At 71.5% G+C, this 57,003-nt stretch carries 50 protein-coding genes (1 of these 50 running past the window's edge); 25 read left to right on the top strand and 25 right to left on the bottom strand.

The window, feature by feature from the left end; genetic code table 11:
• A protein-coding gene (locus tag KUA19_RS14485) for a hypothetical protein (protein ID WP_217396548.1) crosses the window boundary here: on the bottom strand, positions 1-894 show its 5' portion. It extends 63 nt beyond the left edge of the window; 894 of the gene's 957 nt are visible here — the first part of the coding sequence; its start codon is at positions 892-894; its stop codon lies beyond the left edge, outside the window.
• A 107-nt stretch (positions 895-1,001) separates the two neighbouring features.
• Positions 1,002-2,207 carry a multidrug effflux MFS transporter gene (locus KUA19_RS14480; RefSeq protein WP_217396622.1) on the bottom strand — a complete coding sequence of 402 codons (1,206 nt, stop codon included), beginning with the start codon at positions 2,205-2,207 and terminating at the stop codon, positions 1,002-1,004.
• Positions 2,208-2,462: 255 nt separating this feature from the next.
• Between KUA19_RS14480 and KUA19_RS14475 the strand changes: the two genes are divergently transcribed.
• From KUA19_RS14475 to KUA19_RS14465, 3 genes are all read left to right on the top strand, one after another.
• Complete coding sequence (locus KUA19_RS14475) at positions 2,463-3,260, top strand: hypothetical protein (RefSeq protein WP_217396546.1); 798 nt, start codon at positions 2,463-2,465, stop codon at positions 3,258-3,260.
• A gap of 165 nt (positions 3,261-3,425) precedes the next feature.
• The gene (locus KUA19_RS14470) at positions 3,426-3,983 is read left to right on the top strand and encodes an ATP-binding protein (RefSeq protein WP_217396545.1); all 558 of its coding nucleotides are present in this window, start codon (positions 3,426-3,428) and stop codon (positions 3,981-3,983) included.
• A gap of 74 nt (positions 3,984-4,057) precedes the next feature.
• Entirely contained in the window at positions 4,058-4,348 is a 291-nt protein-coding gene (locus tag KUA19_RS14465) for a hypothetical protein (protein ID WP_217396544.1), read from the top strand.
• Between the two features lie 487 nt (positions 4,349-4,835).
• On the opposite strand, the gene KUA19_RS14460 is transcribed toward KUA19_RS14465, so the two are convergent.
• The 4 genes from KUA19_RS14460 to KUA19_RS14445 form a co-directional block, all read right to left on the bottom strand.
• Entirely contained in the window at positions 4,836-5,510 is a 675-nt protein-coding gene (locus KUA19_RS14460) for a hypothetical protein (RefSeq protein ID WP_217396542.1), read from the bottom strand.
• Between the two features lie 130 nt (positions 5,511-5,640).
• Positions 5,641-6,417, bottom strand: a complete 777-nt coding sequence (locus KUA19_RS14455; protein ID WP_254549329.1) for a GH25 family lysozyme — start codon at positions 6,415-6,417, stop codon at positions 5,641-5,643.
• 10 nt (positions 6,418-6,427) lie between these two features.
• Positions 6,428-7,090, bottom strand: coding sequence for a peptidoglycan recognition protein family protein (locus tag KUA19_RS14450; RefSeq protein WP_217396541.1), 663 nt, complete (start codon positions 7,088-7,090; stop codon positions 6,428-6,430).
• 239 nt (positions 7,091-7,329) lie between these two features.
• Positions 7,330-8,073, bottom strand: coding sequence for a GH25 family lysozyme (locus tag KUA19_RS14445; RefSeq protein ID WP_217396540.1), 744 nt, complete (start codon positions 8,071-8,073; stop codon positions 7,330-7,332).
• Positions 8,074-8,369: 296 nt separating this feature from the next.
• On the opposite strand from KUA19_RS14445, the gene KUA19_RS14440 reads away from it, so the two are divergent.
• A complete protein-coding gene (locus tag KUA19_RS14440; protein WP_217396538.1) occupies positions 8,370-9,500 on the top strand; it encodes a peptidoglycan recognition protein family protein in 1,131 nt (376 codons plus the stop codon).
• Between the two features lie 194 nt (positions 9,501-9,694).
• On the opposite strand, the gene KUA19_RS14435 is transcribed toward KUA19_RS14440, so the two are convergent.
• Positions 9,695-10,090, bottom strand: a complete 396-nt coding sequence (locus KUA19_RS14435) for an LppU/SCO3897 family protein (protein WP_217396537.1) — start codon at positions 10,088-10,090, stop codon at positions 9,695-9,697.
• A gap of 334 nt (positions 10,091-10,424) precedes the next feature.
• Between KUA19_RS14435 and KUA19_RS14430 the strand changes: the two genes are divergently transcribed.
• Genes KUA19_RS14430 through KUA19_RS14405 form a run of 6 tightly spaced genes read left to right on the top strand, consistent with a single transcriptional unit; the run spans position 10,425 to position 16,953 of the window.
• Positions 10,425-11,150, top strand: coding sequence for a GntR family transcriptional regulator (locus tag KUA19_RS14430; RefSeq protein ID WP_217396535.1), 726 nt, complete (start codon positions 10,425-10,427; stop codon positions 11,148-11,150).
• A gap of 2 nt (positions 11,151-11,152) precedes the next feature.
• Positions 11,153-11,380 (top strand): 4Fe-4S dicluster domain-containing protein, encoded by a 228-nt coding sequence (locus KUA19_RS14425; RefSeq protein WP_217396534.1) that lies wholly within the window; start codon positions 11,153-11,155, stop codon positions 11,378-11,380.
• Positions 11,381-11,388: 8 nt separating this feature from the next.
• On the top strand, positions 11,389-12,780 hold the full coding sequence (locus KUA19_RS14420; protein ID WP_217396533.1) for an ABC transporter substrate-binding protein: 1,392 nt from the start codon (positions 11,389-11,391) through the stop codon (positions 12,778-12,780).
• Positions 12,777-13,622 carry an ABC transporter permease gene (locus KUA19_RS14415; RefSeq protein WP_217396531.1) on the top strand — a complete coding sequence of 282 codons (846 nt, stop codon included), beginning with the start codon at positions 12,777-12,779 and terminating at the stop codon, positions 13,620-13,622. The genes KUA19_RS14420 and KUA19_RS14415 overlap by 4 nt, the downstream gene beginning before the upstream one ends.
• Positions 13,619-14,299 carry an ABC transporter ATP-binding protein gene (locus KUA19_RS14410; RefSeq protein ID WP_217396530.1) on the top strand — a complete coding sequence of 227 codons (681 nt, stop codon included), beginning with the start codon at positions 13,619-13,621 and terminating at the stop codon, positions 14,297-14,299. The genes KUA19_RS14415 and KUA19_RS14410 overlap by 4 nt, the downstream gene beginning before the upstream one ends.
• Entirely contained in the window at positions 14,281-16,953 is a 2,673-nt protein-coding gene (locus KUA19_RS14405; protein ID WP_217396528.1) for a fumarate reductase/succinate dehydrogenase flavoprotein subunit, read from the top strand. Before KUA19_RS14410 ends, KUA19_RS14405 begins: the two co-directional genes overlap by 19 nt.
• 59 nt (positions 16,954-17,012) lie before the next feature.
• Here KUA19_RS14405 and KUA19_RS14400 read toward each other — a convergent pair whose 3' ends face one another.
• The 6 genes from KUA19_RS14400 to KUA19_RS14380 form a co-directional block, all read right to left on the bottom strand.
• A complete protein-coding gene (locus tag KUA19_RS14400) occupies positions 17,013-19,004 on the bottom strand; it encodes a sulfatase (RefSeq protein WP_217396527.1) in 1,992 nt (663 codons plus the stop codon).
• 98 nt (positions 19,005-19,102) lie between these two features.
• Entirely contained in the window at positions 19,103-19,315 is a 213-nt protein-coding gene (locus KUA19_RS42785) for a hypothetical protein (RefSeq protein ID WP_254549327.1), read from the bottom strand.
• 59 nt (positions 19,316-19,374) lie between these two features.
• Positions 19,375-19,917: an ABC transporter ATP-binding protein gene (locus KUA19_RS14395; RefSeq protein ID WP_254549325.1), complete on the bottom strand. Its 543-nt coding sequence runs from the start codon at positions 19,915-19,917 to the stop codon at positions 19,375-19,377.
• Positions 19,904-20,959 carry a taurine ABC transporter substrate-binding protein gene (locus KUA19_RS14390; protein ID WP_308167450.1) on the bottom strand — a complete coding sequence of 352 codons (1,056 nt, stop codon included), beginning with the start codon at positions 20,957-20,959 and terminating at the stop codon, positions 19,904-19,906. The genes KUA19_RS14395 and KUA19_RS14390 overlap by 14 nt, the downstream gene beginning before the upstream one ends.
• Before the next feature lie 26 nt (positions 20,960-20,985).
• Positions 20,986-21,807, bottom strand: a complete 822-nt coding sequence (locus tag KUA19_RS14385; protein ID WP_217396525.1) for an ABC transporter permease — start codon at positions 21,805-21,807, stop codon at positions 20,986-20,988.
• Positions 21,808-21,974: 167 nt separating this feature from the next.
• Entirely contained in the window at positions 21,975-22,652 is a 678-nt protein-coding gene (locus KUA19_RS14380; protein ID WP_217396524.1) for a class I SAM-dependent DNA methyltransferase, read from the bottom strand.
• A 443-nt stretch (positions 22,653-23,095) separates the two neighbouring features.
• Here KUA19_RS14380 and KUA19_RS14375 point away from each other — a divergent pair, with 443 nt between their 5' ends.
• A complete protein-coding gene (locus KUA19_RS14375) occupies positions 23,096-24,187 on the top strand; it encodes a radical SAM protein (protein WP_217396522.1) in 1,092 nt (363 codons plus the stop codon).
• A gap of 43 nt (positions 24,188-24,230) precedes the next feature.
• Here KUA19_RS14375 and KUA19_RS14370 read toward each other — a convergent pair whose 3' ends face one another.
• Genes KUA19_RS14370 through KUA19_RS14335 form a run of 8 tightly spaced genes read right to left on the bottom strand, consistent with a single transcriptional unit; the run spans position 24,231 to position 34,473 of the window.
• Positions 24,231-26,663, bottom strand: coding sequence for an FAD-dependent oxidoreductase (locus KUA19_RS14370; RefSeq protein WP_217396520.1), 2,433 nt, complete (start codon positions 26,661-26,663; stop codon positions 24,231-24,233).
• Entirely contained in the window at positions 26,660-28,000 is a 1,341-nt protein-coding gene (locus tag KUA19_RS14365; protein ID WP_217396519.1) for an NtaA/DmoA family FMN-dependent monooxygenase, read from the bottom strand. Before KUA19_RS14365 ends, KUA19_RS14370 begins: the two co-directional genes overlap by 4 nt.
• Positions 28,001-28,018: 18 nt before the next feature.
• Entirely contained in the window at positions 28,019-28,852 is an 834-nt protein-coding gene (locus tag KUA19_RS14360) for an ABC transporter ATP-binding protein (protein ID WP_217396517.1), read from the bottom strand.
• Positions 28,842-29,687 (bottom strand): ABC transporter ATP-binding protein, encoded by an 846-nt coding sequence (locus KUA19_RS14355; RefSeq protein ID WP_217396516.1) that lies wholly within the window; start codon positions 29,685-29,687, stop codon positions 28,842-28,844. Before KUA19_RS14355 ends, KUA19_RS14360 begins: the two co-directional genes overlap by 11 nt.
• The gene (locus tag KUA19_RS14350; RefSeq protein WP_217396515.1) at positions 29,687-30,559 is read right to left on the bottom strand and encodes an ABC transporter permease; all 873 of its coding nucleotides are present in this window, start codon (positions 30,557-30,559) and stop codon (positions 29,687-29,689) included. The genes KUA19_RS14355 and KUA19_RS14350 overlap by 1 nt, the downstream gene beginning before the upstream one ends.
• Position 30,560: 1 nt before the next feature.
• Entirely contained in the window at positions 30,561-31,559 is a 999-nt protein-coding gene (locus KUA19_RS14345) for an ABC transporter permease (RefSeq protein ID WP_217396514.1), read from the bottom strand.
• Positions 31,556-33,106: an ABC transporter substrate-binding protein gene (locus tag KUA19_RS14340; RefSeq protein ID WP_217396513.1), complete on the bottom strand. Its 1,551-nt coding sequence runs from the start codon at positions 33,104-33,106 to the stop codon at positions 31,556-31,558. Before KUA19_RS14340 ends, KUA19_RS14345 begins: the two co-directional genes overlap by 4 nt.
• The gene (locus KUA19_RS14335) at positions 33,103-34,473 is read right to left on the bottom strand and encodes an NtaA/DmoA family FMN-dependent monooxygenase (protein ID WP_217396511.1); all 1,371 of its coding nucleotides are present in this window, start codon (positions 34,471-34,473) and stop codon (positions 33,103-33,105) included. The genes KUA19_RS14340 and KUA19_RS14335 overlap by 4 nt, the downstream gene beginning before the upstream one ends.
• Before the next feature lie 399 nt (positions 34,474-34,872).
• Here KUA19_RS14335 and KUA19_RS14330 point away from each other — a divergent pair, with 399 nt between their 5' ends.
• Both KUA19_RS14330 and KUA19_RS14325 read left to right on the top strand, forming a co-directional pair.
• Positions 34,873-35,760, top strand: a complete 888-nt coding sequence (locus KUA19_RS14330; RefSeq protein WP_217396510.1) for a LysR substrate-binding domain-containing protein — start codon at positions 34,873-34,875, stop codon at positions 35,758-35,760.
• The gene (locus KUA19_RS14325) at positions 35,760-36,275 is read left to right on the top strand and encodes a cupin domain-containing protein (RefSeq protein ID WP_217396508.1); all 516 of its coding nucleotides are present in this window, start codon (positions 35,760-35,762) and stop codon (positions 36,273-36,275) included. The genes KUA19_RS14330 and KUA19_RS14325 overlap by 1 nt, the downstream gene beginning before the upstream one ends.
• Before the next feature lie 57 nt (positions 36,276-36,332).
• Here the strand turns inward: KUA19_RS14325 and KUA19_RS14320 are convergent, their stop codons facing one another.
• Both KUA19_RS14320 and KUA19_RS14315 read right to left on the bottom strand, forming a co-directional pair.
• On the bottom strand, positions 36,333-38,939 hold the full coding sequence (locus tag KUA19_RS14320) for a GH25 family lysozyme (protein ID WP_217396507.1): 2,607 nt from the start codon (positions 38,937-38,939) through the stop codon (positions 36,333-36,335).
• A gap of 83 nt (positions 38,940-39,022) precedes the next feature.
• On the bottom strand, positions 39,023-39,553 hold the full coding sequence (locus tag KUA19_RS14315; protein ID WP_217396506.1) for a hypothetical protein: 531 nt from the start codon (positions 39,551-39,553) through the stop codon (positions 39,023-39,025).
• A 244-nt stretch (positions 39,554-39,797) separates the two neighbouring features.
• On the opposite strand from KUA19_RS14315, the gene KUA19_RS14310 reads away from it, so the two are divergent.
• Both KUA19_RS14310 and KUA19_RS14305 read left to right on the top strand, forming a co-directional pair.
• Positions 39,798-41,012, top strand: coding sequence for a sensor histidine kinase (locus KUA19_RS14310; protein WP_254549322.1), 1,215 nt, complete (start codon positions 39,798-39,800; stop codon positions 41,010-41,012).
• 5 nt (positions 41,013-41,017) lie between these two features.
• Positions 41,018-41,707 (top strand): LuxR C-terminal-related transcriptional regulator, encoded by a 690-nt coding sequence (locus KUA19_RS14305; protein WP_254549393.1) that lies wholly within the window; start codon positions 41,018-41,020, stop codon positions 41,705-41,707.
• A 21-nt stretch (positions 41,708-41,728) separates the two neighbouring features.
• Here KUA19_RS14305 and KUA19_RS14300 read toward each other — a convergent pair whose 3' ends face one another.
• Entirely contained in the window at positions 41,729-42,205 is a 477-nt protein-coding gene (locus KUA19_RS14300) for a cysteine dioxygenase family protein (protein ID WP_217396504.1), read from the bottom strand.
• Positions 42,206-42,327: 122 nt separating this feature from the next.
• On the opposite strand from KUA19_RS14300, the gene KUA19_RS14295 reads away from it, so the two are divergent.
• From KUA19_RS14295 to KUA19_RS14255, 9 genes are all read left to right on the top strand, one after another.
• Positions 42,328-43,758, top strand: coding sequence for an NHL repeat-containing protein (locus KUA19_RS14295; RefSeq protein WP_217396502.1), 1,431 nt, complete (start codon positions 42,328-42,330; stop codon positions 43,756-43,758).
• A 98-nt stretch (positions 43,759-43,856) separates the two neighbouring features.
• Positions 43,857-45,029, top strand: coding sequence for a threonine synthase (locus KUA19_RS14290; RefSeq protein ID WP_217396501.1), 1,173 nt, complete (start codon positions 43,857-43,859; stop codon positions 45,027-45,029).
• A 51-nt stretch (positions 45,030-45,080) separates the two neighbouring features.
• Positions 45,081-45,647 carry a hypothetical protein gene (locus KUA19_RS14285; RefSeq protein ID WP_217396499.1) on the top strand — a complete coding sequence of 189 codons (567 nt, stop codon included), beginning with the start codon at positions 45,081-45,083 and terminating at the stop codon, positions 45,645-45,647.
• Between the two features lie 184 nt (positions 45,648-45,831).
• Positions 45,832-46,851 carry a hypothetical protein gene (locus KUA19_RS14280; RefSeq protein ID WP_217396498.1) on the top strand — a complete coding sequence of 340 codons (1,020 nt, stop codon included), beginning with the start codon at positions 45,832-45,834 and terminating at the stop codon, positions 46,849-46,851.
• 209 nt (positions 46,852-47,060) lie between these two features.
• A complete protein-coding gene (locus KUA19_RS14275; protein WP_308167449.1) occupies positions 47,061-48,584 on the top strand; it encodes a phytoene desaturase family protein in 1,524 nt (507 codons plus the stop codon).
• The gene (locus KUA19_RS14270) at positions 48,581-49,387 is read left to right on the top strand and encodes a fatty acid desaturase family protein (RefSeq protein WP_217396495.1); all 807 of its coding nucleotides are present in this window, start codon (positions 48,581-48,583) and stop codon (positions 49,385-49,387) included. Before KUA19_RS14275 ends, KUA19_RS14270 begins: the two co-directional genes overlap by 4 nt.
• Position 49,388: 1 nt before the next feature.
• Positions 49,389-49,985 carry a TetR/AcrR family transcriptional regulator gene (locus KUA19_RS14265; protein ID WP_217396494.1) on the top strand — a complete coding sequence of 199 codons (597 nt, stop codon included), beginning with the start codon at positions 49,389-49,391 and terminating at the stop codon, positions 49,983-49,985.
• A 255-nt stretch (positions 49,986-50,240) separates the two neighbouring features.
• Positions 50,241-51,815 (top strand): PP2C family protein-serine/threonine phosphatase, encoded by a 1,575-nt coding sequence (locus KUA19_RS14260; protein WP_217396492.1) that lies wholly within the window; start codon positions 50,241-50,243, stop codon positions 51,813-51,815.
• A gap of 283 nt (positions 51,816-52,098) precedes the next feature.
• The gene (locus tag KUA19_RS14255) at positions 52,099-53,349 is read left to right on the top strand and encodes a glycoside hydrolase domain-containing protein (protein WP_217396491.1); all 1,251 of its coding nucleotides are present in this window, start codon (positions 52,099-52,101) and stop codon (positions 53,347-53,349) included.
• Between the two features lie 53 nt (positions 53,350-53,402).
• On the opposite strand, the gene KUA19_RS14250 is transcribed toward KUA19_RS14255, so the two are convergent.
• Positions 53,403-55,454, bottom strand: coding sequence for an endo-1,4-beta-xylanase (locus tag KUA19_RS14250; protein WP_308167448.1), 2,052 nt, complete (start codon positions 55,452-55,454; stop codon positions 53,403-53,405).
• Between the two features lie 264 nt (positions 55,455-55,718).
• On the opposite strand from KUA19_RS14250, the gene KUA19_RS14245 reads away from it, so the two are divergent.
• Positions 55,719-56,924 carry an MFS transporter gene (locus tag KUA19_RS14245; protein WP_308167447.1) on the top strand — a complete coding sequence of 402 codons (1,206 nt, stop codon included), beginning with the start codon at positions 55,719-55,721 and terminating at the stop codon, positions 56,922-56,924.
• Positions 56,925-57,003 lie beyond the last annotated feature (79 nt).

The raw sequence follows: 57,003 nt of genomic DNA, 5'->3' as shown, positions 1-57,003 counted from the left end.
CTCGGCGGGCTGCCCGACTCCGGCGGTCGCCTGCTCGCCCAGGTCACTGGCGTAGAAGCAGGTCGGGATGCAGCCCTCGGAGTATCCGTAGAAGACCGAGCCGTTGTCGCCGCGGAAGGTGACGTACAGGTCGGCGGTGGCCGCGGACAGGCCGGGCGCGGCGGTGCTGCCGACGGCGGCGGTGACCTGCGACCGGTGGCTCAGCACGGTCGACCCGGTGAAGGAACCGACCTGGATGCTGTGCGCGCTGTCGCCCGCGGCCCAGGCCAGCACCAGGCCCAGGTTGCTGCTGCCGCTGTCGTCGTAGACCAGCGCCGGACCGGCGACGCTGGTCTCGGGCAGCACCACCCGGTTGGTCAGCGTCATGACACCCCCGCTCGCGCAGGCGGAGCTGTTGAGGCGGCCGACGTTGAGGTGGCCGGACAGGTCTGTCCAGGCCAGCCGGCGTACGCCCGCCGGATCCGTGGCCAGCGCGGGTGCGTGCGCGGAGACGACCCCGGTGAAGACGGTCCGGCAGGTCAGCGCCGCCCCGGTGGTGTACGCGGCGGTGAGCGTGTTGCCGTTGTCGCCCGCGGGCCAGGCGACGTAGACGCCGGTGCCGTCGGTGTCGAGCGCGGCGCCCTCGCCCTGCGGGACCCGCTCGGCGCCAGGCACCTTGGTGATGCGCAGGCCCGCGCTGGTGGAGTAGCCGACGACCAACTCCTTGGCGGCGGCGGTGCCGGAGGAACCGGCCCAGGCTATGTACATCCGGGCACCGGCCAGCGCCAGGGCGGGTCGGCCGCTGCCGGTGTTGCCGAGCGTCAGCGCGGACGCGGGCACGCCGGTGCCGGTGGCGAGCAGGGTGGTGACGATCGTGACGGCGCCGAGGTGCAGCGCGAGCCGTCGACGGTTCATGGATTGACTCCAGGGGAGTAGGGACGCGCCCGGAGATTGGCTTGGAGAGCGCTCTCCGGACGCGGCTCAAGTCTCCGTGCCCGACTCGCCGTCGTCAAGAAGGCCGTCTATGCGGTGGCCGCCTCCAGCGTGGCCCGGAACGGCTGTACCACGATGAAGACCGCCGCCAGCGCGGCGATCATTCCGCCCGCGACGACCACGGCCATGCCGACGCTGTTGGTGCCCAGGACCCCGACCAGCGGCGCGGCTGCCGCGCCGATGCCGAACTGGACCGCCCCGAGCAGCGCCGCCGCCGTGCCCGCGGCCTCGCCGTGCCGCGACATCGCCAGCGCCGGGGCGTTGGGCAGCGCGAGTCCGGCCGAGGCCAGCACGAACCACAGCGAGGCGAGGATGGCAGGCAGGCCACCGATGGCGGTCGCGGCGAAGGCGAACAGCGCGATGCCCGCCACGCTGCCCGCGACGAGCGCGGTGACCAGGATCTGCTGCGGGCTGTAGCGGCGCAGCAGCCGGACGTTGAGCTGGGTGGCCAGGATCAGCCCGAACGCGTTGGCGCCGAAGGCGAAGCCGAACTGCTGCTCGTTGAGTCCGTACTGCTCCTGCAGCACGAACGACGATCCGGCGACGTAGGAGAACAGCGAGGCCATGGCCAGCCCGGCCACCACGACCAGTCCGACGAAGGTGCGGTCGCGCAGCAGCGCGCCGTAGACGCTCAGGGTCGCGCCGACCCCGCCGGAGCGGCGCTGCGCCGGGGGCAGGGTCTCCTGCAGGCCGATCAGGCCGACGACGATGAGAGCGGCGCCGAGCAGGGCCAGCGCGACGAAGACACCGCGCCAGTCGGTCCACCGCAGCAGCCAGCTGCCCAACGTCGGGGCCAGGATGGGGGCGGCGCCCATCACGAGCATCAGTCGGGAGAAGAGGCTGGCGAAGGCGGAGCCGCTGAACAGGTCCCGCACGATGGCCATCGCCACCACCGAGGACGCCGCGACGCCGAGCCCCTGCAGCACCCGCAGGGTGCCCAGCACGGCGATGTTCGGGGCGATCACGCAGAGCAGCGAGGCGAGGACGTGCAGGGCGAGCCCGGCCAGCAGTGGAGCGCGGCGGCCGACGGCGTCGGAGACGGGTCCGATGAGCAACTGTCCGATGGCGAGGCCGAGCAGGGTGCCGGTGAGGGTGAGCTGTACGGCCGCCGAGGTGGTGTGCAGGTTTGTGGTGATGTTGGGCAGGGCGGGCAGGTACATGTCGATGGTCAGCGGGCCGATGGCGATCAGCGAGCCGAGGACCAGGACGAGCCGGGCGCGTTGTCCGGGGGTCATCAGTTCGCCGGCCAGGGGTGCCTCAGCGGTTGGAGTGGCCTCGTCGGCGGTCGTGTGCATGAGACCTCTTCGCTTCAGCGGTGACAGGTCGGCACGCCGATCACGTGCCGCTACGAACATCAAATCGGTGCGACGTCGCCGCATTCCCGCGTCACCCGGACGTGGCCCGAGTCACCAAGCATGTCGTAATCGGACGACTACACAGAGTGAGCTAGTGTGATCACGCTCTGGCAACGACATCCACAAGGAGAGCGTGTGAAAACTCGCATCGGTATGCGCCGCTGGGCGGCGGCCCTGCTCGCCGCGCCGCTGGTCGCCCTCATCGCCGCGGCCATCCCCGGATCCGCGTCCGCCGAAGGCGACGGCGGGCACAACGAACAGAGGGACCACTGGGGCGTGATCACACGCAACACGATCGGGTCTCCCGTGGCCGATCTGCGCAACGGCCCGTTCGGCACGTTCGGTGTGGTCGGCCCCGCGTCGCGGCCGCCGTACGGGCAGGGCAGCCTCGGCATCGAGGTGGCCGACAACTCCACCACCCTCACCCCCCACAGTGAGAAGATCGACTTCGGCAACGAGGTGGACTTCTACGGCAAGCTGGTGTCGGGCCTGACGCAGGTCGGCTTCCACGTGTTCCAGACCGACGAGAACATCTCGTACGGCGGCGCCGGGAACATGCCGAACATCAGGTTCGAGATCGACCCGAACCTGGCCGCGCTGCCGACCACCACGTACTCCACCCTGGTCTGGCTGCCGGCCCCGGCCCCGGTGACGAACCGCTGGAGCGGCTACCTGGACGCCACCACGTCCGGCACCTGGTTCCTCACGGGCGCCGCGGGCACCGCGACCGGCTGCAACCTGACCACACCGTGCACCTTCACCGCTGTGAAGGCCGCGCTGAACGCCGACGGCGGCGACCCGGCGACCATCTACACGGCCGCGGTGGGCAAGGGCCGCGACTTCATGTGGATCGGTGCCATCGACGGTCTGCGGATCAACAACACCATCTACGACTTCGAGGTGTCGGGCGTCCGGCAGCGTCCGGCCGCCTGACCTAGGCGACCGTCCAGAGGGCGGCGAACAGGCGCGGAACTCGTCGACGAGTTCCGCGCCTGTTCGCCGTTTCGGCGCCGCTCCTGAGTGATCTTGGAAAAAGAAGATCGGAACGGCGGGACTTGGGTATACGGCGCAGTGATGCCACCTGCCCACGGAGTGACCATGACGCCCGACATCCGCCGCCTGAGAGCGAGCCGCCTGCGCCTGCACGGTGTGCACCGCGACGCCGTCGCCGGGGCGCGCGGCGCCGCCGAACTGCGCCGGGTCGCCGAGGTCCGGCCCGATCCGGCAGTGGATGGGGCGCCGTCGCGGCCGCAGGCGCACCTGAGTGTGCCCGGACCCTTCAGTCGGGAATCCCTGAGCGGCCTGCGGGTGAGCATCCAGCAGCTCGCCGCCCCGTGGCGACTGGACGACGCGACCACGTTCGCGCTGGGAGCGGTGGCGACCGAACTCGTGATCAACGTCGTGCGCTACGCCGAGGGCCAGGGACGGCTGCACCTGTCCCGCTACCCCGAATGGGTGTTCTGCCTGGTCGCCGACAGTGGCCCGGGGATGAGCCGTCCCTGCACCGCGGGCTGGCAGCCGCCGACCCAGCAGCAGTCCGGCGGGTACGGCCTGTGGATCGCCCGCTGCTTCTCCGAGCGGCTCACCATCGACTCCGGTCCGCTCGGTACGGTCGTCACGGCCAAGATTGCCGCTGCGGCCGCCTGGCCGGTTTGAGATCGGGGAGAACGCGGCTTGGCCTTTTCCTTCGCTTCTTGTTTAGTGAGCGAAGGATTTCTACAGTGACGTCCATGAAGATGATGTCATCCCTCCTGGCCGTCGCGACCGCTGTCGCGGCCGTCGTTCTCGCAGCCCCGGCGGCGCACGCCGCCTCGCTCGTCGAGTGCGAGAGCGAGTCCGGCTACTTCGACTGCTACCTGCCCAGTGGCTACTCCTCGCAGCGCTGGTACTACGACGGCGTACTGCTGTCCGGCGCGAACAACCTGTCGTCGGCCGGTGGCACCTGTGTGCCTGGCACCCGGCACGGCATGCGGGTCACCTTCTCCGGCGGCAGCTCGAGCACCAACTTCACCTGTCACTGAGCGCACCGTTCCGGGGCGGGCACACCGGCCCCGGAACGCTCAGCTCTTCCGGCGTCGGGTGGGGGTCCCGGCGCGGCGGGCGGTGCGGGTGCCGGATTCGCGGACCATCGGTTCGGGCCGGAACGCCACGTGCCGGTGCTGGTGGCGGTGCGGATCGTTGGCCTCCTCCAGCAGCTGGATCGCGGCGCGGCCGAGTTCGCTCGCGGGGCTGGCGCACCGACGGCAGTGGCACGGTCGCCGCGGCGGCGAAGTCGATGTCGTCGTGGCCGACGATCAGGGAGCCTGACGTGGACACCACCGACTCGACGCGGTGCGGCTGGTGGACAGGGCCCGGGGCCGCGCGCTGGCGTCGCGCTGGTGACCGGCGGCTGCTCGGGGATCGGTCGGGCGCGGCCGAGCCTTGGCTGAACCTCTACCTCGCGGGTCGGCTGGAGCGGCGGGAGCCGGTCGGTGCACGGTGACCGGCTCCCGCCGCTGCCACTGGGCGTCAGTCGCCGTCGTTGTAGACGGCGGCGGGCCGCCCGGTGCAGCCGGCGACCGTGAAGCCCCAGCCGAGCACGGGATCGCGCACGACGGCGGCGCCGCGGTCCAGGGTGGTGAAGCGGTAGTAGACCGTGGTGGAGGCGGTGCCGGCGTAGTTGGCCCAGTGCCCGCCGTTGGCGCCGCCGGCGAAGCTGGTGCCGTAGAAGTAGTTGTAGTAAAGCGGGCAGGACCCCGACGTCGCCACGGCGCTGCCGTCGCCGGCTTGGTGGGCGGGGGCGTTGTAGTCCCTGCCGATGTTCTGCCGGTGGGACAGCATGTCCTTGGTGGTGGCCGAGCAGCTGTCAGCCTGCGAGCCCACCTGGTAGTCCATGGATCCGGGCATGACCCAGCCGCACATGTTGACCGTGGTGATGGCGCGGCCGTAGTGCCAGTTCGCCCCGGTGGTCTCCACGACGTCGAAACGTGAGCCGACTGCGGCCCGGCCCAGGTAGTACCCGCTGGGCTTGTTGACGATCCAGCTTCCGCCGCCGGTGATGGGCAGCCCGGTGGACGGCGACAGGGCCGTCTTGATCGCCCAGATGTTGCCTGCCTGCGCCGGTACGGTGGTCAGCAGCACCGCGACGACACCGAGTGCCGCGGCGTACGGCCACAGCCGGCGCGTGAATGAAATGAAATTCATGTGTTAGTCCTATACCGCATGATTCGCTCCGGAGAAAGGGCTTGGTACCGAAAAGTTCGGTACACCGACGTGAGGCCGCCCGGTGCCACTGGGGTGGGGCAGGCTTGCCTGTCGCGCCCACCGGCAGCGGTCAGGTGTTGTTGGCCAGTGCCACCAGGCGGTCGTATGCCCCGTTGAACGAGGAGCCGTCGGCGCAGCCGACAACGCCGGCCGTCACCTGGCAGTTCGTCGACTGCCAGAAGGTCTGGACAGTCCACCCGGCGGGCAGTGCGCCGGGGCTGCTGTCCCAGCGGATGATGGACAGCGGGCTCTTCGTCGCGAAGCCCGAGTAGTTGCCGGTGCAGATCTTCCAGAATGACAGCGTCGTGTGGATGACCGCCCATCGTGTCGTTCTGGCCCGGTACTCGTTCAGGAAGGCGTTGATCCAGCTGATCATCGCGCTCTGGGTCAGGCCGTAGCAGTAGCCACCGGAGAGCGGGTTCGGTTCGATGTCGAGCGCCGCCGGCAGGGTCTTGCCGTCCGCTGACCAGGCGCCGCCGTTGGAGGCCAGGTAGTCGGCCTGGACGGTGCCGCTGGACAGGTTCGGCCGGGCCAGGTGATACGCGCCTCGGATGACGCCCGCGTAGTACGCCGCCGGGTAGTTGGTGTTGAAGCTCGGGTCCTTGACGCTGGTCCCCTCGGTGGCCTTGAGGTACGCCCACTGCACCCCGGCGTTGTGCGCGGCCGACCAGTTGACCGACCCCTGCCAGGTGTTCACGTCGATGCCTGGGGTCCCCGTGACGGCGACTGCCGACAGCGCCGGTGCGGAGACGATCTGCCTGGTGCCTACCGCGCTGCCGGCGGTCGGGGTCACCGCGATGGCGGTGGCGAAGGCGCCGGCGAGCACCATCGCGAGCCTTGTCTTCATGATCGCCTCCTCAGGCGCCCAGGAGCGCGGCGGTTCGGTTGCGCAATTCGGGCAGGCGCGCGTATAGCACGTCACCCGGGCACTGGGTCGTGGTCACGTAGTCGCGGTGACCGACGATCGCCTGGTACGGATCGAGCCCGTAGGCCACGCACAGCCACGCGCAGGTCTGCACCAGCGAGTCGAACAGCATCGTCGTGGTGTCCTGTGCGGTGTAGAGACCCTCGTTCTCGATGCCGATGGTGTGGTTGTTCTGGTTGGCCGTCTGGGCCCCGACGGCGAGCTTGCCGTTGTTGATTGCCGACAGGCTCTGGTCACGCCCCTCCAGGACGTAGCCGCCCCGGCTGATGGTGAGCTGCTGCCCGGCGTCGGCCCAGCCGTTCGTGTCCATGTGCAGGTCCTGGATCCAGTGGGACAGCCGACCCGCCTGCAGCAGCGAGTAGTCCGTGGTGTTGCCGCTCGCGGTGTGGTGGACCACGATGTGGTCGGGCCGCGTGGCGAGAACCGTGATGGGGGAGGACGGCGGCCGGGCGCTCCACTCGGCTCGCGTGTAGACCCTCGGCGGGACGACCGAGGCGTATGACCGTCTTGGCACGGCGAGGTCGGCCGCACCGCCGAGCAGGAGACCACCGCCTCCGAGGATGAGTGTTCGCCGGCCCAACTTCGCGGCGTACATGACCCCTCCCTTCTCTTGCCGACTGCGCTGGCATCGACAGACAACTACCAATGTAGATTCATGTCAATGGGTTGCGCTTGGATGAAGAAAATCGCCGACTGGTTGAGTGGGCGGCCGGACCGGCCATGGGAGGCGGCCGCGTGGAAGCGGGCCACCTCCCATGGTCGCGGCGAGGATCCTGGTCGGGCGCACGAGGTCGACACGCGACTGGTCAGGGCCTACGCCGTGGTGGGATCGGATCAGGGGGTGTTGTTGGCCAGGGCCAGCAGCCGGGAGCGGTCGCCGTTGAAGTAGTCGCGGTCCACCGCGCCCGAGATGCCGGACACGCTGCCGGAGCTGGTGTACTGCCAGCAGGTCCAGGTGGGCCAGCCTGCCGGCAGAGTGCCCACTGAGCTGGACCAGCGGGCGATCCACAGCGGGTTGTTGGCGGCGAAGCCGGAGTAGTTGCCGGTGCAGGTGGTCCACCAGCTGGTGGTGGTGTAGAGCACCGCCCAGCGGCCGGTGCGGCTGTGGTAGGTGTTGATGAAGTCGGCGATCCAGGTGCGCATGGCGCTCTGGGTCTTGCCGTAGCAGCCGCCCTCCAGGTCCAGGGCGCCGGGCAGGGTGAGGTTGTCGGCCGACCATGCTCCGCCGTTGCTGGCGAAGTAGCCCGCCTGGGTGGCGCCGGAGGAGGCGTCAGGCCGGGCGAAGTGGTAGGCGCCGCGGATGACTCCGGCGTAGTACGCGGCCGGGTAGTTGGTGTTGAACATCGGGTCCTTGTAGCTGGTCCCTTCGGTGGCCTTGATGTAGGCCCACTGGATCCCGGCGTTGCGTACGCTGGTCCAGTTGATCGACCCCTGGTAGTGCGAGACGTCGACGCCGGCGGTGGTCGCGGCCTGCGCGGGCGTCGCGCCGATGACCAGAGTGGTGAGGGTGGCGGCCACCATCGTGGTGGTGGCCATGAGGGTGCGGGTCCAACGACGCCGCAAGGCTGGTGTGCCCATGTGATCTCCCGGGGTAGGGGTGGGATCGGCGCGCACCAATGTATGTAGAAAAATCCAAGACTTGCAATATCTGGACGAAATTTTTTGCATCGGCCGTGCCGGGCGGGGGTGGGGCGGCCGCAGTGCCGCGGCTGTGGTGGCCGAACGGCGCTGGGCGCGTCGTCCACGGCGAAGTCCACTGACGACTCGATGCAGGCAGATGTGTTACCGCCTCTTGCCATAGAGGGTAACCGCAAATATTCTCCGATTACACATTCATGGACGAAGATTCATGCCATCCTGCCGCGGGAGATCACATGAGCCCCCAACCGTCCGAACTCGACCGGCGTACCCTGCTCGCCGCAGGCCTTGGCCTTGCTGCCGTGGCCATCGTGGGCACCGAGCTCGCCACCGCGAGCCGTGCCGACGCCGCGCCGAGCGCCGAGTTCGACTGGATCATCGACTGCGGCACGTGGGGTGCCCGGCCGCCGGCAAGCCCTGTCCAGATCACCGGTAACACCACCAACAAGATCATCCTGCATCACATGGCGTTCCCGAATGTCAGCGACTACTCCCGCGAGCACGCGGTGCAGCTGGCCCGCGACTGCCAGAACCTCCACATGGACGGCAATGGCTGGGCCGACACCGGTCAGCACTTCACCGTGAGCCGCGGCGGCTACGTGCTCGAGGGGCGCCATCGGAGTCTGGAGACCCTGGAGCTGGGCCAACACCAGGTGATCGCAGCGCACTGCCCGGGTGAGAACGGCAACGCCATCGGCATCGAGAACGAAGGCACCTACATCACCGAGACGCCGCCGGACGCGCTCGTGGACTCGCTAGTGCAGCTGTGTGTCAGCGTGTGTCGGCAGTTCCGGCTGCATGCCTGGGACATCTTCGGCCACTGGGACTTCCGGTTCACCGACTGCCCGGGTATCGCCTTCTACCGGATGTTCCCGGCGATCCGCGTCCGCGTGGCCGCCGAGCTGGGTGCGGCCCCAGCCGACATCCCCGCGCGGCGCTGGCCGGACATCTGGCGCTTCGTCAACAGCCCGGTGGTCCAGGTGGCGCAGTACCTGCTGAACGCGCAAGGGTACGTCCTCACGCCGAACGGCAACTTCGGCCTGGACACGACCGCGGCCGTGGCCGACTTCCAGGCGCGCAACGGCCTGCCGGTCGATCCTGACGCCACGCTGACCGACGCCACCTGGGAAGCGCTCGTGCCCGAGCTGGGCAAGGATGCCGTCGGTCTGCCCGTGGACGCCCTCCAGTTCATGCTGAACCGCAAGGGCTACCGCGAGGTCACCGCGACGGGCGCATACGACCACGCCACCATGAAGGCGGTCAAGGACATGCAGCACCTGCACGGCTTGACGCCGAACGGCAAGGTCTGCGCCAGCACCTGGTGCGCCATCGTGGGCGGCTCGGTTCGGGAGGCTTTCACCGGCTGAAGACCGCGTTCACCGTGGGCCTACCCTGGCCGTCGTCTCGCGGCGTTTCGGCGGGAGCGGCCGGACCGCTCCCGCCGAAACGGTTCGTGCGCCGCCGACGTGGTTGGCCGCCGGGATCGGCATCAGCCTGTCCCGGCGACCATCAGAGGGTGGTTGGTGGCGGCCGCCGCGATCACCCTCGGTTCTTCCTGGAGTTACTTGGCGCCGAGGCAGAGCAGCTTGTTCGAACCGTCGGCCTTGATGATCTGGACGAAGCTGACGACGTTGGGCACATCGCCGCACACCGCCTGGGCGTCGGCCGCGGTCTTGTCGTCGGCCACCTTGAGGATCTTCGCGACGGCCTTGGCGTCGGAGCAGTCCACCGGCTTCGGCGTCACCGCGACGGCGGCGGTCGACGTGGGCAGGATGTCCACGCACTTGCCCTCGGCGTACGCCACGTCGACAGCCTTGTTCAGCAGGGTGTACGCGAGGACCGCGCCGCCGCCGCAGAGGACCAGCAGGATGACGGCGATGATGAGGAAGATCTTGCCCTTGCTCTTCTTCTTGGGAGCGGGGGTCTCCGGGCTGGCCGGGAAAATCGGGTCTGACATGCCATGCCTTCATTAGGGGTGGAAGGTTGATCGGCGACACCATACTGGTAATCCGGTCCGGCTGAGGCCCCATATACCGCACGCTGCGGCAACAGGCCCGCCCGACGTGCGTTCAGCGGCGGCGGTCGCGAACCGCGGCGCCGCGATCGTGCCGCCCTCGCGTCAGTGGAGGCCGGGTGAGGTGCCCTCCCGCAGGTGGCGGAACGGGTGCCCCAAACCGGTATGACCGCAGCCAGGAGGGCGTGCGGAAAACTCTTGTGGTGGCGTATCTCCGCCAGTATTCCCCTAATCCTATGTGATTAGTAGGGTATCGCCGGACAGGAGGTTTCCGCAGATGGCAGTAGATATCATGCGCCGCCGCCGGACCGACCGGGCCCGACAGGTGGCCGACGTACTGAGGCACCAGATCGTGGCCGGCGACTTCGCCGACGGCGCCCTGCCGGGGGAGGACGACCTCGGCGCCGAGTTCGCGGTCTCCCGCAACACCGTGCGCGAGGCGCTGTCGCTGCTGCGCGGCGAGGGCCTGGTCGACCGTACGCCCGGCCTGGGCACCACCACCTGCGGGGAGAAGTACCCGCACGGCCTGCACCGGCTCATGGGCCTCAACGAGACCCTGCACGAGCACGGCACCGTCGCCAACGAGGTCCGCGCCGCCGAACTGATCGACCCGCCGACCTGGGTGGGGCGGCGGCTGTGCACCACCGACCGGGTCGTCTACATCGAGCGCATCCGCAGCCTCAACGGGGTGCCGCTGTCGCTGGACCTCACCTACCTGCCGCGCGCCGTCGGCGAGCCCCTGCTGGACGAGGACCTGGCCAACCGGGACATCTTCGTGCTGCTGGAGGGCATCACCGGCCAGAAGCTGGGCACCGCCGACCTCACGCTGGAGGCCGTCAACGCCGACGCGCACAGCGCGAGCCTGCTCGGCACGCAGGACAACGCCGCCCTGCTGATGCTCGAGCGCCTGACCCACCTGGCCGACGGCACCCCCGTCGACCTCGAATCCATCCGCTTCCGTGGCGACCGGCTCGCCATGCGCGCCCAACTTGAGAGGCGGTAGCCATGGCACTGGCCCACCAGCGGGTCGACCTGCCGGTCATCGTGGACCCGGACCTGTGCATCGACGGCTGCACGCTCTGCGTCGACGTCTGCCCGCTCGACTCCCTCGCCATCGACCCGGCGACCGGCAAGGCCTACATGCACGTCGACGAGTGCTGGTACTGCGGCCCGTGCGCGGCCCGCTGCCCCACCGGCGCCGTCACCGTCAACATGCCCTATCTCCTGAGGTGAGACTCCAGATGCGCAGGATCGCGATACTCGCCCTCGCCGCCGCGGTCGCGGCGACCAGCGGCTGCACCGTCGCAGGCAACGCGGCCGACGGCGACGCGCAGCAGGTGGTGGTCGGCTACCAGTCCAAGACCATCAACACCGTCACCGCCGGCACGCTGCTGAAGGCCCAGGGCTTCTTCGAGAAGCGGCTGGCCGAGATCACGGGTAAGAAGTTCCAGGTCGTGTGGCAGGACTACGACACCGGCGCCCCGATCACCGCCCAGATGATCGCCGGGAAGATCGACATCGGGTCGATGGGGGACTACCCGCTGCTGATCAACGGCTCCCGCGGCCAGCAGAACGCCGAGACCCGCACCAAACTGATCTCCGCCACCGGCTTCAACATCCGCGGGGCGCTGAACATGGTGGTGACCACGCCCGGTTCGAAGATCACCAGCCTCGGCGACCTCAAGGGCAAGGCCGTCTCCACCAGCGTCGGCTCGGCCGCGCACGGCACCCTCGTGCAGGCCCTGGAACGCTACGGCGTCACCGACGTCCGGGTGGAGAACCAGGTCCCGCAGGTCGGCGCCTCCGCCCTGCAGTCCGGCAACGTGGTCGCGCTGTCGCAGTTCGTCGCCTGGCCCGCCCTGCTGGTCCACCGCGGCGAGGCACAGCCCCTCTACGACGGCGGCGACCTGAAGGTGCCCACGTTCCACGGTGTCGTGGTGCGCGAGTCGTACGCCAGGGACAACCCGGACGTGGTCAAGGCCTTCCTGAAGGCACAGCTCGACGCGACGAGATTCCTGTGGGCCGACCCGCTCGCGGCCGCGCAGAGCGTCGCCGACGCGACCGGCCTGCCACCCGAGGTGGTCTACCTCTACAACGGCGCGGGTGGCCAGGTCACCTTCGACGTGCAGCTCAAGCAGGTCCTGCGGGACGCGCACGCCCACGACGTGCCGTTCCTGAAGTCCATCGGGGTGCTCCAGTCCATCGACCTGGCCGCCTTCGTCGACGACAGCTATCTCAGGGCCGTCTACGGCGACCAGTACGACGCCGACTTCGCCGCCACCGCGAACCGGGCCGCGATCACCGGCACCGACGAGGTGTGCGGCCGACCGGTCACCGATCCCGCGCTCGCGAGCGAGATCTGGCCGGTCGGTGCCGACCGGACCAAACCGGCCGCCACCCCGACGTGCCTGCTGCGCGCCGTACGCAAGGAGAAGCCGCGCGTGGCCTACGTGCCCGACGCGGTCACCGGGACCCGCTGGTTCGCCGACCGGAGCCGCTGGGTCGAGGACCCGGCCGCGCCCGCCGACGAGCGCTTCAAGCCGTTCGTCACCCGCACGGCCGCCGACGCCTACACCGCCGCCCACCCCGGCGCCCGGGTTGTGCCCTACGCCCAGGCCGTGGCGCGGGCATGACCGCGCTGCTGGAGCAGACCCAGGCCCCGCCCGCCACCGCGGGCGGCAGGCGCCGGACCCGCTACCGGGCCCGCTGGGCGGTGCGGCTGGGCACCCTGGCCGCGGCCGTGGCCGCGTGGCAGTGGGTGACCGCCGCCGACGTGCGGCTGTGGGTGCGGTTCGACCGCCTGCCCACCCCGGTCGAGGTGTGGCAGGAGCTGGTGCGCCAACTGTCGCAGCCGGTGTACTACCAGGACGTCGCACAGAGCCTGGTGCGCATCCTCACTGGCTTCGGCCTCGCGGCGGTGTTCGGCATCGGACTCGGCGTCGCGATCGGACGGTCGCGGCTGCTGGCCGACGTGCTGCAGCCGTTGTTCGAGGTGGTGCGGCCCATTCCGGCGATCGCGCTGGTACCGGTGGCGATCCTGCTGTTCCCCACCAACGAGCAGGGCATCGTGTTCATCACGTTCGTGTCGGCGTTCTTCCCGATCCTGGTCAGCACCCGGCACGCGGTGCGGGCGCTGCCCACGGTGTGGGAGGACGCCATCCGGACCATCGGTGGCGGCCGCTGGCGCACCCTGGCCAGCGTGGTGCTGCCCGGCGCGCTGCCGGGGGTGTTCAGCGGGCTGTCGGTCGGCATCGGGGTGTCCTGGATCTGCGTCATCTCCGCCGAGATGATCTCCGGTGATTTCGGGGTCGGCTACCGGACCTGGAAGGCGTACACGATCGTCGACTATCCCGGCGTGCTGGTGGGCATGCTCACGATCGGCGTGCTGGGCTGGCTGACCTCCTCGGCCGTGGAGCGGGTCGGGCGGCGGGCCACCCGCTGGCTGCCCGCGAGCCTGAAAGACGAGGCACGATGAGATTCGAACTGTCCGGCGTGACCCTCGGGTACGGCGGCGATCCCGTCGTGGCCGGGCTCGATCTCCAGGTGCGCAGCGGCGAGACCCTAGTCGTGGTCGGCGGCTCCGGTTGCGGCAAGTCCACCCTGCTGCGTGCCCTGGCCGGACTGCTGCCCGCGCGGGCCGGGCGGATCCTCGCCGACGGAATGCCGGTGCACGGCCCGTCCAGCGACCGCGCGCTGGTGTTCCAGGAGGACGCGCTGCTGCCCTGGCGCTCGGCCCGGCGCAACGTGGAACTTGCCCTGGCCATCCGCAAGGCCCCCGACCGCCGTCGGCACAGCGGACACTGGCTCGCCGAGGTCGGGCTCAGCGGACACGAGGACCGCCTGCCCGCCCAGCTGTCCGGCGGGCAGCGCCAGCGGGTGCAGTTGGCCCGCACACTGGCCGCGCAGCCGCGGGCGATCCTGATGGACGAGCCGTTCGGTGCGCTCGACGCGCAGACCCGCGCCGCGATGCAGCAGATGCTGCTGCAGCTGCGCGCCGCCAATCCCGCCACCGTCGTCTTCGTCACCCACGACGTCGACGAGGCACTGATCCTCGGGGACCGGATCGCGGTCCTCACCCCGCGCGGCGTCGAGGCGGTCCTCGACGGCGGCACCGCCACGAAGGAAGAGATCCTATGCAGCCTGCGAGCCTGACCGACCGCCTCCAGCTCGACTGCGACGTGATCGTGGTGGGTGGGGGGACGGCCGGGACGATGGCGGCCCTGTCGGCCGCGGAGCACGGTGCCCGGGTGATCGTGCTGGAGAAGGCGCACGTACGCCACTCGGGCGCGCTGGCGATGGGCATGGACGGGGTGAACAACGCCGTCATCCCGGGCAAGGCGGTACCGGAGGACTACGTACGCGAGATCACGCTGGCCAACGACGGGATCGTCAACCAGAAGACGGTCTACCAGACGGCCAGCCGGGGCTATGACATGGTGCGGCGCCTGGAGGGCTACGGCGTCAAGTTCGAGAAGGACGCCTACGGGGAGTACGCGGTGCGCCAGGTGCACCGCTCCGGCAGCTACGTGCTGCCGATGCCGGAGGGCCGCGACATCAAGAAGGTGCTCTACCGGGTGCTGCGGGAACGCCGCATGCGCGACCGGATCCGGATCGAGAACCGGCTGATGCCGGTACGGGTGCTGACCGCCGAAGGCCGCGCCGCCGGGGTGGCCGCGCTGCACACTCGCACCGGCGAGTTCGCCACGGTGTCGGCCAAGGCGGTGATCCTGGCGACCGGGGCCAGCGGGCGGCTCGGGCTGCCCGCCAGCGGGTACCTCTACGGCACGTACGAGAACCCGACCAACGCCGGGGACGGCCACTCGATGGCCTACCACGCCGGGGCCGAGCTGTCGGGCATCGAGTGCTTCCAGATCAACCCGCTGATCAAGGACTACAACGGTCCGGCCTGCGCTTACGTGGCGAACCCGTTCGGCGGCTACCAGGTCAACAACCGGGGTGAGCGGTTCGTCGACTCCGACTACTGGTCCGGGCAGATGATGGCCGAGGTGGCCCGGGAGCTGGGCACCGACCGGGCGCCGATCTACCTCAAGCTCAGTCACCTGCCGGAGGAGACGATCGCCAAGCTGGAAGGCATCCTGCACTCCACCGAGCGGCCGACCCGGGGCACGTTCCACGCCGGACGCGGCCACGACTACCGCACCCACGACGTCGAGATGCACATCTCCGAGATCGGCCTGTGCGGCGGGCACTCGGCCTCCGGGGTGTGGGTCGACGAGCACGGCGCCACCACCGTGCCCGGCCTGTACGCAGCGGGCGACCTGGCCTGCGTCCCGCACAACTACATGATCGGCGCGTTCGTGTTCGGCGACCTCGCGGGCACGCACGCGGCCGGGCTGGACGTGGACCCGGCGCCGCTGCCGCAGGACCAGATCGAGGCCGCGCACGAGCTGGTCTACCGGCCGCTGGGCAACCCGGACGGGCTGCCGCAGCAGCAGGTCGAGTACAAACTGCGCCGGTTCGTCAACGACTACGTCGCCCCGCCGAAGTCGGCGGCCAAGCTGGATCTGGCGGTGGAGGCGTTCGAGCGCATCCGCGCCGACATCGACCGGCTGGGGGCCCGCACGCCGCACGAGCTGATGCGCTGCGTGGAGGTGACGTTCATCCGCGACTGCGCCGAGATGGCCGCCCGCGCCTCGCTGACCCGTACCGAGAGCAGGTGGGGTCTCTACCACGAGCGGCTGGACCACACCGAGCGCGACGACGAGCAGTGGCTGTTCCACCTCAATCTGCGCAAGGGCGGTGACGGGCGGATGGAGTTCCTCAAGCGGCCCGTCGCCGACTACCTGGTGCCGGTCGACGGGTTCACCCCGGTCGCGGCACCGCCGCAGGTGCTGGTGGCGCCGGTGCCCGCGTACCGGACGGCCGTCGCCGGGCCGGTCGCCCGGGGCACCACGGCCAAGGCCACCCGGCGGCTGCTGGAGGTCGTCCGGCTGGCCGAGCAGGATCCGAACCTGGCGGCCTTCGCGCCCTACCTGGGTGACCAGGACGCCGAGGTGCGCCGCACCGCCCTGGTCGCGCTCGTGGAGGCGGCACCGGAGGGCACCGCGGCCACGCTCGTGCACGCGCTGGCCGATCAGGACGCGGGGGTCCGGGCGGCGGCGGTCGCGGGCCTGCAGGAGCTGTCCGACGTGCTACCCGCCGGGCTGGCCCTGCGCGCCGCGCTGGGCAGCACCGACGCCGCCGTCCGGGCGATCGCGCTGGACCTGCTGCGGCAGACCGGCGAGGGTGTGTCCGCCGAGTTCCGCAGGTTCCTCACCGACACCGACGTCCAGGTACGACTCAAGGCCGTGCTCGGTCTGGTCCGCCTCGACGACGCGGCCGGTCTGGCCGACGCGGCCGCCGATCCGGACCGCGAGGTGCGCGTGGCCGTCGCGCACGGGCTGCGGACGGTGGGCGGAACCGAGGTGCTGGCGATCCTCGCGGTCGACGTCGAGCCACTGGTCCGTGCCGCTGCGTTCACCTCGGCCGCGGCCGGACCGGACGAGATCCTGACCGGGCTGGCGCTGCGGGCGGTCGCCGACACCGCGTGGCAGGTCCGCGCCGGGGTGGCCGCAGCGCTCGGCCCGGTGGCCGCCGATGAGCTGAGGTCGCTGGCCACCGATCCGAACGCCGACGTCCGCAAGGCGGCGGTGCGGGCGATGGCACTGCACGAGCCCCTCTTCGCCGAGGCCCTGGCGGGTGCGCTGGCCGACGTCGACGCCGACGTGCGCGCCTACGCCCGCCACGCGCTCGCCGGGCCGGTCCACGCGGACGCCCGCCCCGGCGACAGGGTCGCCGCACGGTAGGCGGGGCGGAACCAGTGCGGGCCCGGCCCTTCACGGCCAGGCCCGCACTCGGGTGTGGTTCAGCGGCGGCGGACCGCGAAGCGTTCCACCGCGATGGTGCCGCCGTCGAGCCGGACGCCGAAGCCGTACTTGTACTGCGCGCGCACGGCCGGGTCGTCCAGGCGGGCGAACCGGCCGACGTCGGCGGTGAACAGGTACTGCCACCCACCGCTGTTGCCGATGGCGTACGCGGTGAGCTGGTCGCCGTGCAGCTGGCAGGCCAGACGGGCGTTCGGACCCGGATAGTTGATCTTCGCGTCGAGCTGGGTGACGCGGTTCCCCGTCAGGGTGCCGCCGACGCGGACGTCCCAGCCGACCCGCTTCGACCTGTGGTTGTACCAGGCCAGGAAGTAGTTGTTCGCGTCCTTGATCAGTCCCGCGAACAGGGTGTCCTGGTCGGTCGTGGCCGCGTTGGCGTACGTGCGCTGGCTGACGATCGCCGCGACGTCGGTATGCGTGGCGGCCACGTTGGAGCGCAGCAGCGCGAACGCGGGTGCCCCGTCGGCGGAGACGGTCAGCAGCCCGCCCGCCGCCTGGACTGTGCCGGCCCGCTGCTCCGGTGCCGCGGCCAGCACGGTGAACCCGCCCAGTCCGCTGTCGAACTCCTGCTCCAGCACGAGCGTCGGCAGGTTGGCCGGAGACGGCTCCGGCGGGAAGAAGTCGACGTCGCGCAGGTGCGCGTCCAGCGCCGCCCGTAGTTCCTGCACCTTGGCGGGCTGGGCGGCGGCCAGGTTGGTCGCCTCGCCGGGATCGGCGGCCAGGTCGTACAGCTCGACGCGGTTGTCGTGCAGGTACCGCAGCAGTTTGTAGTTCCCTCGGCGGACGGACGCGGTCGGCGCGCCCGGGTTGTGCCAGTGCGGGTAGACCCAGAACAGGGTGTCGCGCGCCGGTGCCGGGCCGCCGGTGAGCAGGCCCGCGAAGCTGACCCCGTCCAGCTTGACGCCGGCCGGTCGGGCCACGCCGGTCGTGTCCAGCAGCGTCGGCATGAAGTCGACCGTGCTGAACGGGGTGTCCACGACGCGCCCGCTCGGCCCGGCGGGGTGGTAGGCGATCATGGGTACGCGCACGCCACCCTCGTACAGCGTGGCCTTGGCGCCGCGTAGCGGCGTGCTGGGTGCCACGGCGCCGTCGCCGCCGTTGTCCGACAGCAGCAGGATCACCGTGTTCCCGGCGATGCCGAGCCGGTCGAGGGTGGCCCGGATCGCGCCGACCCCGTCGTCGATCACCTCCAGCATCGCGGCCAGGACGGCGTTGCGGCCCGGCTGTCCCGCGTTGGGCTTGGCCGCGTACTTGTCGACCAGCGCCTGCGGGGCGGCCAGCGCGGCATGGGTGGCGTAGTGGCACAGCTGCAGGTAGAACGGGGTGCCCTGCTGGTGGGCGGAGGTGATGAAGTCGACCGCCTCCAGGTTGAGCCGGTCGGTGAGGTACTCGTTCGGCTTGCGCTGCGGCAGGTCCGGCAGCATGAAGTACGGGTGGAAGTAGTCGCCGTCGGCGATGTACTTCTGCTCCGAGGCGATCACGTCGGTGAAGCCGTGCGACCACGGGTTGCCGGGGCGGTCGCGGACCTCGCCGGTGTACGTCTCGGACAGGTGCCACTTGCCGATGAGTCCGGTGCGGTACCCGGCGCCGCGCAGCGTCTCGGGCAGGGTCTGGAAGCTGGTCGGCAGGAAGTCGTCCCCGGACGGGCCGAGGAACTCGGTGATGCCCACCCGGGCCGGATACTGGCCGGTCACGATGCTGGCCCGGGTCGGCGAGCAGACCGGCGCGGCCGAGTAGCCGTGGGTGAACCGGGTGCCGTCGGCGGCCAGCCGGTCCATGTGCGGCGTCTCGTTGAAGGTGTTGCCGTAGCAGCCCAGCTCCCGTCGGGCGAGGTCGTCGATGAGCACGACGATCACGTTCGGCGGGGTGGCGCCCTCGGCCGCTTCCGCGCCGACCGCCCAGCCGGTGGCGGCGCCGAGCCCGGCGGCGCCGAGCGCGCGCAGCACGCCGCGCCGGTCGATGGTGTCGGCCATGTCTTTTACCCCGTTCTGCGGCGGTTGTCGGAGGCGCCGCACAGGCGACCGTACGGCGGGGTGATTCCTCCGGCAATGCGTGACGAATTGAAAGATGTTTATCTAAATGTGAACTTGTTCAGGTGCGCTTCGCCGCGCACCGCTGCCAGGATCTGCTCTCGCCGCGGCGCGAACGCCGGTTCCGTGCGCGGGTGCTCGGCGCGCGGCAGTTCCGACCGCTCGTCCAGCACCACCGTGCCGGGCCGGGGGCTCAGCACGATGATCCGGCTGCCCAGCAGTGCCGCCTCGTCCACGCTGTGCGTGACCAGCACCAGCGTCTTGCCAGTACGCAGCCAGATCTGGCGCAGCTCCTCCTGCAGCCGCTCGCGGGTCAGCGCGTCCAGCGCCGCGAACGGCTCGTCGAGCAGCAGGATGCCGGATCGGGCGCCAGCGCGCGGGCGATCGCCGCGCGCTGCTGCATGCCGCCGGACAGCTCGTACGGCCGCAGCCCGCCGACGTCGCCCAGCCCTACCAGCTCCAGCAGCTCCGCCACGCGCGCCAGCCGCGCCCGGCGCGGGACCCCCGCCTCACGCAGTCCGTATGCCACGTTGTCGCGCACCGACAGCCATGGGAACAGCCGCGGTTGCTGGAACACCACGCCGCGGTCGGGACCCGGCCGGGTCACCGGAGTTCCGCCGACGCTGATCCGGCCGTGCGTGGGGCGCAGGAACCCGGCGATCATGCGCAGCAGCGTGCTCTTGCCGCAGCCGGACGGACCGACCACGGCCAGCGCCTCGCCGGGCTGCACCAGCAGGTCGATCCCGTCCAGGGCGAGCACGTCGCGGCCGCCGGCGCGGTAGTGGTGCCGCACCCCGGACAGTGCCACCGCCGCGGCGGTGGCACTGTCCGGGACGGCATGCTCAGGCCTTGGCATCGGCGAGCGCCTGCGTGGCCAGGCCCTTGCGGTACACGTCGAGGCTTGGCGCGGCGGTGAGCTTGCCCTGCGCGGTCAGGAACTCGGCGGCCGAGTGCAGGTTGTCGGCCAGCTTGCCGGGCGCGGCCGGGGTGCCCAGGTAGTCGGGTCCGGCCTGCTCGGCGGCGTCGAGCAGCACCAGTTCGGACAGCTGCGCCCCGGCCTCGTCGAAGTCGAGGTTGAGCTGGCGGCCGACGGCCTGTGCGGCGGCGGTCTTGTCGCTGCGGACGAGCTTGACGGCCCGGTCCTGCTGCTGGATCCAGACCTTGACCACCTGCGGGTACTGCTGGAGAAACTCGGTGCGCACCACGGCCAGGTCGGCGGTGAGCTTGCCCTTGGCCGCCAGCTGGCGGCTGGTGACCAGCACCTTGCCGGTCTTGCGCAGCTCGGCGAGCACCGGCGTCCACACGTAAGCGCCGTCGATGTCGCCGCGCTGCCAGGCCGCCTGGATCTCCGGCGGCTCCAGGTCGATGATCTTCACACTGTGCTCCGGCACCCCGGCGTCGGCCAGCGCGGCCAGCAGGCTGTAGTGCGAGGTGGACGAGAACGGCGTGGCCACCTTCTTGCCCGCCAGCCCGGCCAGGTCGGCGATCTCCGGCTTGACCACCAGCGACTCGTTGTCGCCGATCACGTCGAAGATCCACGGCACGGCGTACGGGATGTTGAGCGGCGCGGCCAGACCCCGGGCGACCGGGCTGCTGCCCGCCAGGCCGATGTCGAGGCTGCCCGCCAGGATGGCGGTGTTGACGTCGCCGCCGGAGTCGAACTTGCTCCACACCACCGTGGTGCCGGGCAGCGCCTTCTCCAGCCAGCCGAGGTCCTTGACGATCAGGTCGCCGTTGGGGATCAGCTGGTAGCCGATGCGCAGCTGTTTGGGCGCGGCGGTGCCGCCGCTGCCCGCCGGGGCGGGGTCGGCGTCACCGGTGCAGGCCGCCAGCACCGGCGCGGCGGCAAGTCCCAGGGCACCCAGCAGCAGTCGGCGGCGGTCCACGGAGTGGTTCACAGGATTCCTTCCATCATTTATGGGGGTCACACGCGCCCGCGCCACGGCGTGAGCCGACGCTGGGCGAGCTGGAGCAGGCCGTCGAAGGCCAGGCCGGACAGACCGATCAGGATGATGCCGAGCACGACGACGTCGGTCTGGTTGTAGCGTTGGGCGTCGCGGATCATGCCGCCGATGCCCGGCACCCCGTTGATCGTCTCGGCGGCGACCACGGTGGTGTACGCGACGCCGACCGCGAGCCGGATCCCGGTGAGGATCTCCGGCGCGGCGGCGGGCAGCAGCACCCGCCACGGGAGCATCGCGCGGCCGGTGCCCAGCGAGCGGGCGGCGTGCCGGTAGTCGGCGGGCACGCCGCGCACCGCGTCGGCGGTGGCGACCGCGACCGGCGGCAGCGCCGCGAGCAGCAGCAGCCACACCTTGGGTGCCTCGTCGATGCCGAACCAGATGACCAGCAGGCTGAGGTAGGCCAGCGGTGGCAGGGTGCGCAGGAACGTGATCGCCGGACCGAGCACCGTGGACGCGGCGGGGATCAGCCCGACCAGCAGGCCGAGGGCCAGCCCGCCGCTGATGCCGTACGCGCAGCCCAGGGCCATGCGCCGCAGGCTCGCGAGCAGGTGCTCGCCGAGCCCGTAGCCCGCCCAGCCGGGCCGGGCGGTGTCGCTCAGCCCAGTGGTGTCCAGGAACTGCTGCCACACGGACTGCGGGGACGGCACGAACACCGGCGGCCAGATCTCGGCCGCGGCGACTGCCCACCAGAGGGCGATGAGCAGCGCGACGGCCCCGAGCCGCAGGGCGGTGGTGCGCAGGCGGCGCGATGTCGTCGCGGAGGTGTTGCTGTGATCGGGCACGCAGGGAGCTTGCTGCCTACATCTCCTATCGGTCAAATAGGGATTACATGCTGGGACGCGACCCCATTCACCAGGTGCTGTGTTTTACCTGGGCCAGTGGACGCGGGGTGGCCACGGGTGGGGGCGCACTCAGGCCCGATCCCGTGGACCTCGTCGCCGCAGACGCTTCAGCGCTTGCGGGCGACGTAGAAGATCTTGCCCGGGTCGTCCTCGCTCGCCGGACGCACCATCCGGCCGCCGTGGAGGCCGACCGCGTCGACGACGTCCAGGCCCGCTTCGTCGAGCAGCCGCGTGAGGGTCTTCATGCTGTAGTGCCGCTGCTGCACCGCGCCTCGACTGCGCCGCCACAGCTCGCCGTCGACCCGTTCGAACACGATCAGTTCAGCCGCTGCCGGGCCGTCGACCTCGGCCGTCTCGGTGCGTCCGAGCCAGGCGATCAGCACGTCGCCGTGGTCGGACAGGTCACTGGCGCCGAACAGGTCACGGTAGTTGGACAGATTGTTGACGTCGAACACCAGCAGGCCTCCGGGCGCCAGCGCCCCGGCCGTGCTCCGCAGGGCCGCCGCCAGATCCTGCTCGCTGAGCAGGTGGTTGGCCACGTCGCCGAACCAGGTGGCGACACCGAAACCGGCCAGATCCTGCGGCAGTGACCGCATGTCGGCCAGTCGGACGTCGGCCATCAGCCCTTTACCTCGGGCGATGTCCACCATGTCCGGCGAGATGTCGCACCCGGTCACGCTGAATCCCCGGTCCGCCAGGAAGCTCGCGGCCAGGCCGGTGCCGCAGCCGACATCGAGCAGCCGTCGGTTGGGGATACCGACTTCCTCCATCAGGTCGACCGACATACCGACCCATTGCCAGTATCGGTCGGGCGCTTTCAGTGTGTCGTAATGAGCTGCGAGTGCATGGAAGTAGTCATCCATGGACATCCCCCGTTGTGCGGTTGCAGTAGACCGGTTACATTCCTCCGTATCAGTCCGCCACTATAGGCATGCCTGACGCGGTTGGAAAGGCCGCGCGGGCGGAGACGGGGAGAACATGCTGGCAGTGACCGAAGCCATCGAGATCGTGGAGCTTGCCGACTGCGACCTGGTCTGCAGCAACAAGTAGCACGACCACGTGCGCCGCACGCTGTCGGCGTGCGGCGCACGTATTTGTTTGCTCAGCGTAATTTCGCACGGGGGAATAGTTTATGGAGCTGCGCCTTGTCCGGGGCGTCGACGCGTGGTGGGCTATCACGACGCGACGATACGCCCGGCTACCCGAGAATGCCGTCCAGAATGGGCGGATGACCCAGGAGTTCCACAGTCGGCTGGACGAGATGGACTTCTTCGCGACGAAGGCACGCGCGTTCGGCCTGACCGTCCTGACGACGACGCGATGCAACCTCGGCTGCGCCTACTGCTTCCAGAACACCGGCCCGGCGCCGGAGTCGACGTTCCGGCCGCCGCGCATCCGCGCCGATTCGCTGGACAGCCAGGGCGTCGACGACATCCTCGAGTTCACGCGGCGGCGCATGCGGGAGCTCGGCCGCGAAAGCGTGGTCCTGACCCTGTTCGGCGGTGAGCCGCTGCTGCGGCCCGATGCGTGCCTGCGGCTGCTGCGCGGGCTGGCGCCGCTGGGGCTGCGCGGCGCCGAGATGGTGAGCAACCTGGTGCTGCTGACCCCGTCGCTGGCCCGGAAACTGGAGGCGGCCGGCCTGCAGACCATCCAGGTCTCGTTCGACGGTGCCCAGGACGAGCACGACACCGTGCGGGTCGAGCGCAGCGGCCGCCCCACCTTCGACCGCATCATCGCCAACATCCGGGCCGCGGCCGAGGTGACCGGGATCCGCTGGCGATTCCGGGTCAACGTCTCCGCCACCAACATCGACACCCTGCCGGACCTGGTCGACCAGTTGGCGGCGCTGCCGCTGCCCCAGCGCGCCACCATCAGGTTCGGACTCGTGGGCGACTTCAGCGTCGGGTTCACCGGCGCGCTGCGCCACACCGGCGGCGTCACCGACCGCCTGCTCACCCTGGTGGACCGGGCGATCGACGCGGGACTGGACGTCATGCTGCTGGGCACACCGCTGGCCGACTGCCCGTACTGCGGCGAGTTCGGCGGCTCCGCCGGGGCGGTCGTCAACTCCGACGGCACCTTGTACAGCTGCTGGGAGACGGCAGGTCGGCCGGAGTGGCAGGTCGGCACGATCGCCGACGGCTACCTCAGCCCCGAGCTGATGGCCGACCGCTGGTCCCGGTGCGACAACACGGTCGAGGCGCACGGGGAGACCAGCGCGGCCCAGGAACTGTACGACCTCGTCGACGCCCGGATCCTGGACCGCTCCCGAGCCCGGCGGCTGGCGGCAGCCGACGGGCTTTCGCCCAGCGCGACCTAGCCGACGCCCCGCCGGGCGACCCACTCGGTCGGGCCTGCACTGTTCACCAGGTGCTGTGCTCCACCTGGACGATGCGCTCCAGCGGCTGCTCGGCCCGCACCGCCTCCAGGAAGGACACCACCTCGGCGGCGACCGAGCGGTGTTGCAGGTCGTTCAGGACGTCGTGGTGGGCACCGCGCACCACCGCCAGCCGGGCCGTCGGCAGGATCCCGGCCAGCTGCGCCAGCCGCTCCCGGTCGGCGTACGGGTCGGTGTCGCCGGTCAGGATCAGGTGCGGCACCTCCGCCTTGCTCGCGTAGGCGCCGTCGAGCAGCCGCGTCGGCACCGGCGCGGCCAGCGCACCCGGCGTGACCGTCGGATCGTTGCCGAGCACGCCCCGGTGCGCCGGGCAGTGCGTACGCCCGTCCAGCTCCTCCTCCCACCCCTCGGTCCGGTGCTCGGCGTAGCCGGGCAGCCCCGCCAGCACGACCGCGGCGGGCCACCACGGCGCCTCCGGACCGGACCGGGCCACCAGGTTCGCCACGGCGGCCGCGCCGGTGTCCGCGCCCAGCAGCACCAGCGGCGTCACCGGCTCGTCACCGAGGCCCTTGACGGCGTCGGTGAGCACCGTCGCAAACCGGTCCAACGAGTCGTCGACATCGGGCTCGTCCAGCGTGGGAGCGGGCACGACCCGTACTCGGTAGGCGTCGGCGGCCAGGCGGCTGCCGAGGCGGACGTACCCGGAGGCGCTCTCGCCGCGGCCGGGGACGATCAGGACGGTGCCCCGGGTGCGCAGCTCGGCCGGGCCGGTGAAGTCGAGGAAGTAGGACATGGTGGTGCCTTTCGCGGGTACGGTCGCGGCGCGCACGCCGAGGACATGGTCGAGGACGGCGGCGGCCCCGCCCGGTGGCAGCGCCCGGCCCCGCCAGGCAACGTGCTGATCGGGCCGCACCAGCACCGCGCCCTCGGGGTAGCGCTCGCGGGCCGGTCCTTCGGGCAGGTGCACCACCGTCAGCCCCAGGTCCCGCTCGGCGGCCGCCGTGGTGAACGCCTCGGCCACCTCGGCGTCCGGTTCCGTCAGCAGCAGGCCGAAGTCGAGGCCGAGCCGGTCGTACAGGGTGTCGCCCCACGGGTCCACGTACGCGTCGGGGGCCCGGTGGCCGGGGCGTGGATCGTCGGTGTAGACCGACGCGCGCCACGGCTGGTCGGTCTCGTGCTGGCCGGGCTCGTACCAGACCACGCCGGAGGCGTCGTAGCGCTCGTCGAACAGCACGCCGACCGCCTCGCCACGAGGTTCGGCGCCCAGCAGCTCGGCGATCTCGCCCCGGCGCCGCCGCGCCCGCGCGCTGTCGTCGGAGTCGTCGGGCACCCCGTCGGCGCGGATGCGCGCCAGCAGCGCCCGCGAGCGCCGCGCCGAGTCCAGCGCGTGCTCGGCGACCCGCCGGTTGTGCGGGCGCCGCTCGGCGTCGTACGAGTCCAGCAGCGCCTGCCCGCCGTGCCCGGCCAGCACCGCGGCCAGCTTCCACCCCAGGTTGACCACGTCGCCGAAGCCCTCGCCGAGATTGCCACCCGGGGTGCGCACGTGCGCGGCGTCCCCGGCCAGCAGCACCCGTCCCTTGCGGAATGTCGTGGCGATCCGCGTCGCCTGGTAGTACGTCGTCTTCGACGCCAGCTCCAGCTCCAGGTCGGCCACCCCGAACGCCGCCCGCGCGATGTCCAGCAGTTCGTCCTCGGTCGGTTCGACGTCCAGCGGGTACGGCCCGGCGTAGACCCGCCACTCGGTCGGGCTCATCGCGGCGAGGAACCCCGACGCGCGCTGGTTGTAGACGATGTTGGTGCCGCTGGGGGCCGCCCCGAGCGCACCCGGCGGGTGCCGGACGATCAGGCGGAACATTCGCTCGGTGGCGTGCTCGCCCTCGCGCTCGATCCCGGCCAGGCGGCGCACGGTGCTGCTGCCGCCGTCGGCGCCGACGACATACCGGGAGACGATGGTGCGGGTCTGCCCGTCGGCCGTCACGGTCGTGCGCACGCCGTCGCCGGTGTCGTCCAGTTCGGTGACCCGCCAGCCGCCGCCGACCGGCACCCCGTGCAGTCCCAGGTGGTCCAGGAACGCCTGCTGCAGGGCTGTTTGCGGGCGGCGGATCGGCTGGGCCAGCGAGGCGCCCGACGGCCGGCGCCGCTCGCCGTCGGGGATCAGGTCGTGCCCGAGCAGCGAGGTCGCCAGCCGGATGCCTCGGTTCCACTCCGGCGGGAACGTCCACCCGGTCCGGATCCGCTGCAGCACGCCCCAACGCCGGAAGTGCTCGACCGTGCGGGGCGAGTGCCCCATCGCCCCGGCGCGGACCAGCGTCGCCTCGGTCGCGGCGTCGACGACGGCGACGGAGACACCGCGCGCGGTCAGTTCGACGGCGGCGGACAGGCCGACCGGTCCGGCCCCGACGATGAGCACGTCGGTCTCGGCGGGCGGTTCGGTGGCGGGGAAGTGGACGTCGCTCATCGGGCACCCGCCTCGACCAGCGTGGTGTGGCGGTTGCGCGGGATCGGCAGGCCCAGGTTGCCGCGCAGGGTGTCCGATTCGTACTCGGTGCGGAACAGGCCGCGCGCCTGCAGCAGCGGCACCACGTCGGCCACGAAGCGCGCCAGGTCGTCGTGGGTGCGAAAGCCCAGGTTGAGGCCGTCGAAGGCACGCTGGGCGTGCCAGCTCTCGATGGCGTCGGCGACGGTGCGCGGGTCGCCGGTGAACGGCGACGGGGTGTAGTCGGTGAACGCCAGCACGGTCTCGCGCAGCGTCAGCTGCTGCTCGCGGGCGCGGCGCAGGATCTCGGCGGCGCGGGTGCGGCCGCCGCGTTCGGCCAGAGCCGCGACGTCTGGGAACGGCGCGTCGAGGTCGTGCTGCGCGAAGTCGTACGCCCCGAAGCCGCGCCCGAACGCGGCCAGCTTGCGCCCGAAGTCGTTGTCGGCGTCGTAGATCTCCCGCGACAGCCGATGCGCCTCGGCGTCGGTGCCCGCGACCACGGGCTGTGCCCCGAGGAAGATCAGCACGTGGTCGGGGTCGCGGCCGACGGCCGCCGTACGCTGCTTGATGTCGGCGTAGTACGCCTGGGTGTCGGCCAGCGTTCCGCCGGGGGCGTAGATGCCCTCGGCCACATGGGCGGCCAGGTCGCGGCCGTCGTCGGACACCCCGGCCTGGAAGATGACCGGCTGGCCCTGCGGGGACCGGGAGATGTTCAGCGGCCCGGCCACGCGGAAGTGCTCCCCCTCGTGGTCGAGGGCGTGCAGCTTGGCGGGGTCGAGGAACACGTCGCGCGCCACGTCGGCGGGGAAGGCGTCGTCCTCGTAGGAGTCCCACAGGCCCCGGACCACCTCGACGTGCTCGCGGGCCCGGCCGTAGCGGGTGGCGTAGTCCAGGTGCTGATCCAGGCCGTAGTTCTTCGACGTGCCCGCGTCGAGGCTGGTGACGACGTTCCACCCGGCCCGACCCCGGCTGATCTGGTCCAGCGAGGCGAACCGGCGCGCGGTGTTGAACGGCGAGTTGTACGTCGAGCTGAGCGTGCCGACCAGCCCGATGTGCCGGGTGTGCACCGCCACCGCCGACAGCAGCGTCAGCGGCTCCAGCCGGTTCAGGTAGTGCGCCGGGTAGGTCGCGTTGATGAACTGGCTGTCGACGATGAACAGCGCGTCGAACTTTGCGTGCTCGGCGGCTTTGGCCTGTGCGATGTACCAGTCGATGTCGATGCTGGCGTTCTTCGGTATGCGCGGGTCCTTCCACAGGCTGTGCTGCCCGGGGCCGCCGACGCCGTAGGCGCGCAGCGCGAGTTTTAGTTGACGGGCCATGGCTGGCTCCCTTTCGGATCAGACGTGCAGGAGTTCGCGCAGCGCCTCGCGGCGGGCGCGGTCGCCCGCCGCCGAGCTGAGCGTCGGCGCGGAGCTGACGAGCAGGCGGGTGTACGGATGCCGCGGGTTGTTGACCAGGTCCCGGGCCGGGGCCGTCTCCACGACGCGGCCCTGGTAGAGCACCGCGATCCGGTCGGCGATCCCGGCCACCGAGCCCAGGTCGTGTGAGATGAACACCAGTGCGGCGCCGGAGTCGCGCAGCTCCTTGAGCAGCTCCAGCGCGCGGACGCGGTTGGCCGAGTCCAGCGCGCTCACCGGTTCGTCGAGGATGATCAGTTCGGGATCGGTGACCAGGGCGCGAGCAACGGCGACGCGCTGGCGCTGGCCGCCGGACAGCTCGCCGGGCAACCGGGTCAGCAACTCCTCGTCCAGGTGCACCCGGTCCAGGTACGCGTGGGCGAGCTCAGCCGCGTCGCGGCGGGACCGGCCCTGGATGAGCAGCGGTTCGACGAGCGAGTCGGCGACGGTCAGGTCGGGGTCCAGGCTGCGCAGCGGATCCTGGAAGACGTACTGGAGCACGCCGCGGCGGCGCAGGGCACGCCACTGCCGGGCCGAGTGGCCGGTGACGTCCTCACCCGCGATCACGATCCGGCCCGCCGCCGGGCGGACCAGGCCGAGCACGGCACGGGCGAGGGTGGACTTGCCGGAACCGGTCTCCCCGATGACGCCCACCGTCTCGCCGGGGGCGACCGTCAGGCTCGCGCCGCGCAGGGCGTGCAGCCGTCCGGCGCCGCGGCGGTAGTGCACGTCCAGGTCGGTCACCTGCAGCACCGGGCGGGGGTCAGCCGACATGGTCGAACTCCTTGCTGAGGGCGGGTTCGGCGGGTTCGAGGAACCGGTCCAGGCCGTACTGCTCGTGCTCGGCGATGAGCAGGCGGGTGTACTCGTGCCGGGGGTCGTAGAGCACACGGGCGGTGGGGCCCTGCTCGACGACGAACCCGGCGCGCATGACCAGCACCTCGTCGCACAGCTGCGCGACGACCGCGAGGTCGTGGGAGACGACGATCAGCGCCATGCCGGTGCGTTCGCGCAGGTCGGTGAGCAGGTCCAGGATCTCGGCCTGCACGGTGACGTCGAGTGCGGTGGTCGCCTCGTCGGCGATGAGCAGCTGCGGGTCGGCGGCGATCGCGGCGGCGATGAGGACCCGCTGCAGCATGCCGCCCGACAACTCGTGCGGGTACTGCCGGTAGACCAGCTCGGGTTCGCGCAGCCGTACCGCGCTGAGCAGCTCGATGGCCCGGCGCCTGGCCTCGCGGCGGGTCAAGCGCTGCTTCACCCGGACGACCTCGGCGATCTGCGCGCCGATCCGCATGGACGGGTTGAGGTAGGAGGCCGGGTCCTGGAAGACGGCTCCGACGGTCGATCCGCGCAGCCCGGTCCACTCGCGCGGGGTGAGCCGCGACGTGTCGCGCCCGGCCAGCTCGATCGCACCGCCGGTGACCGAGAAGTGCTGCGGCAGGATGCCCAGGACCGCCCGGCAGGTCAGCGTCTTGCCGCTGCCGGACTCCCCGACGATGCCGACGACCTTGCCCGGGGTCAGCTCGAACGAGACGCCGTGGACGACGTCGCGGTCATTGACGGCGTCGTGGATCCGGACGTCGGTCAGGCGCAGTATGGCGTCGCTCATCACGCACCCCTTCCGGCGGCGGCCAGGCGGCCGCGCAGTTTCCTGGTGTTCAGCAGGGCGCGGCCCGCTTCGCCGGAGACGTCGCGGATCGCGTCGGCGAGCAGGTTGCAGGCCCAGACGGTGGCCATGATCAGGGCGGTGGGCAGCAGCGGCGCCCACGGCCGGTAGCTGAGGAAGCCGAGGTCGGAGGCGAGGATCCCGCCCCACGTCGGCGCGGGCGGCCGTACGCCGATGCCGAGGAAGGTCAGGCTGGACACCACGACGAAGCCGACCCCGGTGGTGTGCGCCAGGGCGATGGCGATCGGGGGCAGCACCTTGGTCCAGACGTGCCTGCGCACGATCCAGCCGACCGACGCCCCGGCGATGATGGCCGCCTCGACGTACTGGGATCTGGCCACCGACAGGGTCGCGGCCCGCGACACCCGGTAGAACAGCGGCGAGACCATGATGCCGACGGTGAGCATGGCCTGCGGTATGCCGTTGCCCAGCAGGGCGGTGACGGCGACGGCGAAGACCAGGAACGGCAGCGCGATCAGGGTGTCGGCCAGCCGCAGGGTGACCCATTCGAAGGCGCGTCCGAGGTAGACCGACAGGATGCCCGGGATGACCCCGACGAGCAGGGCCATGACGGTTACCTGGATCGCGCCCAGCACGCTGAGCCGGGACCCGGCCAGCAGTCGACTGAACACGTCGCGCCCGAGGTAGTCGGTGCCGAGCCAGTGCCGCGACCCGGGTGAGGCGAGGATGTCGGCGCTGCCCGCGAGGGGGTCCTGCGGGGCCAGCAGCGGCCCGAGCAGGGCCAGCAGCGCGATGAGGATGAGGATGGCGGCGGCGATGCGGCCGGAGGTGAGCCTGAGCAGGCGGCGTACCACGTCAGACTCCTCTCGCCGAAGCGGGCGTCAGGCGGGCCAGGATGAGGTTGACCAGCAGGTTGAAGACGACGACGAGCACGATGGAGACGACCAGGACGCCCTGGACGGCGGGCACGTCGCCGCGCTGGGCCGACGCGGCGGCGAACTGACCGAACCCCGGCATCCCGAAGATGGCCTCGGTGACGACGGCGCCGCCGAGCAGGTTCGGGAACTTCAGGCCCAGCACGGTCAGCGCCGGTCCGATGCCGTTGCGCAGCACGTGCCGGAAGAAGATCCGGCGCGGGCCGAGGCCGCGCACCACGGCCCCGGTCACGTAGTTCTCCCGGTACGCCGCGACCAGCCCGGCCCGCAGCTGCCGGGCGACATCGGAGACGGTGTCGAAGCTGAGCGCGATGGCGGGCAGGGTGATGTGCGCCAGCCACAGGCCGAACCCGCGCTCGGCCGGGACCCACCCGGCCGACGGCAGCCAGTCCAGGCTGACCGCGAACACGGCCACCAGGGCGATGCCGACCACGAACGACGGCATCACCGAGATGAACGTCATCGCCCCGGTGATCACCCGGTCGACCCAGGTGGTGCGCCGCAGCGCGGCCAGGATGCCGAACCCGAACCCGAACACCACCCCGATCAGCAGGGCCAGCCCCGCGACCGACAGGCTGATCACGGCGCCCTCGGCCAGCAGCTGCGCGATGTCGGCGCCGTTGTACCAGCTGGTGCCCAGGTCGCCGGACAGGACCTTGCCGAACCAGTCCAGGTACTGGGTCAAAAACGGCCGGTCCAGGCCCCACTCGTGTTCGATGCGGGCCAGCGACTCCGGGGTCGCCGACTCGCCCAGTTGCAGGTGCGCCGGGCTGAGCCCGCTCAGCGAGCGCAGCGCGAAGGTCACGAACGTCGCCACCACGAACACCGGTACGAAGATCGCGATCGAGCGTGCCGCCACTGAGGCGGTGCGCGCGGCGGCCCGGCGCAGTCGGGCGGTGCCCAGCCCGGCGCCGCTCATGACGCGGCCACGGTGACGCCGGTCCAGTGGATCTGGCCGGGGATCGCGGGCAGCGCCGAGACGCGGGTGCTCTTGACGAAGATGTTCGTCGGAGCGTACGTGAACACCAGCGCCCGGCTGGCCAGCCCGGCCCGGGTGGCCGCCTGCAGGTTGGCCGCGTAGTCCGGCGAGTCCAGCGGGGTCCGCCGCGCCAGCGACACGGCCGCCTCGAAGCCCTCCGGCTGGTACGGCGTGCTCAGGTTCAGCGGGCCATTGGGTCCGAAGTGGGCGGTCAGCGTCTGCACGGGCGACTCGCGGCCGGTGGTGCCGTACAGCGACAGGGTCAGGTCCTTGGCGAAGAACGGCGTGGACCAGTTCGGGTCGACCTTGATGCTGACCGTGATGCCGACCGCGCCCAGCTGCGCCTGCACGATCTCGGCGGCCGTGGACTGGGCCGGGATGACCAGGTCGAGCTTGATCTGGCCCGGCTGGAACCCGGCCTCGGCCAGCAGCTGCACGGCCTTGGCGGGGTCGTACGGGAACTGCCCGGCCGACTTCTCGTCGTAGGCGATGTAGCCCGGCGGGAACGGCTGGTCGGTGGCCTTGCCGTAGCCGAAGGTGACCTTGTCGACGAACTCCTGCCGATTGACGGCGTAGCGGACCGCGTCGACCACCTTCGGGTTGTCGAACGGCTTCTTGTTGACGTTGATGCTGATGTTGGAGGCGTTGAACCCGGGCTGCAGCACCACGTCCAGGCCCGCCGCCTTGGCCGCCTTCACCTGCGACGCGTCGAGGTAGGCCAGGTCGTAGACGCCGGTCTTGAGGCTGGACACGATGGTGGCGTTGTCCGGCGCGGCGTGCAGCTCCACCCGGTCGATGTGGATGTTCGCGGCGTCCCAGTAGTCGGCGTTCTTCTTGAGGTAGACGTGGGAGCCAGGCACGAACTCGGTGACCACGAACGGTCCGGCACCGACCGGGTTCTGGTCCAGCTTGACCGGGTCCTGCGCCGCCTTCGGGCTGGTGATCTGCGCGACGCGCTCGCCGAGCAGCAGCGGGATCTGGTAGTCCACCTGGGTCAGGTTGACGACCACGTCCAGGTCACCGGAGGCGGTGATCTCCTTGATCGAGGTGAGGTCGCCGAACAGGGCGGAGTTCTTCTGCGTCTTTGCTCGTTCCAGGTAGAGCTTGACCGCCTGGGCGTTCAGCGGCTCGCCGTCGGTGAACTTCAGGTTCGGCCGCAGGTGGAAGGTGACCTGGTCACCGGTGCTGTTGTAGTCCCAGCCCTGGGCCAGGCTCGGCACCGCCTTGCCCTGCTCGTCGATCTCGGTCAGCGACGCGTACGCCAGCGACAGGATCCGGAACTGGGCGCCGCTGCCGCTGACCACCGGGTCCCAGTGCGCGGGCAGGGCGACCGCCCAGCGCAGGGTCGACTCGCCGGAGGCGGCTCCGGCGTCGGTGCCGCAGCCCGTCGTGGCGAGGGCGAGCACCGCCGCCGCGGCCGCGGCCAGCTGTCTGGTACGTCGTACGAGGTTCATGGTGGTGCCTTTCTGCGGTGTCGCGGCGGTCACGGGACGAGGCTGGGGGTGCGGGCGGGCTGCTGCGCGGCCGTGCGCCGGGCCACGGTGTGGGTGTTCTCGGGGATGGGCAGGCCGAGGTTGCCGCGCAGCGTCGTGGCGGCGTAACCGGTGCGGACCACGCCGCGTTCGCGCAGGATCGGCAGCACCTCGTCGGTGAAGCGGGCGAACTCGCTGGGCACGGTGACGGTGATGTTGACCCCGTCGAACGCCCCGGCCCGGAACCAGCGCTCGATCTCGGTGGCGACCGTCTGCGCCGATCCGACGAACGGCGACCGGCGCGAGTCGAGCTGGTGCTGGACGACCTGGCGCAGCGTGAACCCGTTGTCGCGGGCCAGCTGCTTGATCTTCTCGGCCTGGGTCTTGAAGCTGCGGTCGCCCAGGTCGCCCAGCTCCGGGAACGGGGCGTCGAGGTCGTACTGGGACAGGTCGTGCCAGCCGAACGGGCGGCCGAGCTCGGCCAGCGCCCGGTCGAAGCTCTTGGCGCCCAGGATCTCCTGCTCCTTCTCCCGGGCCTGCGCGTCGGTGTCGGCGATGATCGGGCTGATGCCGGGGAAGATGATGATCTGGTCGGGGTCGCGGCCCAGGGCGGCGGCGCGGGCCCGGATGTCGCGGGCGAACGCCTGCCCCTGCTCGACCGTTTGGGCGTGGGTGAAGATGGCGTCGGCGATGTTCGCGCCCAGGTCGCGGCCCTCGGCCGAGTCCCCGGCCTGGAAGATCACCGGCTGGCCCTGCGGCGAGCGCTGGATGTTGAGCGGGCCGACCACCGAGAAGTGCTCGCCGACGTGGTCGAGGCGGTGCTGCCGGGTGCGGTCGAAGAACACGCCACGCTCCTTGTCGCGCGGGAACGCGTCGTCCTCGTACGACTGCCACAGGCCCTGCACCACGCGTACGTGCTCCAGCGCCCGGCCGTAGCGGGTGGCGTAGTCGTAGTGCTCGTCGCGGCCGTAGTTGCCGGCGGTGCCACCGTCGCCGGTGGCCACCACGTTCCAGCCCGCCCGGCCGTCGCTGATCAGGTCGAGCGAGGCCAGCCGCCGGGCGATGTTGAACGGGTCGTTGTAGGAGGTGGTCAGCGTGCCGACCAGCCCGATGTGGCTGGTGTGCACCGCGATCGCCGACAGCAGCGTCAGCGGCTCCAGCCGGTTGAGGTAGTGGTGCGGCGAGTCCGGCGTGATGAACTGGCTGTCCACGATGAACGCCAGATCGAACCCGGCCGCCTCGGCCTGCTGGGCGCGGGCGATGTACCAGCGGATGTCGACGCTGGCGTCGCCGGGGATCTCGGGGCTGAGCCAGGTGTGGTGCTGGCCGGGGCCACCGACGCCGAGCAGCACGGCGCCCAGTTTCAGGGTGCGTTGAGTCACGGATATGCCTTTCGGGCGGATGGGTGCACAAGGAGGCGTGCGCGCCGCGGTGGGCGTGCACGTTCAGCGGCTACGGCCGCGGACAAGCGGACCGGGCCGGGGTCAGGCGGGATGCCCGCGGCGATGCGGGCGGCACGGGGGTACGGCGGGCTGGCGCTCGAACAGCGCCATCACCGCGTCAGCGACAGAGCGTCGTGCGGGTCCGTGCGTTGTCGAGCCAGCGGCGGCGTGTCAGGTACACGGCGACTGGGCGGCTCATGGCAACGAGTCTGGGCCCGGAGCTGGGCCGATGTCCAACAATGGATCGTGATGGTGACCCATCACGATTCGTGATGGGTGTTCGAAATCCGTGAAACCGCGTTCACAATCCGTGCGTAACCTGCTCCTACGCTCATGGTCATGAGCCGCATCCTGGACATCGCCCCGCTGCGCAGCTTCGTCGCTGTCGCGGACTGCGGCGGTTTCCAGCGCGCGGCCGCCTCGCTCTACCTGAGCCAGGGGGCGGTCAGCCAGCACGTGCGCCGCCTGGAGGCGGCCATCGGACGTCCGCTGGTGGAGCGGCAGGGGCGCGGGTCGCGGTTCACGGCGGCGGGGGAGACGCTGCTGCGGCAGGCGCGGCGCATTCTGGCCGTACACGACGAGACGCTGCGCGGGTTCGGGGTCGACACCGAGCAGGCACTGGTCATCGGCTCGACCGAGCACGCGGCGGCACAGCTGCTGCCGGAGCTGGCCGGTGCGCTGGCGGACACCTTCCCGGACTGGCGGGTGCGGTTCCGCATCGACCGCGGTGCCCAGCTGCGCACCGGCCTGGCCGACGGCCGCATCGACCTCGCGCTGCTGTTCGGTCCGGCCGACGACGCCGACGCGTTGACCGTCGGTGAGCTGGAGCTGACCTGGTATTCGGCACCGGGCTGGCGCCCGCCGCGCCACGGTGAGCCGATCCCGCTGGTGGCCTTCGACGCGCCGTGCGCGCTGCGTACCCGCGCCCTGGACACCCTGGCCGGGTACGGTCTGCCCGCCGAGGTCGGCTGCGAGGCCCCGCACCTGGCCGGAGTGCAGGCGGCGGTGCAGGCCGGGCTGGGCGTGGGGCTGATGGCCACGCTCGGGCAGACGCCGCAGGGGTTGGTCGCCCGCGACGACCTGCCGCCCGCGCTGCCGCTGCCGCTGTCGGTGTGGTCGCGCCGCGGTCTGCGCACCGATCTGGTCGAGGGCGCGGCCGAGTCGCTGCGCCGGGTCCTGTCGCCCGCGGGCGAGGTCCCGCGTGTCCTAGCTGTTCAGGGAGCATGATGAACGTCCTGCACGTGCCCGCCGGATCGTCGGACGGCCTGGTGCGCACGCCCAGTGGTGTGCTGCTGCCCGCCGACATCGATCCGTTCCACCGCCGCCTGCACCGGGTCGCTCCGGACGGGCTGGTGTCGCAGACGACGCAGACGCCGGGGATGAAGCGGCTGGAGGCGATCAGCGGCAAGACCGTGGGGGCCAGGAGCCTGTGGATGGGGCAGACGCACGTCCCCGGGGACACGAAGTCGGCCAACCACCACCACGGCGCGTCGGAGACCGCGATCTTCGTCGTGTCCGGCACGCCGGTCTTCGTCTTCCTCGACCTGGAGGGCGAGGAGCCGGTGGAGACGGCCGTGCGGACCGGGCCCGGCGACTACATTTTTGTCCCGCCGTACGTGCCGCACCGGGAGGAGAACCCCGATCCGGAGACCGAGGCGGTGGTGGTGATCGCCCGTACCACGCAGGAGGCGATCGTGGTCAACCTCGACGGCCTGGATTGGTCGCAGGTGGAGCTTTCCTGACCGGCCCGTGCCCCGTGGCCGCCGGGCGGACGGTCACGGGGCACGGCCATCCTCGGCTCAGGGGACCAGGTTGGCCAGCGCCTGGTAGGTGTTCGGGCCGGGCACGCCGTCCAGCGGCCCGGTGTAGCCCCCGGTCTGCGCCAGCCGCTGCAGCGACGTGTACGTGCCCGCGCCCGGGACCCCGTCGATCAGGCCGGAGTAACCCGAGCCCCGCAGACACGCCTGCAGGCCGCGCCAGCTGTACGCCCCCAGCACCCCGTCGACCGGCCCGGTGTACCCGCCGAGCCTGGCCATCCGCTGCATCGCGGCGTAGGTGTTGGTGCCCGGCACGCCGTCGATCGGGCCGGTGTAACCGAACCTGCGCATGACGGTCTGCACACCCTTCCAGCTGTTGGTGCCCATCACGCCGTCGATGGGGCCGGTGTAGCCGCCCGCCGTGGCCAGGGTCTGCAGCGCCCGGTAGGTGTTGGTGCCCGGCGCCCCGTCCAGCGGCCCCGCGTAGCCGTAGCCGCGCAGCACCGTCTGGACGCCCTTCCAGCTGTTGACCCCCGGAACCCCGTCCAGCGGGCCGGTGTAGCCGCCCGCGACGCCGATCCGCTGCAGGGTCGTCCCGTCCGCGATCGAGATCGCACCGGGGCCGCCGCTGGTCACGGTCAAGTAGGTCCGCAGGCCCGCGTACGTGTTCGGGCCGGGCACCCCGTCGATCGGGCCGGTGTAGCCGTAGTCGGCGGCCAGCAGTTGCAGGCCCGTGTAGGTGTTGGGTCCGGGCACCCCGTCGACAGGTCCGCTGTAGTAGCCGCGCGACAGGACCGTCTGCACGCCCTTCCAGCTGTTGGTGCCCAGCACCCCGTCCACCGGCCCGGTGTAGCCGCCGCGCTGGGCCAGCTGCTGCAGCGTCTTGGCGTCCGCAGTGGAGATCGTGATGCCGCCACCGGCCTGGGCGAGGTAGCCGCGCAGCCCCGCGTAGGTGTTCGGGCCCGGCAGCCCGTCGACCGGGCCGGTGTAACCGCCGCGCTGGGCGAGCAGCTGCAGGCCTTTGTAGGTGTTGGTACCGGGCACCCCGTCCACCGGCCCGCTGTACAGCCCGAGCTGCTTGAGCAGCGTCTGCACGCCCTTCCAGCTGTTCGGGCCGAGCACGCCGTCGACGGGGCCGGTGTAGCCGCCCAGCTGCGCGACGCGTTGCAGGGTGACGCCGTCGGCCAGCGGGATGTCCGGGGCCGGGTCGGGGATCGGGTTCGGCCCGGCGGGCGGCAGCGTCGCCGAGCCGAAGGCGTCGGCCTTGGCCTGGTTCAGGTCGACCCGGATGCCCTTGATCGTCCCGGAGCTGCTGAACTGGTGGATGGCCCAGGTCGGGTACGCCGAGCCGATCTGCGGGCTGCCCGCCGCGCTGTTGTAGTCGGCGATCCACAGCTTCGCGCCGGTGGCCTGGGTCTGCGGCCAGCTCCGTGAGGTGAGCAGGGCCGAGTAGGTGTACAGGAACGGCGTCGCGCCCAGGCTGGCCTTGACCGCGGCGATGAACGACGCCGTCTGGGCATCGGTCCATACCGGACTGCCGTCAGCCCCCTCGATGTCGATCATCAGTGGGTCGCCGGGGCGGTAGTCGTGCAGGTGCGCGACGTAGTAGGCGGCGTCGGCGGTCGGCGAGTTCCAACCGCTCATCCAGTAGTGGCCGACCAGCAGCCCGGCCGCCCTGGCGGCGTCGACCTGGGCCACGTAGTAGGGCGCGGTGTACGGCATGTGGGTGCCGTCGTTGGAGCCGCCGGACTTGACGACGCAGAACCGGAACCCGGCGCTGCGGGCGGCCAGGAAGTCCAGGCTCGCCTGGCTGGTGCCGACGTCGATGCCGTACACGGCGCTGCCGGCCGGCGGGTTGGGCGCCGGGCCCGGCGCGGGCGGGGTCGTCGGCGGGTGGGCCTGCAGCCAGGCGGCCACGCCCCGGATGGTGTTCGGGCCCAGCTCGCCGTCGACCGGGCCGGTATACCCGCCGTCGCGGGCCAGGGACTGGATCGCCCGGTAGGTGTTGACGCCCGGCACCCCGTCGATCGGCCCGGTGTAGCCGTAGCCGCGGACCGCGGTCTGCACGCCCTTCCAGCTGTTGACGCCCATCACGCCGTCGACCGGGCCGGTGTAGCCGCCCCGCCCGGCGAGCGTCTGCAGGACCCGCTGGTCCTCGGTGGTGAGCTGGTACGACGGCCCCGGGTCGTTGCCGGGCCCGGGGGTGCCCACGTCGGCCATCCGCGAGCCGACGTTGTCCAGCGTCCAGCCCAGATAGCGCAGCCCGGACAGCGAGTTGTAGCGGGCCACCGACTGCGTGCCGATGCAGTAGCCGCCGGGGGCGAAGTCCTCCCCGCCGGACAGGTTCGACGACGCCATCAGGCAGCGGGTGCCGCCGCCGTCGAGGTCCAGGGCCACGTGGCCGGGCTCCGGGTCGCCCTGGTCGGCCCACCAGTGGAACGCCCCGCGCGGGGCGGCGGAGTAGTCGTGGTTGTCGGCTCCGGAGGCCAGGTATGCCTGGTAGGCGGTGCCCGCGGAACTGCTCAGCCCGCAGGCCCGGAACATCAGCGCCTGGCACATGCCGTTCCAGTTGCGCCCGTTGTAGAAGCCGCCACCGTCGGTGACGTGCTGGCGAGCCCACTGCTCGGCCCCGGCGACAGTTCTGGTCAACTCGCACTCCTCGGTCAGGCACGGCGTGGCAGCCCACCGGCCCGCCGCGGGAAGGAAGATCGGAAAGGGGGCGCGGTGGCCGGTCAGACCACCGTCAGGCGGACGGCGGCGAGGATCGTCTCCGAGCCGACCAGTTGGGCCCGCAGCAGCGGACGCGTGCCGACCGCGGCGGTCGGCACGGCCCCGCGCCGCAGCCACCGGTCCAGCGCGACGGTCCCGGCAGCGTCGGTGTCGAGGTCCAGGTAGCCGACTCGCAGCATGGCCTTGCCGCGCTGGCCGCCGACTCCCGCCTCGAACCACAGACTGCGGTCGGCCTCGTGGAACGAGCTGATCGAGAACCGCACCCGCCGACCGGCCAGCGGCCGCCCATCGGCGGTGAGCGTGAACACCGCACCGGACACTGCTGCTCCGGTCCGGACCGACCCGGACACGGTCGGCCACGTGTACCCGGCAGCCGAGAACGCCCCGTGCACGGCCCCGGCGGGAGCGGCCGCGGCGGCCGCGGTGGCGCCTCCCGCCGTCGCGAGGGCGACTCCCGGCAGCAGGGCGCCGACCCCGTGCAGGACGGCGCGGCGGGACACTGCGTGCGTACCGTCATCGATCACTTTCGGCACCTGCCCTCCTGGAATCTCGGCGCCCGTCGGCGCGCCGGACCTGTCCATCGCATCCCATCGACTCCCGGCGGACAACCCAACGAAAACGCGGAATGGCGGCGCCCGGCGATCTTTGCTGTCTCGACGGCGGACCGCTACCTCCTCCCGCGCTCGCTGAAGTACGTTCATCGGTGCGCTCCGGCGGGTCCGCTGTGGCCTGACGGCTCCGCGAGACGTCGTGGCGGTCGGCCACCGGAGGAGGACAATGAGCGGCCGGAACGGGCTCTGGCGGGTCACGGACCTGCCCACGACCGAGGTCGGCCTGGAGCGGGCGTTCTCGTTCTTCATCGCCGGGGTCCGCCTGGGCACGGTCGCGCAGATGATCCCGGCCGTGCGCGGCGGGGTGCTGACGTCCCCGCACGAGACGGCCTACCTGGCGTGCTGGGCCGCCGCGGCGCTCGCTTCGATCGTGGTGAGCGCGGTGACGCTGGTGCGCCGCCGCCCGCTCGGCGCGGCGGCCTGCACGGCGGACTTCGCGCTGGCCTGCGCGCTGCTGGTCGCGGGGCCGCTGGTGCTGGTCTCGGGCGAGCGTTTCGGCACCTGGGTCGCGTACCAGCCGGGCTACGCGCTGTCCATCATCATCACCGCCAGCGGCGTTCGCAGCCTCGCGCTCTGGATCGGCGGCCTGCTCGGGGTCGTCGTCTGCTACGCGGTCTATCTCGACGGTGACATCGGCGGGAACATGGCCCCCACCGCCCTCGGCAACGTCCTCACCTTCGTGGTGTACGCGCTGGTCACCCGCATGTTCTTCGGGTACGCGCGCCGCATCGCGCACGACGCCGACACCTCGCGCGCCCAGGCGGCCGAGCTGGCCCGGCGGGAGGAGGAGCGGCGCGCCCAGCTCATGATGCACAACGGCGTCGCCGTGCTGCGCCTGCTCACCGAGCCGGGCACCGACGCCGACCGGGCGCGGCTGCTGGACCTGGCCGAGGTGGAGCTGCGACGCATGCGCTCCTACCTGCGCGGCCGGGCCTCGGGGGCGGAGGGGGCCGGCTCAGCCGGGTCCCGGGTGCCGCTGGCCGCGCTGATCCAGCGGGTATGCGACCGGTTCGCCGACCTGAACGTGGACGCGCTGCTCGACCTCGGTGCGGGCCTGGAGGTTCCCGGCGCCCAGGCCGAGGCCCTCGAACGAGCGCTGGAAAGCCTGCTGCTCAACGTACGCGGGCACGCCCGCGCGGACCAGGTCGTGGTCCACCTCGACCAGGGCGCGGACGGAGCCTGGACGTTGACCGTGCGCGACGACGGCGTCGGCTTCGACCCGGCGTCGGTGACCGCCGGGGTGGGGCTGCGTGAGGTCGTCGTCGGCGAGCTGAAGCTGCGTGGCCTCGATGTGGAGGTCGAGTCCGCCGTGGGGGAGGGGACGACGGTGACGATCTCCTGCGGCCCGGTGCCGGCGACCGTACGGGCGGACGCGCCGTGAGGCCCATGGTCGCGGTCGTCGACGACGCGTCGCTGATTCGCGACTCGGTGGGCCTGCTCATGCCGGGGCTCGACGTCGTCGCCGCGGTCGCCACGGTCGAGGAGCTGCTGCGCCGCCGACCCGTGGCCGACCTCGTCCTGCTCGACCTGCACCTGGCCAACCTCGAGGCGCAGCCCGACGTCCGGCAGGGTGTCGCCGCGATCCGGGCGGTGACCGGGCGCGGCTACCGGGTGTGCGTGTACAGCCAGGAGGAACGGCGTTTCGTTCTCGCGGCCTGCCTGGCCGCAGGGGCGAGCGGGGTGGTCGCGAAGGCGTTGCCGACCGGGCGGGCCGAGCAGCTGTTCCGTGAGGTCGCCGCAGGTGGCGTGGTGGTGCCGCAGTCGGTCGTCGGCATACTGGAGGTGCTGGTCCGGCGCGACTGCATCACCCTGCTCAGTGAACGCCAGCGCCAGCTGCTGCACGGTCGGGCCCGTGGCCTGAGCTACGCGCAGGTGGCCAAGCAGCTGTTCGTGAGCGAGTCCACGTTGCGCGGCTACTGGCTCGACCTGACCCGTTCGCTGTCGGAGTCGCTGCGCAGCCTCACGCCTGCCGAGATCGAGCACGCGCTCGGCCTGGCGCCTGGGGACCTGCTCGAGTTCTGGCCCGGAGAGGGGACCGACGCCAGGGACTGGTGGCGCGTGGGCTCCGGCGGGTGAGTCGGGCCGGTGCCGCGCCGGTCAGCCGACCGGCTGCGGGTAGCGGCGGCGGATGCTGCTGCCCAGGGTGAGCACGTCGGCGCCGTACACGTGGATGGAGATGACCAGGCCGCCGGTCGCGTTGCGCACCCGGTGGATGTCGCCGGGCGGCCGCAGCCAGGTTGCCGACCCCTGCGGATTGACCGTGGTGGCCAGTGGCGTGAGCCGGTCGCGGTCGAGCCGGTAGCTGGTCTCCTCCTCGGCGCCGAGGTAGGTGCCCACCACGCACCACGACACGTGGTCGTGCACGCAGGTGGCCTGACCTGGCAGCCAGACCAGCGACACCAGCGAGAAGGCGCCGCCGGGCTCCACGTGCAGCACGTGCTGGCGGTATCCGTCCGGGTCGGGTGCGCACTGCGCGGGTGTGAGCAGCGGCTGGTGCAGGCAGCGGGCGAGCACTTCGGCGACCCGCTCGGGGTCGGGCTCGCGGCGGATCTCCTCGACCAGACGTGACAGCATCTCGCCTCCAGCGGCATGCGCTCCGTTGCGCCTCCCGGAAAGGCTATCTCTATCGCTCCTGTATGAATAGTAGGATTTCTCGGTCCGCATCGGACCCGCCGCATCGCTCACCAGGAGCCACTGTGATCCCGTCCCGCAGGCTCAGCCGCGCCGCGTTGCCGCTGGCCGCCACGCTGCTCGCCACCTCGTTCGCGGGCGCGCCGGCCGCCGCGACCGACACCGAGTTCGGCCCGCCCGCCCCGCAGAACCCGGCCACCGCCCCGGCCGGCGGCGCCAGCACCCACGGCGACAGCGCCTCCGCCAAGACTTTCGCGCAGCCCGGACCGGCCGGTGCGCCGCTGACCGTCACCCGGGCCACGCTGCTGGCCGCGTGCCCGACCCTGCTGCACGGCGGCGACGGGCAGTTGCTGGGGCTGTGCACCGACATCATCGGCCAGGCCCCCGCGCTGCACCTGCTCGACCGTGCCAGCGGCAACTCGCTGGCCCGTCTGTCGATCGCCAAGGGGAATCTGCTCGGGGGCGTGTACGCGTACCTCGACGACGCCGACCGGGTCGTGATCGTCGACGGCAACCGCGACCTGCTGCGCACCGCTCACAGCCGGGGCCTGTTCGGCATCTGGACCCTGCGCGTGGTGGAGCAGACCTCCCTGGCCACCGCGGTCGCCGCAGACGACTCCGTGGTCGGCGTGCTGGCCGGATACGACCGTCGGGTCTGGTTCGCCACCGCGGCGGGCACGCTCGGCGTGTACGACCCGGCCACCGGCGCCGCGCACACCTACCGCCTGCCCGCCGGCGAGCGCGTCGCCAACAGCCTGTCCATCGTGCCGGGTGGGGTCGCCGTCACCAGCGACCACGCGCTCTACCTGTTCGACGCGGCCGCGCCCGGCACCCCCGTGCTGCGCTGGCGCCACGCCTACGACCGCGGCCCCGCCCGCAAGCCCGGCCAGCTCAGCTGGGGCAGCGGCGCCACCCCGGTCTTCTTCGGCCCCACCACCGGCAGCGAGTACGTCACCATCACCGACAACGCCGTGCCGCATCTGAACCTGCTGGTGCTGCGCACCGCCGACGGCGGCCTCGTCTGCTCACGCCCGCTGTTCACCGGCCAGGCCGCCAGCGGCACCGAGAACGCGCCGGTGGCCGCCGGGCGCAGCGTCTTCCTCACCAACACCTACGGCTACGACTACCCGGCGCTGCCCTCGGACGCGGGCCCCAGCGTGCCGGAGAACGCGCCGTTCACCGGCGGTCTGACCCGCGTCGACGTGCGCGCCGACGGCGGCGGTTGTGACCCGGTGTGGGAGACGGCCACTCGCTCGGCGGCGCTGCCGCGACTGTCCACGGTCGACGGGCGGCTCTACACCGCCGTGCAGGACGGCCTGCTGGGCGAGGCTGACCCGTTCTTCTTCGCCGCCGTGGACGCCCGCACCGGCGCGGTGACCGACCAGGCCCTGCTGGGCTCGGTACTGGTCAATCCGCTCCAGACGGCGGGCACGGCCGTGGACCGGGTGTACTACCAGGGGACCGTCACGGGCGTGCTGCGGATCTCGCGCAGCTGAGAAGCCGGTCGCGCTACCCCTCCGGTCCGCGTGCGGCGGCGGGAGGGGTGGCCCCATCATTGACAGCGCACCGTCGACCACGGAGGACCCGAGCGCCCATGTTCCTGACCCACCTCGACTGCCCCCGCTGCGGTGCCCAGCACGACGCGCACCGGCCGCAGAACCTCTGCTCCTGCGGCTCGCCGCTGCTGGCCCGCTACGACCTGGCCGCCGTCGCGCGAGCTGTCGACCCGACCCGGATCGCCGGACGCTCCGCCGACCTGTGGCGCTACCGCGAGCTGCTGCCCGTGGGCGAGGACCGGTATGTGACCACGCTCGGCGAGGGCTGGACGCCGCTGTGGCACGCCCCCACGTACGGCGCGCTGATCGGCCTGGAGCGGCTGCTGGTCAAGGACGAGGGGCTGATCCCGACCGGGTCGTTCAAGGCGCGCGGCGCGGCGGTCGGGGTGTCGCGGGCGGTGGAGCTGGGCGCGCGGCACGTCGCGATGCCCACCAACGGCAACGCCGGTGCGGCCTGGGCGACGTACGCCGCCCGCGCCGGTATCGCCGCGACCATCGCGATGCCGCTGGCCGCGCCCCTGATCACCCGGCAGGAGGTGGTCGCCGCCGGAGCCGAGCTGCACCTGGTCGACGGTCTGATCAGTGACGCCGGAAAGCTGATCGCCGCTCTCATCGCCGAGTCCCACGGCCGGATCTTCGACGCCTCGACGCTGAAGGAGCCGTACCGCCTCGAAGGCAAGAAGACGATGGGGTACGAGATCGTCGAGCAGCTGGGCTGGCGCTCGCCCGACGTCATCCTGTACCCGACCGGTGGCGGCGTGGGCCTCATCGGTATCCACAAAGCGCTGGCGGAGCTGCGTGAACTCGGCTGGCTGACCGGCCCGCCGCCGCGCCTGGTCGCGGTCCAGTCCAGCGGTTGCGCGCCGGTGGTCGCGGCCTTCGACCGCGGCGAGCGGCGGGTGCGGCCGTGGCCGGACGCCCAGACGGTCGCGTTCGGCATCACCGTGCCCGCCCCGCTGGGCGACGAGCTGATCCTCGACGCGCTGGCCGACACCGGCGGCACCGCGATCGCGGTCGACGACGCCGACATCCTCGCCGACCTGCGCGAGTTCGGCCGTACGGAAGGGCTCCTGCTGTGCCCGGAGGGGGCGGCGTGCCTGACCGCGGCCCGGCTGCTGCGCGAGCGCGGCTGGCTGTCCGCCACCGACGAGGTGGTCGTGCTCAACACGGGCGCGGGCATCAAATACCCGGGCACAGTGCCGCAGGACTGACGCTGCCGGTCTGCTAGGTTCACGGACTCCGAGTCGTCGATGGGAGCCCGCGTGTCGGTACGGCTGATGGGGGCCAACCCCGGCCTGACTCTTTTCGACGAGTCCGGTGAACGCGTCGCATTCGCCTCGGTGTGGCGGGTGGACTGGTCCGAGCGCGGGTCCGGAACCGCGCTGGTGGTGTGGCACGACGGTGCCGTGCGGGTCGTGACCGAGGACGCGCCGCTCGGCCGCTGGCTGGCGGCCGACTTCACCCGCCACTTTCCCGAGGTGGCCGGGCTGCCCTGGCCTGATCCGGCGGTGATCCGGGCACAGGTCGACCTCGACTACGACCTGTCGGCGGGCATGGTCGCTCGTGCCGCCGGGACGGTCGTCGAGATCACCACCCCGCTCGACCGGCGCCTGATCCAGGCACCGGACTTCGACCTCGGCGGCGTGGCCCACCTGCTGTCCACGGTGTACATCCCGTGCGCGACGGGTGTGCTGACCATCGACGGCGCGACGGTGGCCGGGGCGCCGCGGCTGACCCGTGAGCCGCAGGTGTCCTCCAGCGCCTTCCTGGCCGACGCCGAGGTCTGGTCCCGCACCCGGCCGGTGCCGGACAAGCCCACAGGCCTCTGAACACCGTGCGCCGCGCGCGGTCGGCGCACCGTGTGCCACGAGCCGGGATTCGCCTGCCGTGCTTGCCGATGCCCGCGCCGGCAGGGCAGCGGGAGGGCCGATGGTTTGTTATGGTTCGCCGAAATCAAGACCGGGGGATCGATTGTCCAAATCATATGGTCGACGCCTGTCGTCCCGGCTGCTGGTGATCGCCATGGTCGCCGCCGGCCTGGTGGGGGTCGAGGTGTCACCCGCGTTCGCGTACACGCAAGTGGATCTCGCCGTGCCCACCGTCGTCCCGGTGACGGAGTCCTCCAACGAGCTGGATCTGCTGAGCATCACCAAGTCGTGGACCGCCGGCGAGGAACGTCACCTCATCGGCGTCCTCGCGGTCGACAGCTCCTCGGACACCGGCATCATCCTCGGTGTCGCCCGAGTGACCTGCGGCAGCGTGTGGGGAGTGAACACCACTCAGAACCATCCAGGCAACATCGAACAACGCGCGGTCTTCGGCACCGCGACGATGACGTTGACGGTGAACTGGCTCTGGCGGGCACCGGCGGATGGCACCTACACCTGCCACCTTTACGTGCGCGCGGTGCCGCAGAGCCACAATCCGGGTGACACCTTGACGGCCCTGGCCGGCGGGCAGACCCATCTGTGGATGACGGGTACCTACTACCAGGGGTCGGGCATCTGGTCGACTGCTGACTCGTGCACCTACGATCCGCCGGCCTGCGACGACCCGGCCGATCCGCACGGCATATTCATCGGTGCGGGTCTTCCCGCCAACGAAGCCGAATACGTGCTGCACTCCGGTCGGTGGACGGCCGCGGCGACGACCACGCAGGTTCGCCTCCAGCTGGACGCCGAGTTGACCGGATGCTATTACGGCACCGACAGTTGCCCGCAATCCGACTGGGGACCGCAGAGTCTGAGCGGCAAACCCTCCAAGGGTTCCTACTACCCGGTCATCACGATCTACAGTGCCAGCACGGGTCAGGTGTGTCGGACGATCAACGGCACGTCGAGAACTTTCTACGACAGTGCCCAGATCCACCATCTGAAGATCAATTCGACGACGTATGTGTCGCTGAACGCGGGCGAAGACTGCCGTCAGTTCTCCGCCAAGCTCTACATCGCCGTCGATCCGACGCTGAACCCCATCAAGGTGGAGTCGGAGAGTTACTCCGACGGCATCATTCTCAACTACGCGCACGTCTGACGCACGACGTGGTCGGCTTGCCCGATGCGCTCGCCGGACCCTCCTGAGCGGTGCGAGCGAGCCCGCGGTATCGGGGAGGGCGCAGGATCGGCTGCCACGATTCCCGCGCTCTCCCCGAGACTGTGCCCTTCCCTGAGGCATTGACGCGGGACGGTACGTGCTTCTAATTTGAACGTATGTTCAGAACGGATGTTCAGAACCGCGTACCGGTGGGGACTCGCCCGGCGCGCGCCCTGCCGAGGAGCTGCGACGTCGCGATCGTGGGCGGCGGCATGGCCGGGATGGCCACCGCGCTGCGGCTGCAGGCCGACGGCCTGTCCACCGTCCTCTTCGAAGCCCACGGCCATGCCGGAGGGTGCGCGGGCTACTACCGCCACCGCGGCTTCTCCTTCGACGTCGGCGCCACCACCCTGGTCGACTTCGCCCCCGGCGGGGTCGGCGCCGAACTGCTCGACGCCACCGGCCTGACCGACCTCGACACCCACGACCTGCCCGGGTACGTCGCCTGGCTGCCCGACCGCACGGTGACCCTGCACCGCGACCCCGCCCGCTGGCACGCCGAGCGGCTGCGCGCCCTGGGCGACACCCGGGCCCACCGCCGCTTCTGGGCCACCCTCGACCACCTCGCGCACGTGTTCTGGGCCGCCAGCCGCACCGGCATCCGCCTGCCCGTACGCACCCCCGCCGACGCGCTGCACGATCTGCGCGCCCTCGGCCTGCGCCACGCCCCGCTGGCCCGCCACCTGGGCCGAACCCTCGGCGACGAACTGCGCCGCCACGGCCTGCGTGGACAGGACAGCCTGGTGGCGCTGCTCGGCATGCTCGTGGAGGACACCGTGCACAGCAGTGTCGACCGGGCGCCCCTGATCAACGCCGCGCTCGGGGTGACCATCCGGGGCGCCGGACTCAGCCGTCACCGCGGCGGCATGCACGGCTTCTGGCGCCGCCTGGTCACCCACTACCGCGGTCTCGGCGGCGACCTGCGCACCGGCTGTCGCGTCGAGCAGGTGACCGGCCGGGCGGGCGCGTTCGCGGTGCACACCCCGCGCGGCACGGTCACCGCGGCGAGCGTGGTCAGCGCCATCCCGGCGCAGCTCACCGCCACGATCGCCCCCGGGGCGGTGGCCGACGGGCTCGCGCCGTACCTGCGGCGCGACGAGCCGGACCTGGGTGGGGCGGTGGTGGTGTTCCTGGGGGTGCCGGACGACGAGGTGTCCGACCACGAGTTCACCCACCACCAGCTGCTACAGGACTACGCGCGGCCGTTGGGCGAGGGCAACAACATGTTCGTGTCCGTGTCCGACCCGGATGACCTCGACAGCGCCCCGGCAGGCCACCGCGCGGTGATGATCTCGACGCATACCGAGTTGGACGGCTGGGCCGGGCTGTCCGAGGCGGACTACGCGGCGCGCAAGGAAGAGATCGGGCGGCGGCTGATCGGCTACGCCCGGCAGGCGTATCCACGGCTGGGGGAGCGGGCGGTGGTGTGCCAGGTGGGCACGCCGCGCAGCTACCAGCGGTTCACCGGGCGGCCCGGCGGGGCGGTCGGGGGCGTACGGCAGACGCTGCGCAACACCAACCAGCACGCCCTGGCCCACCGCAGCGCCCAGCCGGGGTTCTGGCTGGTCGGCGACAGCACCTGGCCCGGCCTGGGCACGGTCGCCTGCGTGCTGGGCAGCCGCATCGTCGCCGACGACGTGCGGCGCCACACCCGGGCGGCGGTGCTGTCATGAGCGCGGCCGGACTGCCGAGCCTGGCCGAGGTCGGGGCGGACCTGCTGCCGGTGTCGCGGCGGCGGCGGTGGGTGGCGCTGCTGCGGCCGTACGCGGGAATCGCGGTGTTCGCCGTCGCGGCCTGGCGCGGCTGGTGGTGGCTGACGCCGCTGCTGGTCTTCGGCATCTTCGTCGCGGTCGTCACCGTCACCCACGACGTGGTGCACCGCAGCCTCGGGCTGAGCGCGCGGCAGAGCGAGTGGGCACTGTTCGCGATGGGCGTGGTGCTGCTGGAGAGCGGCCACGCCTACCGCGACACCCACCTGCAGCACCACCGGCTGTTCCCGTCCGACGACGACCCCGAGGGCTACCCGGCCAAACTGACGCTGCTCGGCGCGATCGCCTACGGGCCGGTGTTCCTTGGCCGCCTGTGGTGGTGGGCGTTCGGGCGGGCCAGGGGCGATCGGCGCCGCCGGGCCTGGCTGCTGGCCGAGGCGGCGATGCCGTTCACGGCGGTGATCGGCGGGGTGCTGCTGTGGCCGCACACCCCGGCGCTGCTGGCGTACGCGGTGATGGCGATCGTCGGCAGCTGGGTCTACCCGCTGCTGACCGTCTACCTGCCACACCACCGGTACGGCGACGACCCGCTCACCCAGACGCGTACGCTGCGCGGCAGGATCATCCCCGCCGTCTTCCTGGAACTGACCTACCACCTGGAGCACCACCTGTACCCGCAGATCCCCAGCCACCGCCTGCCCGAACTGGCCCGCCGCCTCGACCCGCACCTCGCCCGCGCCGGGGTCAGGCCGGTCCGGGTGATCTGACGTGCCCCGCGCCGACACCCGCGCCCGGGTCCTGCGCGCGGCCGTGTCCACTCTGGCCGCCGAGGGATACGGGCGCACCACCGCCCGCGCCATCGCCCGCACCGGGGGCTTCGCCCCCGGTGTCATCTACTACCACTTCGCCGACCTCGACGACCTGCTCGTGGCGACCGCGCAGTTCACCAGCGACGCCCGCCTGGCCCGCTACCGGGCCGAGCTGGCGGGGGTCACCGGCTTCACCGACGTGCTGGAGCGGCTGCGACGGCTCTACGTGGAGGACGGCGCCGAGGGGCACATCGCGGCGGTGCAGGAGCTGGTCGCGGCGGCCAACAGCAATCCGCGGCTGGCCGAGCAGGTGCGGGTCCAGACCGCGGTGTGGCAGGACTTCGCCGCCGAGACGATCGAAGGGCTGCTCGCGGGGACACCCCTGGCCGAGGTGATCCCGGTGCGGGAGCTGGCCACCGCCGCCGTCGCCCTCTACCTGGGTATGGAGCTGCTGTCGCATCTGCACGCCAACCGGCTCGGCCCGGAGGCGCTGTTCGACGCCTCACAGCGGTTCGCGCCGCTGCTGGACACCCTGCGCCCCGACGCCGGAGATTAGAGCCCGAAGTATGGCGAGATGCCGGCCGGGCAGCCGTCCACGGCCTGTTTCAGCCAGCCGGTGACCTCCTCGATCTCGGCCATGGTCGATCTCGCCGACGAGGTGGACCGCGCAGGCCCTCGGCGGGTTCCGACACCGTGTGTGAAACGGGCAGGTAACCCCCTGCCACCGTGGGCCCGAGGGGCGACTTTCGCCGTACGCGGGGCGGTCGTGCCGCGCCTCTATAGGATCACCATTTGTGAGGGTCTGCACCCGATGATCGCGGTATTCGGTGATGCGGGCAGCCTGCGTGATCGCTACGAGCAGGTGGACTGGGCGGCGACGGCACTCGGGCCGCCGTCAGCGTGGAGCCCGACGCTCTTGGCGTCGCTCAGCATGACCCTGAACACCAGGTTCCCGGTGACCCTGCTGTGGGGGCCCCGATATGTGCTGCTCTACAACGAGGCGTACGTCGAGCTGATCGCGGGCAAGCACCCGGATGCGCTGGGCCGGCCCGCCGAGGCGGTGTTCCCGGAGATCTGGGACGTCGTCGGCCCGCTGCTGGACTCCGTACGCGGCGGCCACGGCCCGGTGATGATGCAGGATCTGCGGCTGGACCTGCACCGCAACGGCTTCCTGGAGGAGTGCTACTTCACGTTCGCGTACTCGGCGGTGCGGGGAGCGGGCGGCGTGATCGAGGGCGTCATCGACATCACCGAGGAGGCCACCCAGCGCATCATCACCCGGCGGCGGCTGGAGGCGCTGGGGCGCCTGGCACAGGCGTTGGCAGACCTCGACGACCTGGTCCGCCTGCCCGAGCGGGTCGCCGTGGCGCTGGAGCCCGCCGCCGTCGACCTGTCCGACGTGCGCGTCGTCCGGCTCGCCGACCACGACGGCGTCGCCCGGGAGGAGCTGACCGTCCTGCGTACCGCCGACGGCGTGCTCGCGCGGGTGCCGCTGACCTCGGTCGCGGACCCGCCCGCGGAGTTCCTGCTCACGGCCCGGCTGAACGACGCGCTCGCGGTCGACGACGCCTACCGCACCTTCCTGCGGCTGGTCGGGTCCACCACGGCCGAGGCCATCGCCCGGGTCGCCGCGTACCAGGCCGAGCGGCGCGTGGCGGCGCTGGAGCGCAAGATGTCCGAGACGCTGCAGCTGAGCCTGCTAACCGCCCCGGCCGTGGACGGCCGGATCCAGATCGCCGTGCGCTATCTTCCCGCCGCCGAGCAGGCGCACGTCGGCGGTGACTGGTACGACTCGTTCATCCTGCCGGACGGTTGCCTGACCGTGGCGATCGGCGACGTCAGCGGCCACGACCGCCGCGCGGCGGCCGACATGGCGCAGATCCGCAACCTGCTGCGGGGGATCGCCTTCACCGTCCAGTCGCCGCCCTCGGCCATCCTTTCCGCGCTGGATCGGGCGATGGCCGCCCTGGGCCCGGACACGATGGCCACGGTGCTGCTGGCGCAGCTCGCCACGGCGCGGCAGCCGGACGACGGCCATGTCCTGCGCTGGTCGAACGCCGGGCACCCGCCCCCGGTGCTGCTGCTGCCCTCGGGACAGGCACGGTTGCTGACCCCGCGTCCGGAACCGCTGCTGGGGTTCGTCGCCACCGCGCCGCGCCGCGACCACACGGTCGACCTGCCGCTCGGCGCGTCGCTGGTGCTGTTCACCGACGGCCTCATCGAGCGCCGCGCCGCCGAACACAACGTCGCGCCCGAGGGCCTGCTCGACGTCATCGCCGACAAGCAGGAGCTGTCCGCAGACCAGCTGTGCGACGAGATCCTGCGACACTTCGGCGAGGAGCTCGAGGACGACGTGGCGCTCACGGTCGTCCACAGCTCGCGCTGACCGGTTATCCGCCCCGAAACCACGCTCCAACTTCCGGTCGCCGCTGGCTGACCGGCTCCTGACCGCGCGCCCGAAAATCCGGGCGCACGGTCGCGGCGTTCCCATCGCCGAGACGATCGACTTCTGGCGCAGTTCACTTGCGGTTCGCTCTGTCCAATGACGATGTTCGAAGCGTCGGGTGACCGGCGTGCGCCCGCACGTGCGGCTACCGACGGCGCTCGATGTGTAGTAAAAACCTTCTAATCGCGACGCTAGGTTGCAAGAAATCTTCAGGGAGGCGCGGATGGGAAGAGCACTGGCCCGCATCGCAGGTATGGCCATGGCGGCGACACTCGTGGTGGCCGTGACCGGGGCCGCCGCTGCGGCAGCGGTTCCGGCGGCCGCCGCGCCGCTGGCCGCCACCGGTCCGCAGCCGGGGACCTACGTCGGCAAGGGATTCGAGACCTGCGCCGCGCCGTCGCAGTCGAACATGAACGCCTGGCGCAACAGCTCGCCCTACCGTGCCGTCGGCATCTACATCAGCGGAGCCAGCCGCTCGTGTTCCCAGCCGAACCTCACCGCCACCTGGGTCGCCAACCAGGTCGCCAACGGCTGGCACCTGATGCCGATCGAGCTGGGCTACCAGGCCCCGTGCGGCACCCGTGCCCCGAAGATGTCGGCTGACCCGACCACGGCCCGCTCGCAGGGCCGCACCGCGGCCAACAGCTCCGTCAGCGCCGCGCAAGCGCTGGGCATCGGCGCCGGCAGCACCATTTTCAACGACATGGAGGCGTACCCGACCAGCGCCTCATGCAAGGCCGCGGTGCTGTCGTTCCTGTCCGGCTGGACCGAGCGGCTGCACGAGCTGGGCTTCGTGTCCGGCATGTACTCCAGCGGCAACTCCGGCATCAAGGACGTGTGCGCCGAGTACGACAACCCGGCCTACACCCGCGTCGACCAGCTGTGGATCGCCTGGTGGAACGGCGTGGCCGACACCGACGGGGGCACCTACTGCCCCGACGCGTACTGGGCCAACCACCAGCGGGTGCACCAGTACACCGGCGGCGGCAACGAGACGTGGGGCGGCGTGACGATGAACATCGACCACGACTACCTCGACGTCGCCGCCCCGGGGTCGCCGCAGCAGTGGAGCGTGACGGTCGACAACGCGACGGCGGGCGGGTTCACCGCCAGCGCCAACTGGGGCACCTCGTCCTACTCGCCGCAGCGCAACGGGGCTGACTACCGGTTCGCCACCCCGGTGAACTCCAGCGACGTCGCCTGGTTCCAGGCGGACCTGCCGACCACCGGCGCCTACCAGATCTCGGTGTGGTACCCGGCGGACCCCGGCTACAACAATCTCGCCCCCTATCTCGTGGCCGCCTCCGGCGGCAACCAGTCCGTGTACGTCAACCAGCAGGCCAACGGTGGACAGTGGGTGTCCATCGGGACGTTCACGCTGGCGGCCGGGCCCGGCAACAAGGTCGGGGTGAGCCGTTGGACCAGCGGCACCGGCTACGTCATCGCCGACGCGGTCCGCATCACCCGCGTCTGACCCACGCGTGCCGGGTGCGGGTGGCCCAGCTGGGGCCACCCGCACCCGGGCGGTCAGGCCACCGTGCAGTCGGTGCCGTTCACGGTGAACAGGGTGGGTTTGGTGTTGGTGCCACTCCAGCTGCTGAGGAAGCCGAAGCCCTGGCTGGCCCCCGGCGCGATGGTGCCGTTCCAGCCCGCGTTGGTGACGGCCACGTTCGCCCCGGTCTGGCTGTAGCTCCCGTTCCACGACTGGTTGATCACCTGGCCGTTGGCGAACGTCCACCGCAGCGTCCAACCGCTGATCGGGGCACCGCCCAGGTTCGTGATCGTCACGTCACCCTGGAACCCGTTGTTCCACTGGTTGGTGATCGTGTACGTCACCCGGCAGCCCACCGGCTGCGTGCTCGCCGACGGCGACGGCGACGCGCTGCGCGACGGGCTCGGCGACGCGCTGGCCGACGGGCTCGGCGACGGACTGGCCGACCTGCTCGGCGAGGCGCTGGGCGACGCCGACGCCGACGCCGACGCGGACGCCGACGGCGAGGTCGTGCCGACGATCGCCCAGTACGCCTCCTTGGCCTGCAGTGACACGTCGAACAACAGCGGGAAGTCCTTGCGGCTGACCGGGTAGCTGTCCAGCCAGGTGTTGTCGTCGGCCAGACCCCACAGCGTCACCGAGGTCAGGTTCGCCTTGTACTTGCGGTACACGTCGAACCAGGCCTTGTACCGGGCGGCCTGGCGGGTCAGCCGTTCGGCGGGCGGGGTGGTGAAGCTCTCCGACGAGCTGGTGTAGATGCTGGTGTCCATCTCGGTGATCTGCTGCTCCACCCCGAGCGGGATGAACTTCGCGATCATCGCATCGACGTCGGCGCCGGTGGGCCAGTCGACGTTGCCGTGCATCTGGTGTCCGACCCCGTCGATCGGCACACCCTCGGCCTTCAGCTGGCTGACCAGGGCGTAGAGCTTGTCGCGCTTGGCCGCCACGTTCGTGTTGTAGTCGTTGATGTACAGCTTCGCGTTGGGCGCCACCTGGCGCGCCACCCGGAACGCGGTGCGGATGAAGTCCAGTCCGGTGATGTTGAACCAGGTGCTGCGACGCAGCCCGTCGGACTGGTTCTCGTCGATGACCTCGTTGACGACATCCCAGGCGTAGATGTCGTTGGCGTAGCGGGTGCCGACCGCCCGGATGTGCGCCTCCAGCCGCGCCAGCAGCAGCGTCTTGTTGGCCGCGGTGGCGGTCATCGGCTGGCCGCTGGCATCGTTGAACACCCAGGCGGGCGTCTGCTGGTGCCACACGAACGTGTGCCCGCGCACCTTGATGCCGTTGGCCTTGGCGAACGCCACGATCGCGTCCGCGTCGGTGTAGTTGAACACCCCCTCGGTCGGCTCGGTCGCGTCCCACTTCAACGCGTTGCCGGGGGTGAGCGAGTTGAAGTGCTTGGCCAGCAGCTGGCCGTGCTCGGCCAGCAGCTCCGAGCGGCCGACGGCCGCCCCGATCGGGAAGTCGTTGGCGAACACGGTCTTCAACGACGGGATGTCGGTCTGGATCGGGCTCGCCGGGACGTAGGACAGGGTGAAGTCGTCGATGTGGAACGACGCGGTGCCGCTGACCGTCTCGACGTACACGGCGAAGAAGTCGGCGTCGTTGGCCAGCGTGTACGAGCCGGTCAGCTGGGTCCAGCCGGACTCGGTCACGTTGGTGCTGTTGACGACCTGCTCGTAGTTGACGGTGGTGCCCAGCCGCCGCTCAACGCTCATCCGCAGCTGCGCGGTGCCCGCCCCGGTGGCGGTCCGCGCCCACACCGAGTACGTGTAGCGCACGCCGCGGGTGACGGTGGACAGCAGGCTGCGGCTGGGGCCGTTCCAGGCGGCGGTGCGGCCGCTGGTGAGCAGGCTACGGGTGCCGCCGTACGCGGCGGCGGTGCTGTTCGCGACGACCTCGGCGGTGCCGCGCATGGCCCAGCTCTGGGCCGTGCCGTCCTCGAAGTCGCTGGTGAGGACGGTGACGGGGTCCGCGGCGCGGACCGGGTCGGGGGACAGGGCAATGACCGCGACGGGAAGTGTGGCGGCCAGCAGGAGCATGCCGAGACCGGCGTGCAGGCGTTTCCAGGACAGTGGAAGCACGTGGGGTCCTCAACGGCGTGCGCGCCGCCGCGCCCCCTGCCCAGGGGGTACGGCCGGACGCGCGGGCTGCGGACGCCTGTGACCCGCCGACTCCCGAAAGGCGTGCCGACCGCCGCGGTGCGACGGTTTGCCCGGAAGGCGATCCGCGTCGATGCTATGAGCCGGGCCTGCGGGCGTCAAACAGGCGATGCGCGTTGCGCCGCCGGTCGGCTTTCGGCACGCTGGGCCGCATGACGATCGCCAGGCGGGCCTGACATGCCATCGGTGCGGCATCTGACCAGGCTCTACTGCACCCTGCGCGCCTGCGACGAGGGCGTGCTGTTCTTCCCGGTCTACGCATTGCTGTTCGCCGACGCGGGCCTGGACACCGCGCAGATCACCTCGCTGTTCCTCATCTGGGCCGGTGTTTCGTTCGCGCTGGAGGTGCCCTCGGGCGCCTGGGCCGACGCGTTCTCCCGCCGACGGCTGCTGGCCTTCGGCGCGCTGCTGCGCTGCACCGGGTTCGCCGTCTGGTGGCTGTGGCCCACCTATCACGGTTTCGCGCTCGGGTTCGTGCTGTGGGCGGTCCGCAGCGCCGCCAGTTCCGGCACGAAGGAAGCGCTGCTCTACGACGAGCTGGTCGCGATCGGTGCCGCCGGCCGGTACCAGGCGGTCGCGTCGCGGGCCGCGACCGTGGCCATGCTGTCGATGCTCGTCACGACGGCGCTGGCCGCCCCGGCGTACGCGTTCGGGCAGCGGTTCGGCGCCGGATACGCCCTGATCGCCCTCGGCAGCATGCTGGCCTGCCTGGGCAGTGCCGCGGCGGCGCTGGCCCTGCCGGAGCAGCCCAAAGCCGAGCGGTCCGGGGACGGGGTGCGGACGTACCTGGCGAAGCTGCGCGGCGGCTTGGCCGAGGCGCGCGGCGACCGCACGGTGCGCCGAGCCCTGGTGGTCGCCGCGCTGGTGCCCGCCCTGTCGGCCTTCGATGAGTACGTCCCGCTGCTGGTCCGCGACCTCGGCATGGCGACCGCGGGGGTCCCGCTGGTGCTCGCGCTGATGATGGGCGCGATGGCGGCGGGCAGCGCGCTGGCCGAGCGCTGGCGCGCCTCGCCGGTCGCGATCGGATCGGTCATAGTGTCCGCCGGGGTGCTGCTCGCTGCCGGGGCCCTCGCCGGTGACCTGGTCGGTCTGGGCCCCATCGCGGTCTGCTTCGGGCTGCTGCAGCTGACCAGGGTGCTGACCGAGACCAGGCTGCAGGAGGTGATGAGCGGCAGCAGCCGCGCAACCGTGCTGTCGGTGGCCGGGTTCGCCTGCGAGCTCGGCGCCCTGGGCGTGTACGGGCTGTTTGGGCTCGGCTCGCTGTGGCTGGACGTGGTGGCCGTGTCGGCGCTGTTCGCGATACCGGTGGTGGCGGTGGGCCTGCTGGCGTCGCGTTGGCTGCCCGCGGGCGCAGGCGCCGCCGAGAACGCACCGGTGGGCGAACCCGTCTGACCGACCGTCACGGGGCCGCTACACGCGGTCGCGGCGGGCGCGCGGGGCGAACATTGAGACGCCGCCGGCCGGCGGGGGG

It is taken from the genome of Catellatospora tritici (assembly GCF_019083965.1).
Taxonomy (GTDB): Bacteria; Actinomycetota; Actinomycetes; order Mycobacteriales; family Micromonosporaceae; genus Catellatospora; species Catellatospora tritici.
The sequence above is the reverse complement of the archived record's forward strand: the minus strand, read 5'-3'. Positions and strand labels throughout refer to the sequence as shown.

Excerpts from the sequence above, each read along its gene's own strand:
- KUA19_RS14395 (WP_254549325.1), bottom strand. The coding sequence starts at position 19,917 with ATGCCAAGGCCTGAGCATGCCGTCCCGGACAGTGCCACCGCCGCGGCG.
- KUA19_RS14440 (WP_217396538.1), top strand. The coding sequence starts at position 8,370 with ATGAGCCCCCAACCGTCCGAACTCGACCGGCGTACCCTGCTCGCCGCA.
- KUA19_RS14415 (WP_217396531.1), top strand. The coding sequence starts at position 12,777 with ATGACCGCGCTGCTGGAGCAGACCCAGGCCCCGCCCGCCACCGCGGGC.
- KUA19_RS14470 (WP_217396545.1), top strand. The coding sequence starts at position 3,426 with ATGACGCCCGACATCCGCCGCCTGAGAGCGAGCCGCCTGCGCCTGCAC.
- KUA19_RS14480 (WP_217396622.1), bottom strand. The coding sequence starts at position 2,207 with ATGACCCCCGGACAACGCGCCCGGCTCGTCCTGGTCCTCGGCTCGCTG.
- KUA19_RS14260 (WP_217396492.1), top strand. The coding sequence starts at position 50,241 with ATGATCGCGGTATTCGGTGATGCGGGCAGCCTGCGTGATCGCTACGAG.
- KUA19_RS14365 (WP_217396519.1), bottom strand. The coding sequence starts at position 28,000 with ATGGCCCGTCAACTAAAACTCGCGCTGCGCGCCTACGGCGTCGGCGGC.
- KUA19_RS14400 (WP_217396527.1), bottom strand. The coding sequence starts at position 19,004 with ATGGCCGACACCATCGACCGGCGCGGCGTGCTGCGCGCGCTCGGCGCC.
- KUA19_RS14425 (WP_217396534.1), top strand. The coding sequence starts at position 11,153 with ATGGCACTGGCCCACCAGCGGGTCGACCTGCCGGTCATCGTGGACCCG.
- KUA19_RS14435 (WP_217396537.1), bottom strand. The coding sequence starts at position 10,090 with ATGTCAGACCCGATTTTCCCGGCCAGCCCGGAGACCCCCGCTCCCAAG.
- KUA19_RS14445 (WP_217396540.1), bottom strand. The coding sequence starts at position 8,073 with ATGGGCACACCAGCCTTGCGGCGTCGTTGGACCCGCACCCTCATGGCC.
- KUA19_RS14450 (WP_217396541.1), bottom strand. The coding sequence starts at position 7,090 with ATGTACGCCGCGAAGTTGGGCCGGCGAACACTCATCCTCGGAGGCGGT.
- KUA19_RS14255 (WP_217396491.1), top strand. The coding sequence starts at position 52,099 with ATGGGAAGAGCACTGGCCCGCATCGCAGGTATGGCCATGGCGGCGACA.
- KUA19_RS14270 (WP_217396495.1), top strand. The coding sequence starts at position 48,581 with ATGAGCGCGGCCGGACTGCCGAGCCTGGCCGAGGTCGGGGCGGACCTG.
- KUA19_RS14430 (WP_217396535.1), top strand. The coding sequence starts at position 10,425 with ATGGCAGTAGATATCATGCGCCGCCGCCGGACCGACCGGGCCCGACAG.
- KUA19_RS14310 (WP_254549322.1), top strand. The coding sequence starts at position 39,798 with ATGAGCGGCCGGAACGGGCTCTGGCGGGTCACGGACCTGCCCACGACC.
- KUA19_RS14460 (WP_217396542.1), bottom strand. The coding sequence starts at position 5,510 with ATGAATTTCATTTCATTCACGCGCCGGCTGTGGCCGTACGCCGCGGCA.
- KUA19_RS14455 (WP_254549329.1), bottom strand. The coding sequence starts at position 6,417 with ATGAAGACAAGGCTCGCGATGGTGCTCGCCGGCGCCTTCGCCACCGCC.
- KUA19_RS14345 (WP_217396514.1), bottom strand. The coding sequence starts at position 31,559 with ATGAGCGGCGCCGGGCTGGGCACCGCCCGACTGCGCCGGGCCGCCGCG.
- KUA19_RS14420 (WP_217396533.1), top strand. The coding sequence starts at position 11,389 with ATGCGCAGGATCGCGATACTCGCCCTCGCCGCCGCGGTCGCGGCGACC.
- KUA19_RS14370 (WP_217396520.1), bottom strand. The coding sequence starts at position 26,663 with ATGAGCGACGTCCACTTCCCCGCCACCGAACCGCCCGCCGAGACCGAC.
- KUA19_RS14355 (WP_217396516.1), bottom strand. The coding sequence starts at position 29,687 with ATGAGCGACGCCATACTGCGCCTGACCGACGTCCGGATCCACGACGCC.
- KUA19_RS14465 (WP_217396544.1), top strand. The coding sequence starts at position 4,058 with ATGAAGATGATGTCATCCCTCCTGGCCGTCGCGACCGCTGTCGCGGCC.
- KUA19_RS14375 (WP_217396522.1), top strand. The coding sequence starts at position 23,096 with ATGACCCAGGAGTTCCACAGTCGGCTGGACGAGATGGACTTCTTCGCG.
- KUA19_RS14405 (WP_217396528.1), top strand. The coding sequence starts at position 14,281 with ATGCAGCCTGCGAGCCTGACCGACCGCCTCCAGCTCGACTGCGACGTG.
- KUA19_RS14300 (WP_217396504.1), bottom strand. The coding sequence starts at position 42,205 with ATGCTGTCACGTCTGGTCGAGGAGATCCGCCGCGAGCCCGACCCCGAG.
- KUA19_RS14410 (WP_217396530.1), top strand. The coding sequence starts at position 13,619 with ATGAGATTCGAACTGTCCGGCGTGACCCTCGGGTACGGCGGCGATCCC.
- KUA19_RS14360 (WP_217396517.1), bottom strand. The coding sequence starts at position 28,852 with ATGTCGGCTGACCCCCGCCCGGTGCTGCAGGTGACCGACCTGGACGTG.
- KUA19_RS14330 (WP_217396510.1), top strand. The coding sequence starts at position 34,873 with ATGAGCCGCATCCTGGACATCGCCCCGCTGCGCAGCTTCGTCGCTGTC.
- KUA19_RS14325 (WP_217396508.1), top strand. The coding sequence starts at position 35,760 with ATGAACGTCCTGCACGTGCCCGCCGGATCGTCGGACGGCCTGGTGCGC.
- KUA19_RS14305 (WP_254549393.1), top strand. The coding sequence starts at position 41,018 with ATGGTCGCGGTCGTCGACGACGCGTCGCTGATTCGCGACTCGGTGGGC.
- KUA19_RS14290 (WP_217396501.1), top strand. The coding sequence starts at position 43,857 with ATGTTCCTGACCCACCTCGACTGCCCCCGCTGCGGTGCCCAGCACGAC.
- KUA19_RS14380 (WP_217396524.1), bottom strand. The coding sequence starts at position 22,652 with ATGTCGGTCGACCTGATGGAGGAAGTCGGTATCCCCAACCGACGGCTG.